Here is a 41356-nt window from a genome sequence, read left to right as displayed (position 1 = left end):
GTAGCGGCGGCCGCCGCGCGACGCCGCCGGGCCCGCCTCCAGCACCGTGCCGGCGGCGAGCATACGGTCGAGCTCGGCGAGGAACCGTGGACGCGGCACCTCCAGCCGGCCCGCCAACTGGGCACGGGACAGTGGGCCGTTGTCCCGTAGCAGGGACAGAACGCGGTACTGAATGCTCACAGGCTCACTTCCTCCGACCGTCACTTTTTCACACCCTGGCAAAAGTTGCGTACACCTCTACGAAACCCGCACAGAGCTGCCCCGCCGGAGGGGGGCGGGGCAGCTCGGTGGTGCAGCTCGGCCGTCAGCCGGTCAGCCCTCCCTTCACGGCCTTGGCGTCCCGGGCGAGGGCCGCGCCCGCCGCCGCGTCCGGCACCAGTCTGGTGTCCTCGGCGGAGGCGGCGAAGGAGTCCAGGACCGCGCGGGCCTGGCTGATCCTGCCCGCCTCGGCGTGCCCGCGCGCCTGGTCGAGCCGGACGGTCAGGCGCTGCTCGCCCTGATCGGTGACGAGCTTGTCGGCGCTCAGGCGCGGGATCAGCGCGGCCAGGTCGTCGAAGGAGGCGCGGGTGGTGAAGCGCACCGTCTTCGTCGTGGTGTTGCCCGCCCGGTCGACGGCCTTCACCGTGAGGTCGTGGCCGCCGAGCGGCAGCCGCCACAGGTCGAGCGGCTGCCCCGGGGTGATCGGGGCGCCGTCCAGGGTGGTGGTCGCGGTGACCCCGCCGGAGACCGCGTCGGTGGCGGTGACCACGGGCTTCGGGCGCTGGGAGTCCCCGTACACGCCGTCGGCGTCGAGGCCGGTGACCGTGACGGCGGGGCCGGTGCGGTCGATCCGTACGGTCAGGGTGCCGGTCTCGGAGACGTTGCCGCCGCTGTCGGTGGCCCGGTAGCGGACGGTGGTGGTGCCCTCCGTCGACAGGGTGACGGCGGCGTTCGCCGACAGCCAGGTCGTACCGCCGTCGACCGAGTACTGGCGGCTGCTGACGGTGCCGTTGTCGGTGGCGGTGACGTTCAGCGACACGTTGCCGGTGTACCAGCCGTTGGCGCCGTTCGGCCGCGGCGGGTCGAGGGTGGCGGCGACCTTCGGCGGGGTCCTGTCGGCGACTCCCGCGCCCTGGAAGGTCAGGGAGTCGAGGTCGACGCCGCCGGAGGTGGTGACGTAGAGCTGTCCGCTGCCCGAAGGGGCGTCCGGCAGCTTGGTGGTGACGGTCTGCCAGCCGTCGCCCGCCGGCACCGTGACGGTGGCGAACGGCGCGGCGTCCGCGGCGTTCCAGCGCAGCTCCAGCTTTCCGGCGCCGGAGGCGCGGGTCTGCACCCCGGTGATGCCGGCGAAGGAGACCGGGTCGTAGGCGATCCAGTCCCCCGCGTCGAAGGAGGTCACCTTGCGCTGCCCCGACGCGGTGGTGTCGTCGGTGATGGTGACCCCGTCCGCGGAGTCGTAGTGCTCGGCCTGCATGAGGGCCGGGTTGAGGACCACCTGGGCGTCGCCGGTGGCCGGCGGGACACCGTTCGCGCCCTTGTCCGTGTAAGTGATGCCGAGGACACCGAAGACGTTCTCGGTGTCACCGTGCCCGGCGTCGGACGGTGTGACGACGGCGCCCGAGCAGCCGGTGCCGCTGTTGACCGGGTGGCCGTGCTGGTTGTGTCCGAGGCCGAAGGTCCAGGCGGCCTTGGCGCAGTCCGGGGTGGCGCCGTCCTCCGGGTCGTCGACGGAGATCCCGTACGGCACGGCGTCACCCCAGTTGAAGAAGCCCCCGTCCGGCGGCGAGGTGATCTTCACGGTGGGCGCGGTGTTGCCAACGGTGATCTGACGGCTCGTCAGTCCGTTCTTGCCCTGCGGGTCGGTGACCTTCAGGCGGGCCTGGAACTGTCCGTTCTCCGGGTAGGTCCGGCTCACCGTGGGGCCGGTGGCGTCGAAGGTGCCGTCGCCGTCCAGGTCCCACTGGTAGGTGAGGGCGCCGTTCTCCGGGTCGGTGGAGCCGGTGGCGCTGAAGTTGACCGTGAGGGGGGCCTGTCCGGAGGTGACGTCGGCCTTGATCACGGCGGTGGGCGCCTTGTTGCCCTCGGCGTAGTCGATCCGGTAGAGGCCCGCGTCGGGGTTCTGGCGGAAGAAACCGTCGCCGTAGTCGAGGACGTAGAGCGCGCCGTCGGGGCCGAACTCCAGGTCCATCGGGTTGTCCCAGGGCGGGTTGCCGGTCGCGGACCGCTCGCTGTTGGGGAGGACGTTCTCCAGCTTGCTGACCGGGCCGTCGGGGCCTTCGAGGGTGAAGGCGGCGACGTAGTCCTGGGAGAACTCCCCGAAGAACGCCTTGCCGTCCCAGTACGCGGGGAACTTGCCCGGGGCCGGGTTGTCCGCGTCGTAGTGGTAGACCGGCCCCGCCATCGGGGCCTGGCCGCCGGGGCCGCCGGGACCGCGGAACGCGGTCAGCTCGGGCCAGGGCTGGTCGCTGTCCTTGTCCCCGTACCAGAGGGTGGCCGGGGTGGCCGGGGGCAGCACGGAGGCGCCGGTGTTCCAGCGCGAGTCGTTGACCGGCGCGGCGCAGTCGAAGGCCGGGCCCGGGGTGAGGGTGGCGAAGTCGAAGTCCCGGTACGGGTGGGAGTTGTCACCCGTGCAGTACGGCCAGCCGCCGTTCATGGGCTTGGTGGTGGTCTGCCACTCGACGTACCCCATGGGGCCGCGGTTCGGGTCGGCGGTGCCCGCGTCGGGGCCGTAGTCGCCCCACATCACGGCGCCGGTCGCCCGGTCCACCGTCAGACGGAAGGGGTTGCGCAGCCCCATCACGAAGATCTCGGGGCGGGTCTTCGGGGTGCCGGGCGCGAAGAGGTTGCCCTCGGGGACGGTGTAACTCCCGTCCTCCTTCACGTTGATGCGGAGGATCTTGCCGCGCAGGTCGTTGGTGCTGCCCGCGCCGCGGCGCTCGTCGAGACCAGGGTTGTAGCCGGCCGCGTCGTTGATCGGTGTGTACCCGTTGACGTTGGGGCCCGACGCCGGTGTGTTGCCGCCGGTGGAGAGGTAGAGGTTGCCGTCCGCGTCGAAGTCCACGTCACCGGCGACATGGCAGCACTGGCCGCGGTTGGCGTCGACGCGGATGATCTCCTGGGCGGTGGACAGGTCCAGCTCGTCGCCCGTCCACTTGAACCGGGTGAGGGTGTCGTACCCCTCCCACTGCTTCCAGTACGCGTCGGTCTGCCCGGCGGGCAGCTGGAGCGGGGCGGAGCCCGCCGGTGTGTCGAGCGGCGGGGAGTAGTAGAGGTAGACCCACTTGTTGGTCTCGAAGTCCGGGTCCAGGGTGACTGTTTGCAGCCCGTTCTCGGAGTTCTGGTACACGTTGATGTGGTTGACGACCTTGGTCACCCCGGTGCCGGGGTCGGTGAGCCGCAGATCGCCGTTGCGGGCGGTGTGCAGCACCCGGCTGTCGGGCAGCACGGCGAGGTCGATGGGCTCGCCGGTGTCCTTGGTCAGGGTGGTCTTCTCGTAGTTGCCCCAGTCCAGGGCGTGTTCGTGGTTCTCGTGCGCCTGGGCGGCGGGGGCGAGGCCCGCCAGACCCAGCGCGGGCAGGGCGGTCAGCAGGACCCCTGCCATCAGGCGTCTCAGGGAACGGTGCACGGTGAATACGTCTCCTCGGTCGCTGGCGGGTGGGGGGCGGGCCTCAGCTGAGGAGTCCGTGCAGCGCCGCGAAGCTGCGTTCGGCGGCACCGAGCGAACCCGGCGGGTTGGGCTGGGTGTTGGGGGCCGTGTCCTGCTCCCAGATGCCGATGTGGGCGGCGCGCGGACCGATGTCGCGGATGAAGCGCTCGTACGGCAGGTCCCCGGCACCGAACTCGACGATGTCGAAGCCGTTCACGTTGGACGGGTTGGCGTCACCGTCCTTCATGTGGAACAGCGGGTAGCGGTAGGGCTGGTTACGGACGTACGCGGCCGGGTCGAACCCGGGGTAGCGGTACTGGCCGACGTACGCCCAGTAGATGTCCAGCTCCAGGTAGACGTGGCGCGGGTCGGTGTTCTTGAGGAACACGTCGTAGAGGCGTACGGACGGCTTGTCCGTGGCGAAGGCGAACTCGCCCGCGTGGTTGTGCTGGTAGAGCTTGAGGCCGCGCGCGGTGGCCGCCGCGCCCCACGTGTTGAACTCTTCGGCGGCGGCACGGTAGCCCGCGACGGTGTTGAGGTTCGAGGGCGCGTTGGCCGTCCCGACGTGCGGCATGCCGAGGATCTGCGCCGCGTCCAGCTCGGCCTGGAGGTTGGTGCGCAGGTTGCCGATGGCGACATGGCTGCCGACCGCGGTGAGCCCGTTGTCGTCGAGGAGCCGGCGGATCTCCGGGACGGTGATCTGGCGGCCCAGGATGTCCGTGTTCTGGGTGTACCCGGCGAACTCGACCTCGCGGTAGCCGATCCGGGACAGCTCCGCGAAGACGGCGGCGAAGCCGAGCGCGGCGACCTTGTCGCGGATGCTGTAGAGCTGGATGCCGATGCGGTCCTTGGGGATGGTGAGCCCGCGGTTGGCGGCGGTGCTCGGGGCGGCGGTGGCGGAGGTGGCCGCCGCCCCGGTGACGGAGGCGGCGGCGAGCGCCACGGTGGTGCCGGCGGTGGCGCGCAGGAAGTCCCTGCGGTCGAAGGACTTGTGCAGGTGGCCCATGGTCACTCCTGAGGGATGGGCGGGGGTGTCGTCACGGCGAGGTGGCGGCGTGGGCGTGTGGGGGTGCCGGGGTGTGGACGGAGCCGTCGGGGATGACGGAGGGGGCAGTGGTGTGCACGGTGGCGGAGGCGGGACCTCCTGGGGGCGTACGGAACGACGCGTCGGCCGGCGTACCCGGGGTGCGGGACGGGCGGCGCGCCGGACGGTGTCCCGTCAGGAGCGGCCGGGGGTCACCTCAGCCGGGGCTCACTTCAGCCGGGAGTCGCCCGCGGCGTGGGCGTCGGCCCGCGCCTCGGCGGCGCGCTCCGCGGCCTTCTCGGCGAGTTCGTCGCCGCGGTCCCGCGCGGCGAGCTTGGCGGAGCGGGCGGAGGAGGCCGCGGGGGCGGTCTCGCCGGTGATGCCGCCGCGGACCCGGGCCAGGTCACCGACCTTGAGCGCGGGGGTGTTCCCGGTGGCGGTGAGCGCGCCCCGGACGATGGTGTTGTCGAGTACGGCCTCGGCCGTGTTGCCGGTGACGGCGAGGTCGCCCCCGAGGTACGTGGCGCCCCGGCAGGGGCCGAGCAGTCCTTCGCCGCCGAGCTGGAGGGCGTCGGCGTTGTCCTTGTACACGGTGTTGCCCTGGACCTCGCTGGCGCAGAGGACGCCGCCGAGGGTGTTCCCGCTCACCGTGAGGGCGCCTTTGACGGTGCTGTCGTACACGTCGGTGTACTGGTTGCGGTCCCCGGTCAGCGCCCCGCCGAGGGTGCTGCCCGACACGTACAGCTCGCCGGACTCGGCTCTGACGGTCCCGCCGAGGGAGGAGTCGACGGCGTACACGAAGCCCTCGGTGGCGGCGATGCCGGACTTGACGGTGCTGTCCTGGAGGTGGGCGCCGAACGCCGCGCTGGTGGTCAGCGTGCCCTTGACGGTGGTGTCGGTGAGGTCGAGATAGGCGTTCCCGCCCACGTTGACGGCGCCGTTGAAGGTGGCTCCGGCGGCGACGAGGTCGGCACCGTCCTCGACGGTCACGGTGCCCTTGACCTTCGTGCCGGTCAGGGTGCAGGACTTCCCGGCCGGTACGACCAGATCGCCGTTGACGGTGACGGCGCCGCCGTCCCCGACACAGGTGGTGTAGAGCGCCGCCTGTGCGGAGCCGGCGAAGGCGACGAGCCCTCCGGAGGCCACCAGCGAGGCCGTGGCGATGAACGTGCGTACCTTCATGTCGTATCCCTTCCGCTGCGGTGACGGCCGCGGCGTTCGCGCGGCCGAGACCCCCGTACGCCGACGGGGGGTGCTGCACAGTGAGTGAGCGTGCGACCGCCTGGGCGGCGGGCGCGCAGCGCCTCGGGACGGGGCCGGACAGGGCCGGGCCCGACCGTGGGGGGAGAGACGTGGAAAGACTCATGTGGTGAAGGGCGTTCGTGTGAACGCCGGGCGGCTGCGGTGTTACCGCGTCGAAACACTTGTCCGGTGGGCCGAGACATTAGGACGCCGGGTGGGAGCTGTCCAGAGGTTCGGTACGAATCTCTGGAACTTTCTCATCATCCGTCAAAAGATCTGCCGCTCAGAAGAAAAGGCTTTCCGCCGGTGTGCGGTCACACCGGCGGAAAGCCTCCTCAACAGGTCGGTATGCGAACGCGACGGCGCAACGCGGTACGGCAGTCCTGCGGTACGCCAGTCCTGCGCTTCGGACTAGCGGTCCGCCGTCCCGGCCCGCGCGTGGAAGCGCTGGGTCAGGCCGATCTCGGCGACGTTCTTGGCCAGTTCGAAGTTGACCCAGCCCGCGATGTCGACCAGGGCCGTCTCCTGCCCCCAGGGCAGCCCGGCGGTCCGGTCGGTGGAGTCGAGTTCGGCGTCGGTGAGCGGGAGCAGCGCCGCGCGCCACTCGTCCTTCAGCCCACGCAGCCACTCCGCGGCCGCGTCGGCGCCGCCCGGCCAGGTGATCTCCTCGCGCGGGGGCGCGCCCGGCCCGAAGCAGTGGGCGAGGGTGGTCGTCCACCAGTACCCGATGTGCCAGGTGAGCCAGCCGATCGAGGTGGCCGGGGCGGGGTCCGGTTCCGCCGTCTCCCAGTCGGCCGCCCAGCCGCCCCGGCCGTCGGGGCGCACGGTCCAGCAGTCCGGCGCCGGTTCCCAGAGGCAGGCGGCGTCGTCCAGATCCCGCAGGTAGTACTCGAACAGGGACCAGGTCAGGTCCAGTTGGCGGGTCAGCAGACCGGCTCGGGCAGTCGTCACCCGCGGAGCCTGCCAGCGTCCGCGATCACCGGGCAAACGCTTTTACGAGCCGCCGGGCGTCACCCCACGCCGGGGGCCGGTGAGCCGCGGCGGAATTCACCCGGCCGCAATGCCCTGATCTCGACAGACGCCCCCGCACGATGGCACTCTCCCGCCATGCGTCTCACTGCCAGGAGCCTCACTGCCAGGAGCTTCCTCCCCGCCGTCCTCGCCCTCACGGTCGCCGCCACGGGGTGCGCCCCGCAGGACGATCCGCCGGCCGCCGGTACGCCGGCGGGCACATCCGGGCCGGCGTCCGCGTCCGGCTGTGCCGCGGGCGGGCTCGCCACGGAGACCAGGGGGAAACTGACGGTCGGAACGGACAAACCCGCCTACGCCCCCTGGTTCGAGGACGACGACCCGGCGAGCGGCAAGGGCTTCGAGTCCGCCGTCGCGTACGCCGTCGCCAAGGCCCTCGGCTACGGGGCGGACCAGGTGGTGTGGCAGACCGTACCGTTCAACAACTCCTTCGCGCCGGGCTCCAAGAGCTTCGACTTCGACATCAACCAGGTCTCCATCAGTGACGAACGCGAGCGGGCCGTCGACTTCTCCTCCGGCTACTACGACGTCCGTCAGGCCGTCGTCGCGCTGAAGTCGTCGCCGTTCGCGGGCGCGAAGAACGCCGCGGCGCTGAAGGGCGCCAAGCTCGGCGCCCAGGTCGGCACCACCAGCCTCGACACGATCGACGAGATCATCAAGCCGTCACGGCAGCCCGCGGTCTTCCAGAAGAACGACTTCGCCAAGTCGGCGCTGCGCAACGGCCAGGTCGACGCGATCGTCGTCGATCTGCCGACCGCCTTCTACATCACCTCGGCCGAAGTGACCGACGCGAAGGTCGTCGGGCAGTTCGCCGGCTCCTCCGGCGACGCCGAGCAGTTCGGGCTGGTCCTCGACAAGGGCAGCGCGCTGACCTCCTGCGTCACCCGGGCGGTCGACACGCTCCGTGCGGACGGCACCCTCGCGGCGCTGGAGAAGCGGTGGCTCTCCGACGCCGTCGACGTGCCGGTGCTCAAGTGACCGGCGAGGGCCTGCGCGTGGGGAAGTCCCCCGACGGGGACGGCGCGGATGGCTGCGGCGAGCGCGCCGGCAGCGGGGAGCCGGGCGCGGAGGATCCGTACACACCGTCGGCGCGGCGGATCGAGCGCGAGCGGTACAAGCGCGCCCGGGCCCGCCGCGCCACCGCCGTCGCCGCGCTCTCCACCCTGGTCACGGGCGCCGTCCTCTTCGTGGTCATCACCGGCTCGCCGGGCTGGCAGCGTACCCGCGAGACCTTCTTCAGCGCCGAGTACGCCCGGATGGCGCTGCCCCGGGTCCTCGACGGGCTGCTGCTCAACCTCCGGCTGCTGGCGGTCTGCGGTGTCTGTGTCCTCGTCCTCGGGCTGCTGCTGGCCGTCGCCCGCACCCTGCGCGGCCCGGTCTTCTTCCCGGTCCGGGTGCTGGCCACCGCGTACACCGACTTCTTCCGCGGACTGCCGCTGATCATCTGCCTGTTGATGGTCGTCTTCGGCGTACCGGCGCTGCGGCTGCAGGGCGTCACCACCGATCCGGTGCTGCTCGGCGGCACCGCGCTCGTCCTGACGTACTCCGCCTATGTCGCCGAGGTCTTCCGGGCCGGCATCGAGTCCGTACACCCCTCCCAGCGGGCGGCGGCCCGTTCCCTGGGGCTGTCGCGGGCCAGGACGCTGCGGTACGTGGTGCTTCCGCAGGCGGTACGGCGGGTGGTGCCGCCGCTCCTCAACGATCTGGTGTCGCTCCAGAAGGACACCGGTCTCGTCTCGATCGCGGGGGCCGTGGACGCCGTGTACGCGGCGCAGATCATCGCCGGAAAGTACTTCAACTACACGCCGTACGTGGTCGCGGGGCTCGTCTTCGTCGCGCTGACGATCCCGATGACCCGGTTCACGGACTGGGTCACCGCCCGGATGGACCGCCGCCGCGCGCAAGGAGGCACCGTATGACCGCCGACGCCCCGGACGTCACGCCGGTACCCGCGCCGGGCACGCCCGGGACCGGCGGCGGCGCCACCCCCGTCCTGCGCCTCGAATCCGTACGCAAGAGCTTCGGGCGCGACCGGGTCGTCCTGCGCGACGTCACCCTGGACGTGGCCCCGCACACCGTGACCGCGCTGATCGGGGCCTCCGGCTCCGGCAAGTCGACCCTGCTGCGGTGCGCGAACCTGCTGGAGGAGATCGACGACGGGGCGATCTTCCTCGACGGGGAGGAGATCACCGATCCGCGGGCCGACGCCGACGCGGTGCGCCGCCGGATCGGCGTCGTGTTCCAGTCGTACAACCTCTTCCCGCACATGACGGTCCTCCGGAACATCACCCTCGCGCCACGCCGGGTCCTCGGCGTCCCCCGCGAGGAGGCCGAGGCGGGCGCCCGTGAACTGCTGGCACGGCTCGGGCTCGGCGACAAGGCGGAGGAGTACCCGGACCGGCTCAGCGGCGGGCAGCAGCAGCGCGCCGCCATCGTCCGCGCCCTCGCGGTGCGCCCGCGGCTGCTGCTCCTCGACGAGATCACGGCGGCGCTCGATCCCGAACTGGTCGGTGAGGTGCTGTCGGTCGTACGGGAGCTCAAGAGCGACGGCATGACGATGGTGCTGGCCACCCACGAGATGGGATTCGCCCGCGAGGTCGCGGACCAGGTGTGCTTCCTGGACGCGGGAGTGGTGCTGGAGCGCGGCACCCCGGAGGAGGTCTTCGGCGCCCCTCGACAGGACCGTACGCGGCGGTTCCTGCGCCGGATCGTCGAGGCGGGGCGGCTGTAGGCCCGGTCGTCGTGTTCCAGGCCGACGGAAATGTGGTGATCAGGTCCGGCGACACGGTGCACTGGGCTGCGGGAACGGAGAGCTGACCACGTCACCCGCCGGCTCGGGTCACCCCGGCCGCACGGCGCCCCGGGCGGCCCGCCCGGGGCGCTCGGCCAGCGTCACCCCGACCGCGACACTCGCCGCCGCCACCAGACCGGCGGCGAGTACCGCCCAGGTGCCCGCGAACGTACAGGCCGCCGTCGCCAAGGCCGCGACCGGCAGGACCAGTTGCTGCGCCGGACCGGTCTTGAAGTGGCGTGCGTGCAGCAGCCAGACGGTGAACGGGAAGAGCGCCGCCGGTACGGTCACGGCGGCGGAGGCGGCGAGCGCGGAGATCGGGGCCTTGCCCACCGCGTGTTCCACGGCCACCTCCAGCCCGGCGCCGATGGCGGCGGCCGACCCGAAGATGACGAAGTGCCCGTATCCCCACTGGAACGCCTGCCGGTTGCCGGTCAGCCGCTCGTGCGCGGGGACCGCGAAGTAGACCCACCACGCGGCGAACACGATGAGAACACCCCCGGCGGCGATGGGCAGCAGCTCCCCGAGCGCCTCGCTCTCGTCCAGGGCCTCCTGGACGGCGACGGTCGCGGCGGACATCGTCTCGCCCAGCACGATCAGGGTGAACAGACCGTAGCGCTCCTCGATGTGGTGCGGGTGCCAGGGCGTCCGGTGGTGCCGCTCCGCGATGACCGGCACCAGCAGTTCGGCCGCGGCCAGGACCAGGAACAGCCAGTGCCTCAGGTACGCCGGCGCGATCAGCAGCGCCGCCCAGGCGACCTGGCAGAGCGCCACGCCGGCCGCGTAGCGCACGGCGGTACGCCGGGCCGGCCCCGCGGGCTCCGACAGGGCCGCCCGGAGCCACTGCGCGGTCAGGGGCACCCGCATCATCACATAGCCGAGGAGCGTGACACTCCAGTCGTTGTCGACGAAGGCCCGGGGCACGCCCGCGGCGTAGACGAGCACCCCGCAGATCTGGAGGAGCACCGCGATCCGGTACGGTACGTCGTCGCAGTCGTAGGCGGAGGCGAACCAGGTGAAGTTCATCCAGGCCCACCACACGCCCCAGAACACGAAGAGGTAGCCGGTGATCCCGGCGCCCGGATGCCCCTCCGCGAGGGCGTGCACGAGCTGCGCCCCGGCCTGGGCGACCGCCACGACGAAGCACAGGTCGAAGAAGAGTTCCAGCGGGGTCGCGGTGCGGTGCGCCTCGGTACGGCTGCGCGCGGTCATCCGGCGCAGCGGCCCCGCTGCGGTGGTCGGCGTCATGGGCCCAGCACACCAGAGCGGCACGCGGCGGGCGGGTAAGGCGCGCTCCTTGCCCATGTGTGGCGCCGCCAAACCCGGCCGCCCCGGTTCCGCCCCGCCCGGCGCCCCGCATCTGCCCGGAAGGGCAGGGTGGTGGGAACGTACGGGCACCACGGGGTAGCCTCCGGGCCTCCCGGCCGGCCGGAGCGGGGCGGCCACGCGGACCCGTCACCTCCGTATGAGGCTGTTCGGTCGGGTCAACTGCCGCTGCCGCACGACCGATTGCCGTCCGAAACCCCGGTGGGGCGAGGTGTTTCCCCGCCCCGGGCAACCATTGACATGATCAGAATCCTGTCCAATCATCATCGAGCCAGTGACGCCGAAGGGCCGTCGGTGGCCCGGCGTCCGGTCGGCGACATGCACGCGCGCACGCACAGCACACGCACACCCGCACTGACGACACCGACATCGACACCGCTCCCCATCGACACTCCTCACAGAGAACGACCGGCGGTGCCTCGACACACCGAGGCGGGCGCGGTCCACACTCCGCGTGACGACGGCGTCCGCGGCGCGTCCCCGCACCACCCACCCGCGCGATCTCATCCCCCACTGAGCCTCTCCCAGGGGAAAGGGCTGGTCATGTCGGCGATACGCAGCTCCTCTCACACCCCGCACACCCCGCACACCTCCCGCACCTCGACCGCGCCGCCGCCCCACGCCGTCCTGCCGCCCGGCGGCGACGAGCCGGACCCCGGGCGAGGGACGCGGGCTCCCCTGTCGGCGGCGCAGCAGCGGTTGTGGATGCTGGGGCAACTGGAGGGGGCCGGCGAGGCGTACAACGAGCCGGTGGCCTTCTCCCTGCGGGGGCCGCTGGACCGTACGGTGCTGCGCCGGGCGCTCGACGCACTGGTCGCCCGGCACGAGTCGCTGCGTACCAGGATCGTGCCCGGGGAGGGCGAGGCGTACCAGCGGATCGACCCGCCCGGCACGGGCTTCGCCCTCGTGGTGGAGGATCTGACGGGGCGTCCGGACGCGGAGGAGCGGCTCACCGCCCGGCGGTACGAGGAGGCCGCCGCGCCCTTCGACTTCGCCAGGGGGCCGCTGGCCCGTGGCCGGCTGCTGGTGCTGGGCGCGGACCACCATGTCCTGCTCGTCACGGTGCATCACATCGTCTTCGACGGGGCGTCCCGGGACATCATGCTGCGTGAACTGGGCCTGCTCTACACCGCGTTCGTACGCGGCGAGCGGCCCCCGTACGCCGCGTCCGCCGAACTCGCCGAGAAGGACACGCGCGACGCACCGGACGCGCGGGACGCCGCCGTACTGCCGCCGTTGACCTGGCAGTACTCCGACCACGCCGCCTGGCAGCGGGAGTGGCTGTCCGGCGAGGAGCCCGCCGCCCGGTCGGAGCTGGCCGCGCAGAGCACCTACTGGACCGGGACGCTGGCCGGTGCCCCGCCGCTGCTGGAGCTGCCGACCGACCGGCCCCGCCCGCCGGAGCAGGACTACCGGGGCGGCCGGGTACGGGTCAGCATCGACGCTGAGCTGACCGCGGCGCTGAAGGACCTCGCGCGGCGGCACGGCGTCACCCTGTACTCGACGCTGCTGACCGGCTGGTCCGTGGTGCTCGGGCAGCTGACCCGGCAGTCCGACATCGTTGTCGGCGCACCGACGGCAAACCGCCGGCGCGGCGATGTCGCCGGTCTGATGGGCTTCTTCGTCAACACCCTGGCGCTCCGGATCGATCTCTCGGGATCGCCGACGGGCGCGGCCCTGCTGCACCGCGTGCGCGGCGCGCTCCGCGGGGCCCTGCGCCACAGCGATCTGCCGTTCGAGCGCGTGGTGGAACTCGTCAACCCGCCACGGAGTCCCGCGTACTCGCCGCTCTTCCAGACCATGTTCGCCTGGGTGCCGTCGCTGCGCGGGCTCCTGGAGCTGCCCGGTGTGACGGCGGAACCGCTGGACATCCCGTACGCGCCGGCCAAGTTCGACCTGGTGCTGGCGCTGACGGAGGAGGACGGCCGGATCGTCGGTGATCTGGACTACGCGAGCGCCCTCTTCGACCGGGAGACGGTCGAGCGGTACGCGCGCTACCTGCCCCGCGTGCTGGCGGGGCTGGCCGAGCGGCCCGACCGGGAGATGGCGGACCTCACGCTCATGGACGCGCGGGAGCAGCGGGAGCTGCTGGCGAACTGGAGTACGGCCGACGGCAGTTGGCCACCGGCGGCGGTCTCCCCGGACTCTCCGTCGCCCTCCCTGGTCGAGCGCTTCGAGGCCCAGGTACGCCGCCGCCCCGCCGGGGCCGCGGTGGTGGACGAGGGGACCCGGCTCGACTACGCCGCGCTGGGGCGGCGCGTCGACCGGCTGGCCCGCGCCTTGACGGCCCGTGGGGTCGGCCCCGGCCAGGTGGTGGGTCTGCACGCCGGGCGGTCGGCGGAGCTGGTGGTGGGGGTCCTCGGCATCCTCACGGCGGGCGCCGCCTATCTGCCGCTCGACCCCGGCCAGCCCGCCGGGCGGCTGGCCGCCATGGTGGAGGACGCCGTACCCGCGCTGGTGCTGAGCGATCTCGCCGCGCCGCCGGCCTCCTGGTGGTCCCTGACCACGGTCGAGGCCGAAGCCGCGGACAGCGAGGGCGGGCACGGCGGGGGCGGGCACGACGGCGCTCCCCGGGGCGCGGTCCGCCCGTCGGATCCCGCGTACGTCATCTACACCTCCGGCTCGACCGGGCGGCCCAAGGGTGTCGTGGTCACGCACGGGTCCGTGACCAACCTGTTCGACCAGTGGCTGGCGCGGTTCGGGGAGACTCCCGGCGAGGCGGCGTCGGCCTGGTCGAGCATCGGCTTCGACGGCTCGGTGCACGAGCTCCTCCTGCCGCTGACGACCGGCGCCGTACTGCATCTGGTCCCCGACGAGCTGCGCGGCGACCCTCGGGCGCTGATGGGCTGGCTGCGGGAGCACCGTGTCACGCAGGCGTTCCTGCCCCCGGCCTACGTCAAGTGGATCGACGAGGATCCGGCGGAACGCCTGGCGGGGCTCGCCCTGCGGCAGTTGCTGACGGGGGTGGAGTCCCTGCCCGAGGCGGCGCTGTACCGGATGGGGCAGGTGCTGCCCGGGCTCCGCGTCTGTTTCGGCTACGGGCCGACCGAGGCGACGCTGTACACCACGGCGTACACCGACTTCCGGCCGCTGGAGCGGCCCTGCCCGATCGGCAGGCCCCTGCCGGGCACCCGGCTCTATCTGCTGGACGAGGGGCTGCGGCCGGTGCCGCCCGGGGTGGCGGGCGAGGTCTTCGTCGCGGGCGCGAGCCTGGCCCGGGGGTACGCGCACCGCCCGGAGCTGACGGCGGAGCGCTTCGTGCCCGACCCGTTCGTGCCCGGGCAGCGGATGTACCGTACGGGCGATCTGGCCCGGTGGCTGCCGGACGGCAACGCCGTGTACGCGGGACGCGTCGACGACCAGATCAAGCTGCGCGGCTTCCGGATCGAACCCGGCGAGGTGGAGGCGGCACTGCTGGCCCTGCCCGGGGTGCGGGAGGCGGCCGTCCTCGCCGACCGCGCCGGCCCGGGTGAGCCGCGCCTGGTGGCGGGCATCGGCCGGGGCGACACCGCCGCCGGGCCGCCGCGGGAACCCCGGCCCGCGCACGAGTGGCGGGCGGCGCTGGCGGAGCGGCTGCCCGACTACATGATCCCGTCGGTCTTCGTCGAGTTCCCGCGGCTGCCGCAGAACCGGAGCGGCAAGCTGGACCGTACGGAACTCCTGGAGCGCTCCCGCGCCACGCCGCCGTCCCAGGTCAACACGGCCACCCCGCGGGACCGTGTCGAGATGGCGCTCCACCGGATCTGGAGCCGGCTGCTGCTCCATCCCCGTATCGGCATCACCGACAACTTCTTCGACCTGGGCGGTACATCGATCTCCGCGATCAAGGTGGCCCACGCCGTCCACGAGGAGTTCGGCGAGGAGCTGCCGATCCGGGACATCCTCCTGCACCCGACGGTCGAGGCGCTGGCCGAGCGGCTGCGGAAGGGGGGCCCGGGGCGGCCGGGGCCGGGCAGCCGGGACGATCACCTCGTCGAGTTCCGCGCCGGTGACGGGGAGCGGCGGGTGGTCTGTGTCCATCCGGCCGGCGGCACCGCGTTCTGCTATCTGCCGCTGGCCGCCGCGCTGCCCGCGAGCGTCGGCGTCCAGGGCATCCAGTCCCCCGGCATCAACGCGGGCGAGCTGCCGCTGCCGAGCGTCGAGGCCATAGCGGAGGAGTATCTGAAACGCGTCGATCCGCTGCCCGGCGAGTCCCTGGTCCTGTGCGGGCTCTCGTACGGCGGGCTGGTCGCCCACGAGATGGGGCGGCGGCTGGCGGCCGCCGGGCACCGGCGGCTCAGTGTGGTCCTGCTCGACACCCACGGAACGGAGGACGCGGTGGAACGCGCGGCGATCGAACCGGTGGACGCGGCCGAGTTCCGGGAGAAACTGGTCCGGTTCAACGGCATGTACCCGGGTATCGAGGACGACCAGATCGACCGGTACTTCCAGGTCTACAACCACAACCGGATGACCGCCCGGGACTATCTCCCGCCACCGTCGGCGGCCCGGCTGGTGTTCGTCCAGGCCACCCCGGACGGTGCGGACGCCACCGATCGCGAGGACGGGTCCCGCGTACGGGAGTTCTGGCAACGACGGGCCGGGCAAGGGCTGTTGACCGAACCGGTGGCATGCGGCCACTGGGACATGCTGGAGAGCGACGCGGTGCCACGGGTGGCGGAGCTGATCACCGCGGAGCTGACCCGGCTCGCGTCCACCACGCTGGAGGTGCGATGAGACCGGCGACCGGACTGGCGCGGGCGGTGTACGCGCAGGCCCTGCGTACCCCGCGGGCCATCGCCGTGAGCGACGGGGAGCGGCGGCTCGACTACACGGAACTCGCCGCGGCGGGCGAGGCGGTGGCCCGGGGGCTGGGCCGCGCCGGGGTGCGTCCCGGCCAGGCGGTGGCCCTCGCCCTGCCCCGCTCCTGGCAGCAGGTCTGCGCCATGCTCGGCGCCCTGCGCCTCGGCGCCCGGGTCGTCCCCCTCGACCTGCAGAGCCCTCCGGAGCGGCGCCGCCACATCCTCACCGACTCGGCCAGTGTGGTGGTGCTCCACGGCGGGACGCCCCCGGACGGCCTCCCGGACTCCGTACGGCCGTTGCCGGTCGCCGGGCTTCTCGCCACGGAGCCGGGCGAGTTCACACAACAGGACGAGCCCGGGCCGCCGTTCACCGACCCACCGGTCTCCTTCGTCTTCTACACCTCGGGAACGACCGGCGTTCCCAAGGGTGTCGAGCTGGGGGACTCCGGCATCCTGCGCCTCGCGCTCCCCCGGCCCGGTTACCTCAAGCCCCCGGCCGAGGGCGCGCGCTACGCCTGCCTCGCCAACCCGGCCTTCGACGCCCTGAGTTTCGAGGTGTGGGTGCCGCTGCTGACCGGCGGCCGCTGTGTGATCCTCGGCGACGAGGCCGTCCGTACCCCGCACGAACTGGCGGCGGCGCTGGTGCGGGAGCGCATCGACACAGCGTTCGTCACGACGGCGCTGTTCAACGCCGTGGTCGACACGGTGCCCGACTGCTTCGCCGGGGTCGGTCAGCTCCTGGTGGGCGGCGAGCAGCTCAACGCGGCCGTGGTACGCCGCTGGTACGCCCACAACGCGTCGAGCGCGACCCGGCTCCACAACGTCTACGGGCCGACCGAGGCGACCACGTTCGCGCTGTGCCACCCCATCCCGCGGGAGGTCGAGGGGGACCGCATACCGATCGGGCGGGCGCTGCCGGAGACCGGGACCCTGCTGGTGGTGCCCGGTACGGAGCGGACGGCCGCGCCCGGCGAAACGGCCGAACTCCTGCTCTCCGGTGCGGGCCTGGCGGCCGGGTACCGGGGCCTCCCCGAGGAGACGGCGCGCCGCTTCGTCCGGCTCCCATGGCACGACGGCGGCCGTACGCGGTACTACCGCACCGGCGACCTCGTGCGCGCGGACGCCGACGGTGTGATCGAGTACGTCGGGCGCGCCGACCGCCAGGTGAAGGTACGCGGCTTCCGGATCGAGCCGGGCGAGGTGGAGCGGCGGATCGTGGCGCACCCCGCGGTCCGCCAGGCCTACGTGTGCACCCGCCGTGACGGGGAGCACGGGCCCAACGAGCTGCTGGCGTACGTGGTGTTCGGGCGGGAGGTGTCCTTCGCGGAGTTCGACCGCCATCTCGCGGCCGGGCTGCCCGGCTACATGCGCCCGCACCGCCTCCACCGCGTCGACGCCCTTCCCCGTACCACCAACGGCAAGGTCGACCAGGCCGCGCTGCTGGGCCTCGACACCCCGCCCTGGCGCCCGCACGGCGGTGCGGAGCCCGGGGCCGTCACCACGCGGCAGCGAGCGGTGCTCGACCTGGCGGCGGGGATCCTCGGCGTACCCGACGCACGGCTCGACGACCGCTGGATCGCCCTCGGCGGGGACTCGCTCAAGGCCCTGCGGCTCCGCTTCGAGGTACGGCGGCGCTGGGGCCGCGAGCTGCCCCAGACGGCGGTACTCGACGGGAGCCTCGCCGGGATCGCCGACGCGATCGGCGACCCGCACCCCACACAGCTCGCGCAGACCACACAGGCCACACAGACGTACCCGGTGCCCGCCGCCCCCTCCGGGGCCTGGACCGCGCCCGCCACGAGCGAGCAGCAGCGCCTGTGGTTCCTGCAACAGCGTTCCTCGGGGTCCCGGGCCTACCACGTGGGCCAGGCGTTCCGGGTGGACGGAACGGTCGACATGGTCGCGCTGCGCCGGGCCCTGCGCGGACTGGTCGCCCGTCACCCGGCGCTGCGCACCGGCTTCGAGGCGGCGCCCGAGGGGCTGCGCCAGGTGGTGGGCGAACCGTACGACCCCTGGAGCGCGCCCGTTCCGGATACGGCCGGTACGGAGACGCCCTGCTCGGATGCGCCCGGCCCGCACACACCCGGCCCGCACGCGGCCGATGACGACATGGCCGACGAGGACAGCCCTGTACGGGCCTTCGCCGACGCGTTCTTCGGCCGGCCCTTCGATCTGGCCGAGCCCCGGATGCTCCGCGCGAGCTGGCTGCCGCTGAGTGGCGGCGGTGTGCTGTTCCTGCACCTGCACCACATCGCGGTCGACGGCTGGTCCCTCAATGTCCTGCTGGCCGATCTGTCGGCCGGATACGCGACCGCGCTCCGCGACACGGCCGCCCCCCGGACCCCGGACGCACCACCACCGACGGAGCCCCCGTCCCTGCCCCCGTCCCTGTCGCTGTCCGAGGCGCCGACGCCGCTCGACTACGCCGTCTGGCAGCGCGACTGGTTCGCCGGCCCCGCCTACGAGGAGCAGCGCCGCGCGCTGCGCGACCACTACGCGGGCCTCGGCGCGGCGGCGGAGCAGCAGGCCGTGCCGGGGAACGCCGGTGGCTTCTCCCCCGGGCGGCTGCTGGGCACCTCGCTCGACGCCGCGCGCCGCGCCTCCGTGGACCGGCTCTGTGCCGAACTCGGTCTGACCCGCTTCGAGTTGCTGCTCGGCGTCTTCGCCTGCTCGTTGTACGGAGTGACCGGCAGGACCCGGCCGCGCCTCGCCGGCCCCGTGGCCAACCGGCCGGTGCGGGAGTTCGAGGACAGCGTCGGGATGTTCGCCAACACGGTTCTGCTGCCGTCGGCCGTCGAGCCGCGCGCCGACCTGCGCGGCCAGGTGGCCCGCCTGGGCGCCGGGGCGCGTGCGGTGCTGGAGCTCCAGGACGTGGCCCTGGCCGATGTCCTCGCCGACCGGGCCACGGGCGCCGGTTCGTCGCCGTTCGACTTCCTGTTCGTCCTGGAGAACACTGACTTCGGCGCGCTCGCCCTGCCCCGGTGCGCCACCCGGCCGCTGTGGTGGCCGCCCGCCGAGGCCAAGTGCCCGCTGACCCTCTCCGTCGTCGAGCGCGGGGACGGCCTCGACTGCCTGTGGGAGTACGCCGACGACCACTTCACGGCGGCCGAAGTGGCCGCGCTGGCCGACCTGTTCACGCGCGGTCTCGATCTGCTCGCGGACGGGGTGACCACGACACCGGCCGAGCTGGCGGCCCCGTACCGCCGGGCACTGCCCGATCCGGGGCGCGGCACGGCGGCGTCCCTGGCCTGGACCACCGTGGCGGAAGGGTTCGCCCGCCAGGTCGCCAGGACGCCCGGCGCCCCCGCACTGAGCGGCGCCGACGGCACCGTCGGCTACGCCGAACTCGACGCCTACGCGGGAGCCCTCGCCGCCGAACTGCTCGCCGCCCATCCGCTGCCGGAGGACGACGGCCGCCCCTGCCATGTCGCGCTCCACCTCGGACCCTCGGTCGAGCACGTGGTCGCGCTGCTGGCCCTGGCGCGGCTCAACCTGACCGTCGTACCGCTCGACCCGTCGTACCCGCCCGCCCTGCTGCGGCGGATCCTGGAGCGGGTGGACCCGCTCTGCGTGCTGCTCGCCCCCGGCGGCGAGGCGGCGTTCGACGCCGTGGACCCGGGTGGCATCGCACGTCACACCGTCACACTCTCGACGGCCGCCGCCCCGCCCGTACCACCGCACGACGGCGCCCGGCCGCTGTACACCCTGTTCACCTCGGGCTCCACCGGCGTCCCCAAGGGGGTGCGGGTCTCCGACCGTACGCTGTGCAATCTGCTCCAGTGGCAGGCCGAGTCCGGCGGTCTCGCGGGGCCCGCCGCCACCCAGCAGTTCTCCATGCTCTCCTTCGACGTCTCCTTCCAGGAGATCTTCGGCACCCTGTGCGGCGGCGGGTGCCTGCATCTCGTACGGCCGGCCTGGCGGCAGGACCCGCCGGCGTTCCTCGCCCAACTGGAGTCGGCCGGCGCGGAGCGTGTGTTCATGCCGTACGTCGCGCTGCAACTCCTCGCCGAGCACGCGGTGCACCTGGGCCGGTACCCGGCGCGGCTGCGCGAAGTGGTGACCGCGGGCGAGCAGCTCGTGTGCACCGACGCGATCCGCCGCTGGTTCGCGGGTATGCCGGGCGCTCGGCTCTTCAACCATTACGGCCCCACCGAGACGCATGTGGTGAGCGCGCTCCGCCTCGACGGCGACCCGGCGCGCTGGCCGGACCGTCCCGCCGTCGGGCGGCCGGTCGCGGGCGCCGTGCTGCGCGTGGTGGACGAGGCGGGCGAGCCGGTCCCGCCCGGGTGCACCGGCGATCTGCTGATCGGCGGCACCATGGCCGACCGCTGCTACCTCGGCGACCCGGCGCTCAACGAGACGCGGTTCGTGGAGGTGCCCGGCCTCGGCCTCTTCTACCGCACCGGTGACCGCGCCTCCTTCGACCGGGAGGGCCTGCTGCACTACCGGGGCCGGGACGACCAGCAGATCAAGCTGAGCGGCCACCGGCTGGAACTGGGCGAGGTGGAAGCGGCCCTGCTGCGCCACCCGGAGATCGTCCAGGCCGTGGTGGTACACGACGGCGAACACCTGGTGGCCTGCCTCCAGTTCCGCGGCGGTCAGGCACCCACGGCGGGAACGGCCCCGTCGCGGACACCGGCGGACGGGACGCCGACCGTCCGGGAACTCACGGCCCATCTCGCGACGCTGCTGCCGGCCCATGTACGGATCGACCGGTTCCGGCTGCTGGACTCCCTCCCGCGCACCCCCAGCGGCAAACTCGACCGCGACGGCGCCCTGCGAGCCCCCGGTAGGGACCTGCCCCGCGACACCGAGGCGTTCCCTCTGACCGCGCGTCCGGAGGCACGGCTGGAGGCACGGCTTGCCGCGGCCTTCGAGACGGCGACCGGCTCGCCCATCGGCCCGGAGCAGACCTTCTTCGACGCCGGTGCGTCGAGCCTCGGCCTGATGCGTTTCCATCTGCGCTGCACCACCGAACTGGGCCTGAGCTTCGGCGTCGCCGACCTGTTCGAGCATGTCACCCTGCGCGCGCTGGCCCGCTTCCTCGACGGCGACGTCCAGGAGCCCGGCCCCAGTCCCACACCCACGTCAACGCCCACATCCACCCACGCGTCAACACCCATCTCCCCGTCCCCGTCGCCGTTCGCCATGGGCCGACCCGCTGTACCGGCCTCGGAGCCCATCGCCGTGATCGGCATGGCGGTACGGCTGCCGGGCGCCCCGGACCTGGGCGCCTTCTGGGAGATGGTGAGGTCGGGCGGCAGCGGCATCACGTACTTCGACGCGCCCGAGGGTGTCGTCGGGGCACGCAGTCAGCTGGACGGTCCGCTCGCCTTCGACCCCGGCCACTTCTCCCTCAGCCCGCAGGAGGCCAGGCTGATGGACCCCCAGCAGCGTCATCTGCTGATGAGCTGCGCGGACGCGCTGGCGCACGCGGGGATCGCCGATCCGTCCGCGCTGCGCGTGGGTCTGGTCGCCGGTGCCGGGGAGAACACGTACTTCCAGGCCATGCTGCGCGAGGCCGACCCCGCTCTCCTGCCCGACGGTTTCCAGCTCGCCCTGCACCACGAGAAGGACTTCCTCGCCACCAAGGCCGCCTTCCACCTGGGGCTGACCGGTCCCGCCTTCACCGCCCAGGCCGCCTGCGCCAGTTCGCTGGTCGCCGTCCATCTCGCCGCCGGACTGCTCCGCCAGGGCGACGCGGAGGTGATGCTGGCCGGCGGCGTTCTGATCGACATGGAACTGACCGGCGGCTACCGCTACCGGCCGCAGCACATCTTCTCGGTGGACGGCCACTGCCGGCCCTTCAGCGACGACGCGAGCGGCACCGTCGGCGCCAGCGGTGTCGGTGTGGTGGTGCTCAAGCCGCTGAGCCTCGCCGAGCGCGACGGCGACACGGTCTACTCGGTGATCACCGGCTCGGCCCTCAACAACGACGGTTCCGACAAGCTCAGTTACAGCGCGCCCTCCCTCGCCGGCCAGCGCGAGGTGATCCGCGCCGCCCTGCGCCGCGGCGGCCGGAGCGGGGCGGACCTCGGCTATGTCGAGGCACACGGCACCGGGACCACCCTGGGCGATCCTGTCGAGGTCGGCGCGCTGCGCCAGGCGTTCGACCTGACGGAGTCCGGCCGCTGTGCCCTGAGTTCGGTCAAGAGCCAGATCGGGCATCTGGGGGCGGCGGCGGGTGTGGTCGGCTTGATCCGGGCCACCCTCGCCGTGCACCACGGTCTCATCCCGCCGCACTCCGACTTCCGCGCCCTCAATCCGCGGATCGGCCCGGACCCGACGCCCTTCTACATCCCGACCGAGGCACGGCCCTGGCCCGCCGGCCGGGACCGGGTGGCGGCGGTCAGCAGCTTCGGCATCGGCGGCACCAACGCCCATGTCATCGTCGAAGGGACCGCGCGGACGGGCTCGTTCGCGCCCGGCGCGACAGTACCTCCCCTCTCGTCGGTCGCGTCCGACGCATCCGTCGCGTTCGTCCCCTCCGTCGCACCGGTCGTGCCGATCACCATCGCGCCCTGTCTGACGCTGTCGGCCGGCAGCGAGCGCGCGCTGCGCGCCGACGCCGCCCGGATCGCCGACTACCTGACGGCACGGCCCGAGACGTACGGCCAGGTCCTGCGCCATGTGCAGGCGGGCCGGCCGGCCCGTCGCCGGCGGCTCGCGGCGGTCTGCCCGGACGCGGCCGGCGCCGTGGAGTGGCTGCGTACCGTTGCCGAGGACGCCGTGCCCGCGGACGCGGCGTCCTCGGCCGACGAGGTCCGGGCCGGTGCGGCGATCCCGGCGACCGGCCGGACGGCGGCGGAGCTGGCTGCGGCGTGGACGGCCGGGCAGGCGATCGACTGGCCCGAAGGACCCGCGCAGGCGCCGTGGGACTTCCCGCCGCCCGCCTTCGCGACGGAGGAGTACGACTTCGCGCGCGCCGCGCCGCCGGCCGCCCCGGCCGGAGAGGTGGCCGCAGAGGCCGCCACGCCGTCGGCCGGGACCGGAGCCGTGGAGACGCCCCGACGGCTCCCGGAGACCGCGTGGCTGCACCAGCCCCAGTGGGTGCGGCTGCGCCACGCCGCCACCACGACCGCGGCGCGCACCTCCCGGCTCGTGGTGGTCCTGACGGACGGTCCGGTACCGCCGGAGGCGGTCCGCGCGTTCGAGACGGTCCACGCCCGGGTGGTACGGGTCGCCGCCGCCGCTGGTTTCGCCCGGCGGGCCGACGGCGGATTCGAGGTCGACCCGGCCGATCCGGCGTCCCTGCGCACCCTCCTCGACACACTGACGGAAGAGAGCGGCGGGGGCGGCGGGGACGACGAAGGCATCGCCGTCGAGTGGCTCCACGCCCTGCCGCTGGGGCTCGCCGGACCGGTCGGCGCGGACACACTGGAGCGCGCCCACTGGGCCTGCCTCGACACACCGGCCGCGCTGCTGCGGGCGGTGGCGGACGGTCCCGGCACCGCACGGCTGCGCCCCTGGTGGCTGTCGTACGGGGCCCGGCCGGTGGACGGTCCCGTACGGCGGCCGGAGTCGAATCTGCTGGCCGGCGCCGTCGAGGTGGCCCCGCAGGAGGGCGCGGCGGCCGGGCACTGGCTGGACCTGCCGAGCCCGGAACCGGCCGACTGGGCACCGCACGTGGCCGCGTTGCTGGCCGCCACCGACCGCGCGGGGACCCGTCCCGGTGACGGCGCCGCGCCCCGGACGCCCGGACAGCTCGCGCTGCGGCAGGGCTTCTGGTGGGAGCGGACCACCCTGCCGGTGCGGGCGGACGAGGCCGGCCCGGCCGACCCCCTCGGCGAGGACGTCGCGGCGGGCGCCGAGAGCGTCCACCTCGTCCTGGGCGGCACGGGCGGCATCGGCGGCGCCGTCGCGGCCTGGCTGCTGGAACGTACCGAGGGCCGGGTCCTCCTGCTGGCCAGGAACCCCGTACTCCCCGCGGAGTTGGCACCCTGGGCCGACCGGGTCGAGCTGATCGCGGCGGATCTCGCCGAGGCGGCGTCCGCGGCGACCATGGCCCGGATCGGGGCGCGGACCGAGCGGCTCGACAGTGTGATCCACGCCGCCGGAGCGGGAGCGGGCGGCCTGATCGTACGGCGTGACGCGACCGCGACGCGCGACGCGACGGCGGCGAAGGCGGGGGGCGCGCTGCTGACGGAGCGGCTGGTCGAGCGGTACGCGCCGGGGCTCGCGGTCTACTGCTCCTCGATGTCGGCGCTGCTCGGCGGCGTCGGCCAGTTCGACTACGCGGCGGCCAACGCGCTGCTCGACGGCTTCGCCCACCACCGCTCCGGCGACAGCGGGAACACCACGCGGCTCACCGTCAACTGGGACGTGTGGCGCGAGGCGGGCATGGCCCTGCGCGTCCCGCACCCGGACGCCCGCCATCAGGCGCACCTCGCGGTCGGTCTGACGGTGGCGGAGGGCAAGCGGCTGTTCGGGCGGGCCGTGGCGCTGCGGCTGCCGCAACTCCTCGTCTCCACCACGGATCTCGACGCCTCCCGGGTGTTCTACGAGGCTCCGGCGACAGGACCGGGGACCGCGGCCGAGGAGGAGGAGGCGACCACACCCACCGAGGTCGCGGTGGGGCTGCTCACCGAGCGGCTGTGCGAGTGGATGGGGTTGGACCGGCTCGACCCTGACCTCCCGCTCTACGACCTGGGTGCCGACTCGCTGACGATGCTGGACCTGATCAGCGAGGTCAAACGGCACTTCGGGGTCGAACTCGAACTGTCCTGGCTCAGCCACCGGGTCTCGCTCAACGAGATCCTGACGCGACTGGAGGAAGGGTCACCGCTCGCCCCGGTGTCCGGGTCCGGCGACGTCGACGTCGACGTGGACATGGACGTGGACGTCGACGTGCAGCTGGAGGTCTGGCAGGAGGGCACCGACCGAGGTGTCCCCGGGCGCGAGGTGCTGTGCCTGGTGCACCCGGTCGGTGGTGACATCCAGGCCTACCGGTCGCTGGTCTCGGCCCTCGACCCGCGGCTGACCGTCTGCCTCATCGCCGACCCGGCGCTGCGCCGCCCCGGCGGGCCGGCGTGGCCCCTGGCCGAACGGGCCCGGCGCTACCGCGCCGCGCTCCTCGCGCGCTTCCCCGCCGAGGAGTGGCGGATCGGCCTGGCCGGCTGGTCCTTCGGCGCGTGGGTGGCGGCGGAGATGGCCGCCGAGGCGGAGGCGGCGGGCCGGCCGGTGGCCACGCTCGACCTGCTCGACCCGCCGCCCCCGGGCGCCGGCGCGGGCTTCCAGGCGTACGACGAGCCCCAGCTCGAAACGGTCTTCGCGGCCGAACTCGGCCACAGCGGCAGCTCGTCGACGGGTGCGCCCGCGCAGGCCTACGCCGAGCGGCTCGCCGCGTGCTGCCGGGCCAATCTGCGCAGCATGGCCGGGCACGAGGTACGACGGCTCGCGGCCACCCCCACCCGGTTGTGGCCGGCGGGGCGGCCGGTGACGGGGATGCCCTCGGCGGGGTCGCCGGAGGAACAGCGGGCGCTGTGGCGGCCGTACCTCCCGGAGCTCCGTTCCTGGCAACCGCTCGACACCACGCACTACGGCGTGGTCCGGCAGCCGTACGTGGCCGCGGTGGCCGAGGCGATCAACGCGGCCGTGTACGGAGACCCCGTCACGGGGTGACGGCGGCGGGGCCCGGGCGGGCCGGGCCTCCGTACGCGCTCACGCCGGCACCGCGTTGACCAGGTCGACGCCCATGTCACGGCCTGCCGGACCGGCAGGCCGACGTCGGTGAACCGGTCGTCGGTGGCCTCGGGGTGCGGCCCAACGGCACGGACCCTCGTCCCGCCTTCCGGCCGCCCTCCGCGCTGCCTACACTGGCGTCCTCCGGAATCCCCGTTGACCTGGGACAATGCCGTCCTGTGGCCGGTCGGGCCAGTGAGGAGCGCTCTCCTTGTTCTACTACGTCCTGAAATACGTGCTGCTCGGACCGCTGCTGCGGCTGCTGTTCCGGCCCAGGATCGAGGGTCTGGAGCACATCCCGGCCGAGGGCGCGGCGATCGTCGCCGGCAACCATCTCTCGTTCTCCGACCACTTCCTGATGCCCGCGATCATCAAACGGCGCATCACCTTTCTCGCCAAGGCGGAGTACTTCACGGGCCCCGGGGTCAAGGGGCGGCTGACGGCCTTCTTCTTCCGCAGCGCGGGGCAGATCCCGGTGGACCGCTCGGGCAAGGAGGCGGGGCAGGCGGCCATCAGGGAGGGGCTGGGGGTGCTGGCCGGGGACGAGTTGCTGGGAATCTATCCGGAGGGGACCCGCTCGCACGACGGCCGGCTCTACAAGGGCAAGGTCGGGGTCGCGGTGATGGCGATCAGGGCGGGGGTGCCGGTGGTCCCGTGCGCCATGGTCGGGACCTTCGAGATCCAGCCGCCCGGGCAGGTCCTGCCGAGGATCAAGCAGGTCACGATCAGGTTCGGCGAGCCCCTCGACTTCTCGCGCTACGCCGGGCTGGAGAACCAGAAGGCGGCGGTCCGCGCGGTCACGGACGAGATCATGTACGCGATCCTCGGGCTCTCCGGCCAGGAGTACGTGGACCGGTACGCCGCCGAGGTGAAGGCGGAGCAGGCGAAGGCCGCACCGGCCAGGACGTTCCGGCGGCCGCGTCGCTGAGAGCGGTGGCCGGCGCCGCGGGTACAGGAAGCGGGTACGGGACGAGGGCGGCCGGTCCTGTCCGGCCGCCCCCTTCACCGCGTACGCCCTACGGTTTGGGTGTGGCGTGCGGGGCGCACGTCACGTCCGCGCGGTCCAGCGCGCCCGTCAGGAGGTAGGACTTCACCCGGTCGTTGATGCATGGGTTCACCAGGTTGGTGATGCCGTGCGAACCGGCGTCGCGCTCGGTGATCAGACGCGAGCCCTTGAACCGCTTGTGCAGTTCGACGGCGCCGCCGTACGGGGTGGCGGCGTCCCGGGTGGACTGGGTGATCAGCACCGGCGGCAGCCCCTTACCGGTCTTCACCTCCACCGGGGTCTGCTGCTTGACGCCCCAGGTGGCGCACGGCAGGTTCATCCAGGTGTTGGACCAGGTGAGGAACGGGTGGTCGCGGTGGAGCCGGGTGGTGTCCCGGTCCCACCTCTGCCAACTGGTGGGCCACTTGGCGTCGGTGCACTCGACGGCGGTGTAGACCGCGTTGCCGTTCTCCGACTTGGCGTTGCCCACGGTGTCGGAGAGGTCGGGCGAGCCGGCGTCGATGAGCGGCTGCGGGTTCCCGGCGACGTACTCGCTCCAGAGGGTGGCGGTGGGCACCCAGGAGGAGTCGTAGTACGGGGCGCTCTGGAACACACCGAGCAGTTCGGCGGGTCCGACCACACCGCCGAGCGGGCTCTTCTTGGCGGCGGCGCGCAGCGTGTCCCACTGCTTACGCACCTTGGCCGTGGTGTCACCGATGTGGAAGGTCGCGTCGTTCTTGGCGACCCACTCCAGCCAGTCCGTGAAGCGGGTCTCGAAGGCGACGTCCTGGTCCAGGTTGGCCTGGTACCAGATCTTCTCCTTCGACGGGTTGACCACACTGTCGACGACCATGCGGCGCACATGGGTCGGGAAGAGCGTGCCGTAGACCGCGCCGAGGTACGTACCGTAGGAGACGCCCAGGTAGTTGAGCTTCTTCTCGCCCAGGGCGGCCCGGACGACATCCAGGTCACGTGCGGTGTTGGGGGTCGTCATGTGCGGCAGCATCCAGCCGCTGCGCTCCTTGCAGCCGTCCGCGTACTCGGCCGCCAGCTTGCGCTGGGCACGCTTGTCGGCCTCGCTGTCCGGGACGGGGTCGGCCTTGGGGGCCTTGACGAACTCCTGCGGGTCGACGCAGGAGATGGGCGTCGAGCGGCCCACACCCCGCGGGTCGAAGCCGACGAAGTCGTACGCCTTGGCGGCATCGGCCCAGATGGCGTTCTTGGTGACGACGCGCCGGGGGAAGGCCAGACCGGAGCCGCCGGGGCCTCCGGGGTTGTAGATCAGGGCGCCCTGGCGTTCGCTCGGGGTGCCGGTGGAACCGATCCGGTCGACGGCGATCCTGATCTGCCTGCCGCCGGGGTGGGCGTAGTCGAGCGGAACGCTGACGTAGCCGCACCGGATGGGCTTCTCCAGCGCCCAGTCGGCCGGGCAGTCCTGCCAGTCGATGCCCTTCTTCGCGGCCCGCTCGGCGGCGATCTGCACGCCCTTGGCCGCCGGGTCGCTCTGGTTCCGTCCGTCGGCGGTCGCCGCCGGAGCCGCCATGGCGCCCGCTATGAGCGTGCCGGCCAGCAGTGTGCCTGCCGAGCCGAGCGCTGCGGTGCGTCTCACGTGGTACCTCCCCCTCTTGTCGCGCCGCCCGCGCGGCGCTGTTACGTGCGAGCTCCCCGGATCCTTTCGCCTGTGAGCTTGCCGAGAACAGGCCGGACGGGGATTTCTTTACCCAACCAATAACCGGTGAGTGGAGTTCCGCTCAGCGGTACACGGTAGCGGCGGTGTTGCGCGGCACGCCGCCGGGCGGTCCGGCTCCCGGGCCGCCTAGCGGGCCGCCGGGCAGGCCGTCGAGCAGTTCGTCCAGCGCCTCGTCGAGGAGCCGGCGCAGCAGCAGCGCGTCCGGTGCGAGGGCGGTGACGAGCGCGCCGGGACCGGCGAGCGGGGTGCGTACGGCGGTGTCGCCCAGCAGCCGCGGCGGTACCGGCCGCTCTTCGAACCCGGGTGCCACGACGAGGAGTTGCCCGACCGCCCGGTGGCCGGCCAGGACCGCGGGGCCGTCCCAGCCGGCCGGTGCGCCGGGGCCGCAGGCGAGTTCCTGGTCGAGGAGCGCCCGGCCCGCGCGACGTACCGTGAGCCGGCTGAAGAGGGTGCCGGGGGTCTCGCCGTGGCGGCCGAGTACCTGCTCCTCGCGGAGCACCAGGACGGCGGTGGGGGCCAGTTCGACCCGGGTCCGCATGCGCAGCTCGCTGCCGTACGCCGAGATGAGCTGCTCGGGCAGCCAGCGCAGCTCCGCCCCGTCCCCGACGGTCAGCCGCACGTCGTAGTGGGCGGGTCCGGGCACGGCGCCGGGCAGGGCGACGGTCGCGGCGGCGCTGTCGACGGTCAGCGTGGCGCCGTCCCGTACCTCGGCCTCGACGGTGAGCCGGTCGCCGCCGAGGGGGCCGCTCATGGCGCCGACGACGGTGACGCGGCTGCCGGGGCCGGTGGCGCGGGTACGGCGCGGCGCGAGGGGCCCCTCGCCGGTCAGTACGGGCAGTCCGGCGCGGGTGGCGACGATCCTGGCGGTGGCGCGGACGCTCATGCGGTCCAGTCGGCGAGCCGGCCGAGCACCCAGTCGGTGACGGGCCCGACGCCGTCCTCACTCTTCAACGAGGTGAAGGCGACAGGGAGTTCGCCGCGCTGTTCCTTGGCGTCGCGGGCCATCCGGCCGAGGTCGGAGCCGACGTACGGGGCGAGGTCGGTCTTGTTGACGACCAGGAGGTCGGCGGTGGTGACACCGGGGCCGCCCTTGCGCGGGATGTCGTCGCCGCCCGCCACGTCGATGACGAAGATCTGGGCGTCCACGAGCCCCTTGGAAAAGGTGGCGGTGAGGTTGTCACCACCGGATTCGACCAGGATCAGGTCGAGCGGCCCCACGGTGTCCTCCAGTTCCTCGACGGCTTCGAGGTTGGCGGAGATGTCGTCGCGGATCGCGGTGTGCGGGCAGGCGCCGGTCTCGACGGCCTGGATGCGCTCGGGCGGCAGGACGGCGTGGCGCAGGAGGAACTCGGCGTCCTCGCGGGTGTAGATGTCGTTGGTGACGACGGCGAGGGAGAACCGGTCGCGCAGGGTGCGGCAGAGCGCGGCGACGGTCGCCGTCTTGCCGGAGCCGACGGGCCCGCCGAGGCCGATGCGCAGGGCGCGGCGCCGTCCGTCGGGGCGTACGGCGTCGGCGGAGACGGCAGCCGCCCGGTCGGTGTGGCCGTGGTCGAGGTGCATGGTGCGGCTCCGGTGGGTGAGGGGGCGAGGAGTTCGGGGTGGGCGGGGTGACGGTCTCACGACTCGTGGCTCACGGGCTCACGACTCGTGGCTCACGGGCTCACGACTCGTGGCTCATGGCTCCATGGCTCCATGGCTCATGGCTCACGACCCACGGCTCATGAGGCGAACAGCCGGACCGGCCAGGCCGCGTGGGCCTGCGCCATGACGTCGAGCAGCGGCCCGGAGGCGGCGGGGAGCGCGCCGGTCCCCTCGGCCGCGGCCCGTTCGGCGTGGGCCGCGGCCTGTTCCGCGATGTCGTCGAGGGCGGGCGCGAGCCGGGCGAGGACGGCGGTGGCCTCGAAGGGGTCGAGCCCCAGCAGCCGTACCACCGCGGTAGTGGGGCCGCTGACGCTCTCGTACGCCGCGCAGTACGCCGCGTCCACGGGGGTGAGGCCGGCCGAGCGCGCGGTCAGGCCGAGCACGACGGGCTGGTGCGCGCCGCGCGGGCGGGCGGCGGCGAGCGCGTCCAGTTCCGGGCCCGGCCAGGTGGCGCGGGCGGCGCGCAGGAGCTGGCGGCCGAGCCTGCGGGCGGCGGCGCGCAGGGCGGGGGCGGGCGTACGGGCGTCGGCGGCCTCGTCCAGTTCCAGCGGGTCCACGCCCCGGGCCGCCGCGGCGGCGAGCGCCGCCGCGGTGAGCCCGGTGGTGGTGAGCCGTCCCCGGCAGAAGGCGGCCAGGTCTCCGGCGTCGAGGATCCGGCCCGCCTTGACGGCCGGTTCCGCGCCGCCGGAGTGGGCGTGGCCGCCGGCGGGGAACCGGCCGTCGGCGAGGACGAGCAGGGCGGCCCGGCTCATCGCGCGCTCCTCGGCATCGGGGCGCCCATCAGAAGAGGAAGTAACGCTGGGCCAGGGGGAGTTCGGCGGCGGGTGCGGGTTCGACCGGCTCGCCGTCGATGCGTACCGTGAACGTGTCGGCGTCGACCTCCACGCGCGGCAGCGCGTCGTTCTCCCGCATGTCGGCCTTGGTGACCCGCCGGGTGCTGCGGATCGGCGCGAACTCCTTGGTCAGGCCGAGGCGTTCGGGCAGTCCGTCCTCGATCGCCGCCTCCGCGACGAAGTTGACGGAGGTGGCCGCCGCGGCCCGTCCCAGGGCGCCGAACATCGGGCGGGGCAGCACCGGCTGCGGGGTGGGGATGGAGGCGTTGGCGTCGCCCATCTGCGCGTACGCGATCTGGCCGCCCTTGATGACGAGTTGCGGCTTCACCCCGAAGAACGCCGGGTCCCAGAGCACCAGGTCGGCGAGCTTGCCGGTCTCGACGGAGCCGACGCGCCCGTCGAGGCCCTGCGCGACCGCCGGGTTGATGGTGTATTTGGCGACGTAGCGGCGGACCCGGTGGTTGTCGGCGCGGCCGTCGCCGGGCAGGGCGCCGCGGCGCTTCTTCATCACGTGGGCGGTCTGCCACGTCCGCAGGACGACCTCCCCCACGCGTCCCATGGCCTGGGAGTCGGAGGAGATGATCGAGATGGCCCCGAGGTCGTGGAGGATGTCCTCGGCCGCGATGGTGGAGGGCCGGATCCGGGACTCGGCGAAGGCGAGGTCCTCGGGCACGGCCGGGTTGAGGTGGTGGCAGACCATCAGCATGTCGAGGTGTTCCTCGATGGTGTTGACGGTGTGCGGCCGGGTCGGGTTGGTGGAGCTGGGCAGGACGTACGGCTCGGAGACGACGGTGATGATGTCGGGCGCGTGCCCGCCGCCCGCGCCCTCGGTGTGGTAGGCGTGGATGGTGCGTCCGGCGATGGCGGCGAGGGTGTCGCCGACGAAGCCCGCCTCGTTCAGGGTGTCGGTGTGGATGGCGAGCTGGGCGCCGCTCTCCTCGCAGACGCCGAGGCAGGCGTCGATGACGGCGGGGGTGGCGCCCCAGTCCTCATGGATCTTGAACCCGAGTGCTCCGCCGCGCAGTTGGGCGCGCATCGCCGCGCGGGACATCGTGTTGCCCTTGCCGAGCAGCCCGATGTTGACGGGGAAGGTCTCCAGCGCCTCGAACATCCGGGCGAGGTGCCAGGCGCCCGGGGTGACGGTGGTGGCCTTGGTGCCCTCGGCGGGTCCCGTGCCGCCGCCGACGAGGGTGGTGATTCCGGACGAGAGCGCCTGGTCCACGACGGTCGGTGAGATGAAGTGGACGTGCGCGTCGATCGCCCCGGCGGTGACGATCCGCCCGTTGCCCGCGATGATCTCGGTCTCGGGGCCGATGACCAGGTCGGGGTGGACCCCGTCCATGGTGTCGGGGTTGCCGGCCTTCCCGATGCCGGTGATCAGGCCGTCCCGGATGCCGATGTCGGCCTTGACGACGCCCCAGTGGTCGATGACGACGGCGCCGGTGATCACGGTGTCGGGCGCGCCCTCCGCCCGGGTCGTACGGGCCTGGCCCATCGACTCGCGGATCACCTTGCCGCCGCCGAACACCGCCTCGTCCCCGGCGCGTCCGGGGCCGCCGCAGCGGTCCTCCTCGATCTCGACGAGCAGATCGGTGTCGGCGAGCCGGATCCGGTCGCCGGTGGTGGGGCCGAAGAGGTCGGCGTACGTGGCGCGGGACAGCTCAGTCATCGAGGGGACCTCCGGTCTCCCCGCGCAGTCCCGGCACGACGCGCAGACCGGCGAGGGGGACGAGTGCGACAGCGACGGGGATGCCGGGTTCGAAGCGGACGGCGGTGCCCGCGGCGATGTGGAGCCGCTTGCCCCGGGCGGCGGCCCGGTCGAACTCCAGGCCGGGGTTGGCCTCGGCGAAGTGGTAGTGGGAGCCGACCTGGACGGGCCGGTCGGCGGTGTTGACGACGGTGAGCCGGGTGACCTCGCGCCCCTCGTTGAGGGCCACGGGCTCGTCGGCGTACAGGATCTCCCCGGGGATCATCGGCGCTCCCCCGTCAGACGATCGGGTCGTGGACGGTGACGAGCTTGGTTCCGTCGGGGAACGTGGCCTCCACCTGGACGTCGTGGATCATCTCGGGGATGCCCTCCATGACGTCGTCGCGGCCGAGGACCTGACGCCCCGACGCCATCAGTTCGGCGACGGTGCGGCCGTCCCTGGCGCCTTCGAGGATGTGCGAGGTGATCAGCGCGATCGCCTCGGGGTGGTTCAGCCGCAGTCCGCGCGCGCGGCGCTTGCCGGCGACGTCCGCCGCCACATGGATGAGCAGGCGCTCCTGCTCGTGCGGGGTCAGTTGCACGCTTCCACCTCATCGTCCGGGGCCCGGGGAGAGCCGGGCGCAGCGCGATCCTAGCCAACATCAACAGTTTGTTGAACGGTGGTCGGGATACTCCCCACCCCTGGCATCGCACCGTAGGACGGAAGTTTTTCGGGCGCGTTAACGCGTGGCCGGAAAAGCCCCCGGAAGCGCCGGGCCGTATACGGCGCACCGTCCGCCCCGCGCCCCGTACGGACTCACCGGCCGGCCCCCGGAGACCGTCCACCCCCTTCCGGACGGCGGTCGGGGCGGTGCTCGGCGGCGATGCCGAACCGGCCCCGGTCGCCCGGAGCGGAGGAGAGGGGGCGGACCGAGGAGACCGAGCTGATCACCCGCTCCTCCGTCTCCGCCGGCTCACTCTCCAGCCGCTCCAGGTCAGCGGCGGAGACGAGCGCGACCAGCGGCTTCCCGTGACGGGTCACGACCACGCGCTCGCCGCCGTAGACGACGCGGTTGATCAGATCGGCGAGCTCTGCCCGGGCTTGCGTCACCGGAATCTCATAGGTCATGCTCCCATTCTAACGGCCTGTACGTCCTGTACATTTTTTACAGAGAGTCGTGCGGGTTCACCGTGCGGAGAAGCCGCGCGGACCCCGCGACCCGCCCCTGAGGAGAGGTACGCCATGCAGCGCCCTTCGACCCGATACGTCCTGCCCGAGTTCACCGAGCGGACGAGTTACGGAACCCGCACCCTCGATCCGTACTCCCGGCTCCTGGAGGACCGGATCGTCTTCCTGGGGACCGCAGTCGACGACACCGCCGCGAACGACGTGATCGCGCAGTTCATCCACCTCGAGTACGCCGCCCCCGACCGGGACATCAGCCTCTACGTCAACTCGCCGGGCGGCCCGATCAGCGCCATGGCGGCGATCTACGACACGATGCAGATCATCACCTGCGACGTGGAGACCGTCTGCCTCGGCCAGGCCGCCTCGACCGCCGCCGTACTCCTGGCGGCCGGGGCTCCCGGCAAGCGGATGGCGCTGCCCGGCGCCCGGATCGTCCTCCAGCAGCCCGCCGTCGAGGAGCCGATGCGCGGGCAGCCGTCCGATCTGCTGATCCACGCGGAGGAGTTGCTGCGGCTGCGGAGCCTGGTCACCGGGACGCTGGCGCGCCACACGGGGCGGAGTGCGGAGCGGATCGCGGACGACATCGACCGGGACACGATCCTCGACGCGCCCGGGGCCCGGTCGTACGGGCTGATCGACCATGTCGTCCAGAACCGCACGGCCTCCCCCGGCGGGCGGTGAGGGCCGGTGCTGCCACCCGAACTGCCGCCGCTGCCCGCCCTCACCCGGGCCGAGTGCGAGGTCGTCGACCACTATCTGCGGATCGTGGACCTGCTGGGCCGGATCAACCCGGCGCGCGGCACGGACACCTACGCCGCACTGCGCGCGGCGCAGGCCCTGCCCGCCCAAGTGGCCGGGCTGCGGGACGCCCTGACGGCCATGCACCAGCGGGGCGAGCGCGAGCTGTACGCGACGACGCTGGCCAGGGCGTTGCGGACGCTCGACGGGGAGCGGCGGGCCGGGCGGGTCACCCTGCCGCCCGAACAGCCGACTTGAGGGTGCGCGCCGTTCCCGTATGGCCGCGCCCATACGAGAAGAACTCGCACATTCGGCGTATGAAATGACCGGACGGAATCGGCGAGGCGAGTTGCGCGATCCGGCCGGGGCATCGCCGCGCGTGATCGTTACGCCGCAGGTACAGCCCTCATCGCCGCGCGCGACCCAGCGGCGGAATCCCCCGTCGCCACCCACACGGACCAAGGGTGACTAACTTCACATATCGTCGTTTCAGCAGGGAAATCGAGAGGTTTCTGGGTCAAGATCCCTGGGACGACAAGCCCCCGCCAGCCCTGGCGAGGCGGTCCGGGCGGACGCCGAGTCCTGCCGCCGTTCCGGATGACGGGTCGACAGGAGTGGATCGGCAGGAGTGGAGGACCCAGGCAGTACGGGACGACGCCCGTCGTGGTCGTTCCTCGGGGTGAAGCCGTTCACGCGGCCGGGCAACTTCGCCAGCCCGAACCCGACAGGTCATCCTTCACAGGCGGCTGACGAAGGGTTGCGCATGACCGCGCAGACACATGTCCCGTCTCTGCTGTCCCGGGCTGGGGCCGTATCGGCCCTCACGCTCGCCACGGTCGCCGGCACGATGCTGGCACCTGGCGCGGCGTCAGAGGCCGAGGCCGCCACGCTCAGTGTCAGGGCTCTGAAGATCGCGGAGTCGAAGAAGGGGTCCCCGTACATGTACGGCGCCACGGGGCCGCACCGCTTCGACTGCTCGGGGCTGACGCTCTACTCGTTCAAGAAAGCCGGCAAGAAGCTCGCCCGTACGGCACAGGCGCAGTACAACCAGACCCAGCACGTCTCGCCCTCCTCGCGGCGCAAGGGCGACCTGGTGTTCTTCCATTCCGGGCGGTACGTGTACCACGTCGGGATCTACGCGGGCAACGGAAGGATCTGGCACTCGCCGAAGACCGGCTCGCTGGTCCGGCTGGAGAGGATCTGGTCCAGGAGCGTCCTGTACGGCCGGGTGAGGTGAGCACGGTCGCCGGCCGCTCGGCGCCCTCGGCGGGGGCGACCTCGGCGGGGGCGCTACGGGACCGGTGCGGCCGGCGACAGCGGAACCGCCCAGGGCAGGGCGATCCAGACGGTCTTGCCGCCCTCCTCGGTCGGGGTGACCGACAGCCGCCCGCCGGCCTCGGCCGTCAGCGAGCGGATGATGACCATCCCGCGGCCGTTGTCCTGCTGCACGGCCGCGGGCAGCCGCTGGGGCCAGCGCGGATGACTGTCGGTCACCCCGATGCGCAGCCGTTCCTCGCGGTCGAGCCGTACCTCCACGGTGAACGTGGGCGACCGGCCGAAGGTGTGCTGCACGGCGTTGGTCGCCAGCTCCGAGACGATCAGCCGGACCGTGTCCGCCGTGGCCGCCTCCTCCGGCAGCCCCCAGCCGGTCAGGAGGTCCGCCACATATCGTCGGGCGGTGGGCACCGAGGCGGGCTCGCTCGGCAGGGTGATGGATGCTTCCTGGTGGTCGGCCATGGCGACGCTGTCCCTTTCCCGCCGGACCGGACTCCGGCACAGCTGATGACTGCGCGGACGGCCTCGGACCGTGCTGCGCGACAGCCTGCCACTGATCGCACCATCCGCACCTCCGATCCACCGAGATCTGCATATATCTGTCGCTCAAAGCGGTGAACTCTGCAACGCGAGACCGTATTTGGGCGCCGGAAAGATAACTTCTCCGCCTTGACGCCGTTCGGCGTGACGGAGAAGTACGCGGAGAGGGGATTCGGCCATGCGGCATATTCCGGTGGTACGTCGGCAGCGGCTCGGCGAGGAATTGCGCAGGCTGCGCCGGAGTGCGGGGCTCACCAGCGGTCAGACGGCGCGGCTGCTCGGCTGGCACCAGTCGAAAGTGAGCAGGATCGAAACCGGCGTCAGCGGGGTGCGGGACGGGGATCTGGCGGCGCTCCTCGACGCGCTGGGGATCGAGGACCAGCGGCTGCGCTCGCTGCTGCGGGCCCTCGCGGGCACGGCGGACGGGACGCCGGGGTGGTGGACGGCGTACAGCTCGGTCATCCCGCCCACGTACCGGGACTTCATCGCCCTGGAGACCCAGGCGAGCACCGCGCACACGCTGGAGACCTCCGTGGTGCCCGGGCTGCTCCAGACCTCGTCCTACGCCCGCGCCGTGACCAGGGCGGCGCTGACGGGGAAGCCGGACGGGACGGTGGACTCACTGGTCGATGTGCGGCTCACCCGTCAGGAGGTGCTGACGCGCGACGAGAGTCCGCTGCGTCTGCACGCCGTGATCGACGAGGCGGTGTTACGGAGAGAGGTGGGCGGTCCCGGGGTGATGCGCGATCAGCTGCGGCGGCTCACCCGCCTCGCCCGGCTTCCGCAGATTTGTCTCCAGGTGCTGCCGTTCACCGCCGGCGGCTATGCCGGGTTGACGGGACCTTTCGTCATCTTCTCTTTTCCGAACATTACCGATCTGGATTTAGTCATTCTCGACCATTTAACGAATAGCCTCTATCTGGAGCGGAAAGAGGACCTTGAGGCGTACCGCGTCGCCTTCGACGCGATGCGGGCGCACGCCCTCTCGACAGAGGATTCATTGGATCTCATCGCCGGGATCAGTGACGGCGCGTAGGGAGCATCATGTCCGCTTGCCTCGCACAGCCCCCCACCCCACATCCCGTACCCTTTTCACCCCCGCTGAGCTGGCGCCGCAGCAGTCACAGCGTCGGCGCCAACAACTGCGTGGAGTGCGCCCGGAACGACGCGGGCGCGCTGGCCGTACGGGACTCCAAAAACCTCGCCCTGCCCCAGCTGGCCTTCTCGCCCGGCGCGTGGACGTCCTTCGTCCGCGCGCTGGACGGACGGCGGACCGGGTCGTAGGGCGAAGTCCGCTAGTGCGCGTCCGGGCGCGGTGCCGCGGTCCCGGGCGCGAGGGCGACGATCGTCCGTACCGCCGCGCCGATCTGTTCCTCCGTCAGGTCGGCGCGGGCGGTCAGCCTGATCCGGGAGATGCCGTCCGGGACCGAGGGCGGGCGGAAGCAGCCCACGGCCAGCCCCGCCGCCCGGCACCCGGCCGCCCAGTCCACGGCCGCCTCGGGCGACGGCGCCTGTACGGAGACCACGGCGGCGTCGGGCCGTACGGCCGTCAGCCCCGCCCCGGTCAGCAGCCGGTGCAGCGTACGGGCGACCTCCCTGGCCCGCTCGGCGCGTTCGGGCTCCCGCCGCAGCAGCCGCAGACCCTCCAGGGCGGCGCCCGCGGCCGCGGGGGCCAGTCCCGTGTCGAAGATGAACGTCCGCGCGGCGTTGACGAGATGGTCGATCACCCTGGCCGGGCCGAGGACGGCGCCGCCCTGGCTGCCCAGGGACTTGGAGAGGGTGAGCGTCGCCACCACCCCGGGGGCCCCCGCGAGCCCCGCCGCGTCGAGGGTGCCCCGGCCGCCCGTACCGAGCACGCCCAGCCCGTGCGCGTCGTCGACGAGGAGGGCCGCGCCCCGGCCGTGGCAGACCGCCGCGAGCCCGGCGAGCGGCGCGGCGTCACCGTCCACCGAGAAGACCGCGTCGCTCACCACCAGCGCGCGCCGCCCCGGGTGCGCGTCGAGTGCCTTGGCGACGGCCTCGGGGGCCGCGTGCGGTACGACGACGGTCTCGGCGCGGGAGAGCCGGCAGCCGTCCACGATCGAGGCGTGGTTGCCGGCGTCGGAGACGAGGAGTCCGTCGCGGGCGGTGAGCGCGGTGAGCGCGGCGAGGTTGGCCGCGTACCCGGACGAGAGGACCAGCGCGGCCTCGAAACCGCAGAAGTCGGCCAGCTCCCGTTCGAGTTCGGCGTGGAGTTCGGTGCTGCCGGTGACCAGCCGGGACCCCGTGGCGCCCGCGCCCCAGCGGCGGGCGGCCGCCGCGGCGGCGCCGGTCACGCCGGGGTGCCGGGCCAGCCCGAGGTAGTCGTTGCTCGCCAGGTCCAGCAGGGGCGAGTCGGCCGGGCGCGGCCGGAGCGCCCGGACCAGCCCGGCCCGCTCGCGGCGGCGCGCCTCGCCGTCGGTCCAGTCGAAGGGGTCGGCCGGGTGCGGGAGGCCGGTCCGGTCGAGAGGATCCTGCTCCATCGGTCCCGTCCTTTTGTAGGCAGCTCACAGACCCTAGCCGTCGTCGAACCCATTTTTAGTGTGGCTATACACACACCTCGCTCCGGCGGTGTTGTGGGGTTCCTCCGTGGCCAGGACGCGCCCCGTGCGCCAGGATCGGCACCATGGATCTGCTGAACACGCTGGTGGAGAAGGGCCTGCGGCGCGAGCTGCCGACCCGCGAAGAAGCGCTCGCCGTGCTGGCGACCTCCGACGACGAGCTGCTCGACGTGGTCGCGGCGGCCGGCAAGGTGCGCCGTCAATGGTTCGGGCGGCGGGTGAAGCTGAACTATCTGATCAACCTGAAGTCCGGCCTGTGCCCGGAGGACTGCTCCTACTGTTCCCAGCGGCTCGGGTCCAAGGCGGAGATCCTCAAGTACACCTGGCTCAAACCGGACGAGGTGACCAAGGTCGCCGCCGCCGGGGTGGCGGGCGGCGCCAAGCGGGTCTGTCTGGTCGCCAGCGGCCGGGGGCCGACGGACCGGGACATCGACCGGGTCTCGCGGAGCATCGAGGCGATCAAGGAGGAGAACGGGGACGTCGAGGTGTGCGCCTGCCTCGGGCTGCTCTCCGCCGGGCAGGGTGAGCGGCTGCGGGCCGCGGGCGCCGACGCGTACAACCACAACCTCAATACGTCCGAGGCGACGTACGGCGACATCACCACCACCCACACCTACGCCGACCGGGTGGACACCGTGGAGCGGGCGCAGGCCGCCGGTCTCTCCGCCTGCTCCGGTCTGATCGCCGGCATGGGCGAGAGCGACGAGGACCTGGTCGACGTCCTTTTCTCGCTGCGCGCGCTCGACCCGGACTCGGTGCCGGTCAACTTCCTGATCCCGATGGAGGGGACCCCGCTGGAGCGGGAGTGGCACCTCACCCCGCAGCGCTGTCTGCGGATCCTGGCGCTGGCCCGGTTCGTCTGCCCGGATGTGGAGGTCCGGCTCGCGGGCGGGCGCGAGGTGCATCTGCGGACGCTGCAGCCGCTCGCCCTGCACCTGGTCAACTCGATCTTCCTCGGCGACTACCTGACCAGTGAGGGCCAGGCGGGCCAGGCGGACCTGGACATGATCGCCGACGCGGGCTTCGAGGTGGAGGGCGCGGGGGCGGCCACGCTGCCGGAGCACCGTACCGGCACCGGCGGCTGCGCACCCTGCGGTGACGGCGGCAGCGGCGGCACCTGCGGCGGATCCGGCGAGCCCGCGGAGGCCGCGAAGACCGAGAAGGCCGCGGAGGCCGCGAAGAGCGGGAAGACCCCACCGGCCGCCGGGGAAGCGGAGCAGGCTCCGCCGGGACTCCGTACGGACCTGGTCTCCGTACGGCGCAGGGGCGCCGGTACGGACCTGGCGCCCAATGCCTGAGGTGTCTTCCCCCGCCGGACCGCTCACCCCCGGACCGCTCACCGCCGACGCGCTGCTCGCCCTGGACCGCGCCCATGTCTGGCACCCGTACGGGCCGATGCCGGGCCGGACGGATCCGCTGGTCGTGGAGTCCGCCTCCGGGGTACGGCTCCGGCTCGCCGAGGCCGCGTACGGCCGGCGGGAGCTGGTCGACGGCATGTCGTCCTGGTGGTCGGCGATCCACGGCTACAACCACCCCGTGCTCAACGAGGCGGCGCGCGGCCAGCTCGACCGGATGAGCCATGTGATGTTCGGCGGGCTCACCCACGAGCCCGCCGTCCGGCTCGCGGCCCGGCTGGTCGAGATCACGCCCGAGCCGCTGCGCCATGTCTTCCTCGCGGACTCGGGCTCCGTCTCGGTCGAGGTCGCCGTCAAGATGTGCCTCCAGTACTGGCGTTCGGCCGGCCGCCCGGCCAAGCACCGGCTGCTGACCTGGCGCGGCGGCTACCACGGCGACACCTGGCAGCCGATGTCGGTGTGCGACCCCGACGGCGGGATGCACGGGCTCTGGTCGGGGGTCCTGCCCCGGCAGATCTTCGCGGACGCGCCGCCGGCCGCGTACGACGAGACGTACGCCGACGGGCTGCGCGCGCTCATCGCCCGCCACGCGGACGAACTCGCCGCCGTGATCGTCGAGCCGGTGGTGCAGGGCGCGGGCGGGATGCGCTTCCACTCCCCCGCCTATCTGCGGGTCCTGCGGGAGGCGTGCGACGCGCACGACGTGCTGTTCGTCCTGGACGAGATCGCCACCGGCTTCGGCCGTACGGGGACCCTTTTCGCCGCGGAACAAGGCGGCGTGTCCCCCGATGTGATGTGTGTCGGCAAGGCGTTGACCGGCGGCTATCTGACGATGGCCGCGACGCTGTGCACCGAGCGGGTGGCCGAGGGCATCGCCCGCGGCGAGGTCCCGGTGCTGGCGCACGGGCCGACCTTCATGGGCAATCCGCTGGCGGCGGCCGTCGCCAACGCCTCGATCGACCTGCTGCTCGGCCAGGACTGGGCGCGCGAGGTCGGGCGCGTCGAGGCGGGACTGCGCCAGGGGCTGGCGGAGGCCGCGGAGCTGCCGGGGGTACGGGAGGTACGGGTGCTGGGCGCGATCGGGGTCGTCCAGCTCGACCACGAGGTGGACCTGGCCGCGGCGACCCGCGCGGCGGTGCGCGAGGGCGTCTGGCTGCGGCCGTTCCGCGATCTAGTGTACACCATGCCGCCGTATGTGACGGGTGATGAGGACATCGCCCGGATCTGCCGCGCGGTGGTCGCGGGGGCCGCCGACGCGGCGGCCGCCCGGCGGGAGGGCGGAGCGGGGCTTGCCCAAAATGTCGGGTCCGGGGCCGGGGCGGGGATAGGGCAAAACCGAGTGTAG

General features: G+C 72.9%; 29 protein-coding genes and 1 riboswitch. Of the genes, 13 read left to right on the top strand and 16 right to left on the bottom strand.

What is annotated here, in order from left to right; translation table 11 throughout:
- The 5 genes from ACFTZC_RS29085 to ACFTZC_RS29065 all read right to left on the bottom strand — a co-directional run.
- The coding region (locus ACFTZC_RS29085; RefSeq protein ID WP_382894671.1) for a winged helix-turn-helix transcriptional regulator at positions 1-180 on the bottom strand (180 nt) is incomplete at its 3' end.
- Between the two features lie 124 nt (positions 181-304).
- A complete protein-coding gene (locus ACFTZC_RS29080; RefSeq protein ID WP_382894669.1) occupies positions 305-3604 on the bottom strand; it encodes a PQQ-dependent sugar dehydrogenase in 3300 nt (1099 codons plus the stop codon).
- Between the two features lie 43 nt (positions 3605-3647).
- On the bottom strand, positions 3648-4631 hold the full coding sequence (locus ACFTZC_RS29075; RefSeq protein ID WP_382894667.1) for a sugar phosphate isomerase/epimerase family protein: 984 nt from the start codon (positions 4629-4631) through the stop codon (positions 3648-3650).
- A gap of 246 nt (positions 4632-4877) precedes the next feature.
- Entirely contained in the window at positions 4878-5831 is a 954-nt protein-coding gene (locus tag ACFTZC_RS29070; protein ID WP_382894666.1) for a hypothetical protein, read from the bottom strand.
- A 471-nt stretch (positions 5832-6302) separates the two neighbouring features.
- Positions 6303-6842, bottom strand: a complete 540-nt coding sequence (locus ACFTZC_RS29065; RefSeq protein ID WP_382894665.1) for a DinB family protein — start codon at positions 6840-6842, stop codon at positions 6303-6305.
- A 156-nt stretch (positions 6843-6998) separates the two neighbouring features.
- Between ACFTZC_RS29065 and ACFTZC_RS29060 the strand changes: the two genes are divergently transcribed.
- From ACFTZC_RS29060 to ACFTZC_RS29050, 3 genes are all read left to right on the top strand, one after another.
- Positions 6999-7898 carry an ABC transporter substrate-binding protein gene (locus tag ACFTZC_RS29060; protein WP_382894663.1) on the top strand — a complete coding sequence of 300 codons (900 nt, stop codon included), beginning with the start codon at positions 6999-7001 and terminating at the stop codon, positions 7896-7898.
- 119 nt (positions 7899-8017) lie between these two features.
- The gene (locus ACFTZC_RS29055; protein WP_382894719.1) at positions 8018-8839 is read left to right on the top strand and encodes an amino acid ABC transporter permease; all 822 of its coding nucleotides are present in this window, start codon (positions 8018-8020) and stop codon (positions 8837-8839) included.
- Entirely contained in the window at positions 8836-9651 is an 816-nt protein-coding gene (locus ACFTZC_RS29050) for an amino acid ABC transporter ATP-binding protein (protein ID WP_382894661.1), read from the top strand. Before ACFTZC_RS29055 ends, ACFTZC_RS29050 begins: the two co-directional genes overlap by 4 nt.
- A 108-nt stretch (positions 9652-9759) precedes the next feature.
- On the opposite strand, the gene ACFTZC_RS29045 is transcribed toward ACFTZC_RS29050, so the two are convergent.
- Positions 9760-10959: a low temperature requirement protein A gene (locus tag ACFTZC_RS29045; RefSeq protein WP_382894659.1), complete on the bottom strand. Its 1200-nt coding sequence runs from the start codon at positions 10957-10959 to the stop codon at positions 9760-9762.
- A gap of 621 nt (positions 10960-11580) precedes the next feature.
- Here ACFTZC_RS29045 and ACFTZC_RS29040 point away from each other — a divergent pair.
- From ACFTZC_RS29040 to ACFTZC_RS29030, 3 genes are all read left to right on the top strand, one after another.
- Positions 11581-15753, top strand: coding sequence for an amino acid adenylation domain-containing protein (locus tag ACFTZC_RS29040; RefSeq protein ID WP_382894657.1), 4173 nt, complete (start codon positions 11581-11583; stop codon positions 15751-15753).
- Positions 15750-25439: an amino acid adenylation domain-containing protein gene (locus ACFTZC_RS29035; RefSeq protein WP_382894655.1), complete on the top strand. Its 9690-nt coding sequence runs from the start codon at positions 15750-15752 to the stop codon at positions 25437-25439. Before ACFTZC_RS29040 ends, ACFTZC_RS29035 begins: the two co-directional genes overlap by 4 nt.
- 271 nt (positions 25440-25710) lie before the next feature.
- Positions 25711-26427 (top strand): lysophospholipid acyltransferase family protein, encoded by a 717-nt coding sequence (locus tag ACFTZC_RS29030; RefSeq protein WP_382894653.1) that lies wholly within the window; start codon positions 25711-25713, stop codon positions 26425-26427.
- Positions 26428-26515: 88 nt separating this feature from the next.
- Here ACFTZC_RS29030 and ACFTZC_RS29025 read toward each other — a convergent pair whose 3' ends face one another.
- The 8 genes from ACFTZC_RS29025 to ACFTZC_RS28990 all read right to left on the bottom strand — a co-directional run bounded on the left by ACFTZC_RS29025 (position 26516) and on the right by ACFTZC_RS28990 (position 33464).
- Entirely contained in the window at positions 26516-28027 is a 1512-nt protein-coding gene (locus ACFTZC_RS29025; RefSeq protein ID WP_382894717.1) for an alpha/beta hydrolase, read from the bottom strand.
- A 208-nt stretch (positions 28028-28235) separates the two neighbouring features.
- Positions 28236-29057, bottom strand: coding sequence for an urease accessory protein UreD (locus tag ACFTZC_RS29020; protein WP_382894652.1), 822 nt, complete (start codon positions 29055-29057; stop codon positions 28236-28238).
- Positions 29054-29734 carry an urease accessory protein UreG gene (ureG, locus tag ACFTZC_RS29015; RefSeq protein WP_382894650.1) on the bottom strand — a complete coding sequence of 227 codons (681 nt, stop codon included), beginning with the start codon at positions 29732-29734 and terminating at the stop codon, positions 29054-29056. Before ureG ends, ACFTZC_RS29020 begins: the two co-directional genes overlap by 4 nt.
- Positions 29735-29892: 158 nt before the next feature.
- Positions 29893-30567, bottom strand: a complete 675-nt coding sequence (locus tag ACFTZC_RS29010; RefSeq protein WP_382894648.1) for an urease accessory protein UreF — start codon at positions 30565-30567, stop codon at positions 29893-29895.
- Positions 30568-30595: 28 nt separating this feature from the next.
- Positions 30596-32317, bottom strand: coding sequence for an urease subunit alpha (locus tag ACFTZC_RS29005; RefSeq protein ID WP_382894646.1), 1722 nt, complete (start codon positions 32315-32317; stop codon positions 30596-30598).
- Positions 32310-32621, bottom strand: a complete 312-nt coding sequence (locus ACFTZC_RS29000) for an urease subunit beta (protein ID WP_382894644.1) — start codon at positions 32619-32621, stop codon at positions 32310-32312. The genes ACFTZC_RS29005 and ACFTZC_RS29000 overlap by 8 nt, the downstream gene beginning before the upstream one ends.
- A 13-nt stretch (positions 32622-32634) precedes the next feature.
- Positions 32635-32937, bottom strand: coding sequence for an urease subunit gamma (locus ACFTZC_RS28995; RefSeq protein ID WP_382894642.1), 303 nt, complete (start codon positions 32935-32937; stop codon positions 32635-32637).
- A gap of 215 nt (positions 32938-33152) precedes the next feature.
- Positions 33153-33464, bottom strand: coding sequence for a type II toxin-antitoxin system Phd/YefM family antitoxin (locus ACFTZC_RS28990; protein WP_382894640.1), 312 nt, complete (start codon positions 33462-33464; stop codon positions 33153-33155).
- 114 nt (positions 33465-33578) lie between these two features.
- On the opposite strand from ACFTZC_RS28990, the gene ACFTZC_RS28985 reads away from it, so the two are divergent.
- The 3 genes from ACFTZC_RS28985 (at position 33579) to ACFTZC_RS28975 (ending at position 35499) form a co-directional block, all read left to right on the top strand.
- Positions 33579-34205 carry an ATP-dependent Clp protease proteolytic subunit gene (locus tag ACFTZC_RS28985; RefSeq protein ID WP_382894638.1) on the top strand — a complete coding sequence of 209 codons (627 nt, stop codon included), beginning with the start codon at positions 33579-33581 and terminating at the stop codon, positions 34203-34205.
- 6 nt (positions 34206-34211) lie between these two features.
- Entirely contained in the window at positions 34212-34520 is a 309-nt protein-coding gene (locus ACFTZC_RS28980; protein ID WP_382894637.1) for a hypothetical protein, read from the top strand.
- Positions 34521-34825: 305 nt separating this feature from the next.
- A riboswitch (cyclic di-AMP (ydaO/yuaA leader) is annotated at positions 34826-35022 on the top strand.
- Between the two features lie 3 nt (positions 35023-35025).
- Positions 35026-35499 carry a C40 family peptidase gene (locus tag ACFTZC_RS28975; protein ID WP_382894635.1) on the top strand — a complete coding sequence of 158 codons (474 nt, stop codon included), beginning with the start codon at positions 35026-35028 and terminating at the stop codon, positions 35497-35499.
- A gap of 53 nt (positions 35500-35552) precedes the next feature.
- Here the strand turns inward: ACFTZC_RS28975 and ACFTZC_RS28970 are convergent, their stop codons facing one another.
- Positions 35553-35999: an ATP-binding protein gene (locus tag ACFTZC_RS28970; RefSeq protein ID WP_382894633.1), complete on the bottom strand. Its 447-nt coding sequence runs from the start codon at positions 35997-35999 to the stop codon at positions 35553-35555.
- 256 nt (positions 36000-36255) lie between these two features.
- Between ACFTZC_RS28970 and ACFTZC_RS28965 the strand changes: the two genes are divergently transcribed.
- Together ACFTZC_RS28965 and ACFTZC_RS28960 are read left to right on the top strand one after the other, a co-directional pair.
- Positions 36256-37113 (top strand): helix-turn-helix domain-containing protein, encoded by an 858-nt coding sequence (locus tag ACFTZC_RS28965; protein ID WP_382894631.1) that lies wholly within the window; start codon positions 36256-36258, stop codon positions 37111-37113.
- Between the two features lie 8 nt (positions 37114-37121).
- Positions 37122-37361, top strand: coding sequence for a DUF397 domain-containing protein (locus ACFTZC_RS28960; protein ID WP_382894630.1), 240 nt, complete (start codon positions 37122-37124; stop codon positions 37359-37361).
- Between the two features lie 11 nt (positions 37362-37372).
- Here the strand turns inward: ACFTZC_RS28960 and ACFTZC_RS28955 are convergent, their stop codons facing one another.
- Complete coding sequence (locus tag ACFTZC_RS28955; protein ID WP_382894628.1) at positions 37373-38578, bottom strand: 8-amino-7-oxononanoate synthase; 1206 nt, start codon at positions 38576-38578, stop codon at positions 37373-37375.
- Between the two features lie 143 nt (positions 38579-38721).
- On the opposite strand from ACFTZC_RS28955, the gene bioB reads away from it, so the two are divergent.
- The gene (gene bioB / locus ACFTZC_RS28950) at positions 38722-39954 is read left to right on the top strand and encodes a biotin synthase BioB (RefSeq protein WP_382894626.1); all 1233 of its coding nucleotides are present in this window, start codon (positions 38722-38724) and stop codon (positions 39952-39954) included.
- Entirely contained in the window at positions 39947-41356 is a 1410-nt protein-coding gene (locus ACFTZC_RS28945) for an adenosylmethionine--8-amino-7-oxononanoate transaminase (protein ID WP_382894625.1), read from the top strand. The genes bioB and ACFTZC_RS28945 overlap by 8 nt, the downstream gene beginning before the upstream one ends.

This window comes from Streptomyces sp. NPDC056987 (assembly GCF_042673865.1).
Classification (GTDB): Bacteria; Actinomycetota; Actinomycetes; order Streptomycetales; family Streptomycetaceae; genus Streptomyces.
This window is presented reverse-complemented; position numbering and strand designations above follow the sequence as displayed.

What these genes read in the sequence shown, in the direction of transcription:
- ACFTZC_RS28990 (WP_382894640.1), bottom strand. Translation starts at nt 33,464, where the DNA reads ATGACCTATGAGATTCCGGTGACGCAAGCCCGGGCAGAGCTCGCCGAT.
- ACFTZC_RS29050 (WP_382894661.1), top strand. Translation starts at nt 8,836, where the DNA reads ATGACCGCCGACGCCCCGGACGTCACGCCGGTACCCGCGCCGGGCACG.
- ACFTZC_RS28965 (WP_382894631.1), top strand. Translation starts at nt 36,256, where the DNA reads ATGCGGCATATTCCGGTGGTACGTCGGCAGCGGCTCGGCGAGGAATTG.
- bioB (WP_382894626.1), top strand. Translation starts at nt 38,722, where the DNA reads ATGGATCTGCTGAACACGCTGGTGGAGAAGGGCCTGCGGCGCGAGCTG.
- ACFTZC_RS29070 (WP_382894666.1), bottom strand. Translation starts at nt 5,831, where the DNA reads ATGAAGGTACGCACGTTCATCGCCACGGCCTCGCTGGTGGCCTCCGGA.
- ACFTZC_RS28960 (WP_382894630.1), top strand. Translation starts at nt 37,122, where the DNA reads ATGTCCGCTTGCCTCGCACAGCCCCCCACCCCACATCCCGTACCCTTT.
- ACFTZC_RS29040 (WP_382894657.1), top strand. Translation starts at nt 11,581, where the DNA reads ATGTCGGCGATACGCAGCTCCTCTCACACCCCGCACACCCCGCACACC.
- ACFTZC_RS29010 (WP_382894648.1), bottom strand. Translation starts at nt 30,567, where the DNA reads ATGAGCCGGGCCGCCCTGCTCGTCCTCGCCGACGGCCGGTTCCCCGCC.
- ACFTZC_RS29005 (WP_382894646.1), bottom strand. Translation starts at nt 32,317, where the DNA reads ATGACTGAGCTGTCCCGCGCCACGTACGCCGACCTCTTCGGCCCCACC.
- ACFTZC_RS28945 (WP_382894625.1), top strand. Translation starts at nt 39,947, where the DNA reads ATGCCTGAGGTGTCTTCCCCCGCCGGACCGCTCACCCCCGGACCGCTC.
- ACFTZC_RS29035 (WP_382894655.1), top strand. Translation starts at nt 15,750, where the DNA reads ATGAGACCGGCGACCGGACTGGCGCGGGCGGTGTACGCGCAGGCCCTG.
- ACFTZC_RS29075 (WP_382894667.1), bottom strand. Translation starts at nt 4,631, where the DNA reads ATGGGCCACCTGCACAAGTCCTTCGACCGCAGGGACTTCCTGCGCGCC.
- ACFTZC_RS28955 (WP_382894628.1), bottom strand. Translation starts at nt 38,578, where the DNA reads ATGGAGCAGGATCCTCTCGACCGGACCGGCCTCCCGCACCCGGCCGAC.
- ACFTZC_RS28970 (WP_382894633.1), bottom strand. Translation starts at nt 35,999, where the DNA reads ATGGCCGACCACCAGGAAGCATCCATCACCCTGCCGAGCGAGCCCGCC.
- ACFTZC_RS29045 (WP_382894659.1), bottom strand. Translation starts at nt 10,959, where the DNA reads ATGACGCCGACCACCGCAGCGGGGCCGCTGCGCCGGATGACCGCGCGC.
- ACFTZC_RS29000 (WP_382894644.1), bottom strand. Translation starts at nt 32,621, where the DNA reads ATGATCCCCGGGGAGATCCTGTACGCCGACGAGCCCGTGGCCCTCAAC.
- ACFTZC_RS29060 (WP_382894663.1), top strand. Translation starts at nt 6,999, where the DNA reads ATGCGTCTCACTGCCAGGAGCCTCACTGCCAGGAGCTTCCTCCCCGCC.
- ACFTZC_RS28975 (WP_382894635.1), top strand. Translation starts at nt 35,026, where the DNA reads ATGACCGCGCAGACACATGTCCCGTCTCTGCTGTCCCGGGCTGGGGCC.
- ACFTZC_RS29020 (WP_382894652.1), bottom strand. Translation starts at nt 29,057, where the DNA reads ATGAGCGTCCGCGCCACCGCCAGGATCGTCGCCACCCGCGCCGGACTG.
- ureG (WP_382894650.1), bottom strand. Translation starts at nt 29,734, where the DNA reads ATGCACCTCGACCACGGCCACACCGACCGGGCGGCTGCCGTCTCCGCC.
- ACFTZC_RS28985 (WP_382894638.1), top strand. Translation starts at nt 33,579, where the DNA reads ATGCAGCGCCCTTCGACCCGATACGTCCTGCCCGAGTTCACCGAGCGG.
- ACFTZC_RS29025 (WP_382894717.1), bottom strand. Translation starts at nt 28,027, where the DNA reads ATGGCGGCTCCGGCGGCGACCGCCGACGGACGGAACCAGAGCGACCCG.